Consider the following 57363-nt stretch of genomic DNA (forward strand, 5'->3'; position numbering starts at 1 on the left):
GTGAAACGCCCCTGCGCCCATGGTACTTCGTCTTAAGACGCGGGAGAGTAGGTCGCTGCCAGGTCTGCAAATCGCAACTCAACGCATGCGCCCGGAGCCGTCAGGCTTCGGTAAGCTGCATGCGTCAACAAAAACTATCTTCTCATCACATTCCAACGGCCAAGGCCGTCTCAAAGGGCCGCTCACAAGCGGCCTTTCGTGTTATAATACTTCCGCGGGGTGGAGCAGCCCGGTAGCTCGTCAGGCTCATAACCTGAAGGCCGCAGGTTCAAATCCTGCCCCCGCAACCAAAATTCCCGAAAGCCCGCCAAAAGCGGGCTTTTTACGTATTCGGGGGACCTGAGCCCGAGCGCATCACAGCCGGCGACGGTATAATGGCGACGGCATTGTATGAGGTGCGTCGCCGTTGTACCATGTAACCTGACAAGTGTGTGCAGTGCTCATTGTAGAGCCGGAGCCAAAGCCCGGTCGCGCGCTTCAACCCGATGAATAAGTAGTCCGGATCATGGAACTTATCGTCGCCCTTGGCCTGATCGTCTTGAAGGTCGCTTTCCTGATTGCGATCCTGCTGTTGCTACCCTTGCCGCTTACCTGGCTGGAACGCAAGGTCGCCGGGCACATGCAGCAGCGGATGGGGCCGATGCGCGTGGGATGGCACGGGCTGTTGCAGCCGGTGGCGGACGGAATCAAGCTCCTGACGAAAGAGGATCACATCCCGGCCGAGGCCGACCGGTTCCTGTTCAAACTGGCGCCAATCCTGGCGCTCGCCCCGCCCTTTGTGGTGTTCGTCGCGATCCCCTTCGGCGAAACCGTCTCGGTCCTCGGCCATGGGATCACGCTCTACGTCTCCAACATGAATGTGGCGCTCCTTTTCGTTTTCTCCGTGATCGGGATCGAGGTTTATGGCGTCATCTTCGGCGGCTGGGCCTCCAACAGCAAATACGCTGTCCTGGGCAGCCTCAGAACCTGCGCGCAGATGATCAGCTACGAAATCCCGATGGGGTTCGCGGTCATCGGCGTGGTCATGCTGGCGCAATCCATGAGCCTTCTCGAGATCGTGCGGGCGCAGGCCGATGTCTGGAACATCGTCTACCAACCGGTCGGATTCTTCGTGTTCTTCGTCGCCGGATTGGCCGAAGCGCAGCGCATCCCCTTCGACCTGGCGGAAGCGGAAGGCGATTTAGGGGCCGGGTTCCATACGGAATACAGTGGTATCCGCTTTGCCTTCTTTATGGTCAGCGAATATGCCATCGTATTGCTTGTGTCGACCCTGGTGGTGATCCTGTTCTTCGGCGGTTGGAACGGAGTTCTGATTCCCTTGCCACCGTTCCTGTGGTTTACTCTCAAGGTCGCGTTCTTCGTCTATGTATTTATCTGGCTCCGCTTCACTTTCCCCCGCTATCGCTACGACCAGTTGATGGCGATCGGATGGAAAGTCTTGCTTCCTCTGTCGATGGCGAACATAATTATAACCGGTGTACTTTTAGGGGCCGTAGCGACCCCGTAGCGAGGCGGCGATGTCGCGCGCGCAGGACAGAGTTGGAACATGGATTGGCTGGGCGTTCTTCGCCGATCTGGCGAATGCCTTGGCTCTGACCTTCGGCTACCTGTTCTCCAGAACCGTAACCATGCAATATCCGGACAAGGAAAAATGGCTACCCTACTCACGCTATCGCGGGCATCACTTCCTGAAGCGTGACGAGGAGGGCGAGATCAAGTGCGTGGCCTGCGAACTCTGCGCGCGGATCTGTCCCTGCGACTGCATCGAAGTCGTCCCGTACGAGGACGAGAAGGGCAACCGGCACCCGGCGAAATTTGAAATCGACACAGCACGCTGCCTGTTCTGCGGGTTGTGCGAGGACGCCTGCCCGGCGGATGCAATCGCGCTTGGGCAACAATACGAATTTTCCAGCTTTTCCTCCGCTGACCTGGTGATCGGGCGCGACGATCTGCTCGTCAAGCCGGGTAAGGCGGCAACCGGCGGCGGCGTGGTTGCCGCGCGCCTGGATACCAAGAAGGACGTACTTGTCCAGACGAAAGAGACGCAGGGCTACAACTGGTGGCGGAATATCCGGCGAACATGAACGCGCACCAGCCATCAAACCGAAGCGCTCGAACAGGAGGCTCAGATGTTTGTCGGTGAAATCATGAAGAACAAGGGTGTCGGTGTCATCGCAGTCGCTCCCGATCAGACGATGGTGGAGGTATTGAGGTTGTTTCGAGACAACAATATCGGCTTCGTCGTCGTGAGCCGCCCGAACAGCAAATACCTCGGTACACTGTCGGAGCGGGATTGCTGCAATGCGATGGCGGAATACGGGGCCAAGGCGGCGGCGATGCGGGTCGCGGACATCATGAACCGCAATGTGGCGATGTGTTCGACACAAGATTTGCTGCCCGTTGCGATGGGGATCATGACCCAGCGGCGTACGCGCCATGTGTTGGTCACGGATGGAGGCAACGTTGTCGGCGTGGTCAGCATCGGAGACGTGGTTAAGCACAGGCTCGACGAAGCGCAGCGTACAGAGCAGGATCTGCAGGATTACATATGCGGGACCAGGTATCACTGACGCCGCCAAGTCGATGTGATGACGCTGGGGCGGGCAGCTTGCCGCGGAGCCTTGCGGTGCCCCGATCCTAGAGCAATTCCAGGAAAAGTGCGAAGCGGTTTTCCGTCCGGAATTGCGTAAAAACAAAAAGTTAGAGCGGTTCAGCGCTTCCGTGAAAACCTGAACCGCTCTAAATCTTCAAACCCCGCGCCAGAGCCGGCCTGGGCGGTCGACGTCAGGAGTGGCATGCGCCTTCCGGACTTCCACCGCGCATGGATATTCGCCCCGCCGCAGTAGGCTGTTGAGACGCAAGGCTCTATAGTTTTCCGGAACGAAGACGAGGCCCTTGGGAAACCGCCTGTCGACCTTGAGCTGCGCCGTCAGTTCGCCATGGCCCGAACGCACGATTACCTGATCGCCATCCGAAAGGCCAAGCTCCGCAGTATCCTGCGCGCTCATCGCGACATAGGGATCATTGGCGACCGTGTTCAGCACGTCCGACCGCTCGGAAAGATACCCGTTGTGGAACAGGCAGTCGCCGGTGATCAGCATGAGCCGGTCGGCTGCTGTTGGAACGGACGGCGGCGCAAGGAACAAGCCAGCAGATAATGTTGGTACCGCCCTGGTGAATGCGCCGTCGGCGCCAAGTCCGTCCTGCGTCAGCCCTTGATAGGACGGAACCAGCCGGGCAATCTCGTCGAAAATTTCCCCTTGCGTCGACGGCCGCAGTGCCTGGTTGCAAAGCGCCCTGACGAAGTCGAAGATCGCCAGATTGCTCCGCGCCTCGAAGGCGGGTTCACGGAATTTGCGGACCGTCTGGGTCCGGCCCTCGTTGTTGGTGAACGTGCCGGTTTCCTCGCCGTAACCTGCCGCGGGCAGGACGACCTCAGCCAGGCCGGCCGTGTCCGTAAGAAAGGCGTCCTGGACGATCAGGAGATCGGCGGCGCCAAGCGCCCGCTGTACGAACGCCCGGTCGGGATAGCTGATCAGGGGGTCGGTTCCGACCATATAGAGTGCACCCATCCGGCCGCCGATGCAGAGGTCCAGCATGGCATCGAGACCTGCGCCCGGTTCAGACGGGATTTCGGCGCCCCAGTTCCGTGCAAGAGTTGCGCGCGCCACATCGTCGGCGACCGCCCGCAGGCCCGGCAGAGCCGCCGGCAGAACTCCCATGTCCCAGGCGCCCATCTGGTTGGCGCGGTCGAAGAGGAACTGCATCGCCGGGCCCTTGCCGAGCAGACGCAGAACCTGCAGCAGGTTACTGATCTGCTGCAGTGTCGCGCGCGCTTCGGGGGATCTCAGGAGGTCGACGCTGACAAGCACGGTGACGCTACGGCCGTCCTTGAGCGCGGTGGCCAGACGATCCGGCCCGTCGCTGCCGGTGCCCGCTTTCGGCCTGCCGATCGTCGCACCGATGTCCGCAAATGCGTCGCCCGGCAAGGTCTGACCGGCCGTCGCCATGAGCGCGGTTACCACCGCAGCAAGGCTCGCCTCTTCTCCGCCCGGCGGCACGCGAACCACCACCCTGGCATCGGCATCCAGACGCGAGGGCCGCGCCGAAAGCATCAGCAATCCGGCCTGCCGCCGCCGCACGGCGTCTCGCAGCAGGTATTCGGTGACGGGATTCTCCTCGGTGACGTTGCCGCCGACGACGAGCACGCAGTCGTTGCTGATTACGTCGTCCAGCGGGGTGCGGCTGTAGAAAGTTGCCAATAGCGGGCCGAGCGTATCGAAGGGCGCTGCCCAGCGTGACGAACAATCAATGTTGTTGGTCCGGAATACTGTTCGCATCAGCTTCTGGAACTGATAAAGCACCTCGTTGGGCAGGCGAGGCGAGGCCAGCCCGCCGGCATCCTTGCTCTCGACAGCCAACAGTCTCCGGCGCAGATAGTCCCCCACTTCGTCCCAGGAAACCGGAACCAGGGCGCCATCCTGACGGATCATTGGCTGCTTGATCCGGTCGCGGCTTGCAACGAAATCGAGGCCGAAGCGTCCTCGCACGCAGAGAGTTTCGTGGTTGACACCTTCGTCCCACTTCGAGCGCACCCGCACGAACTCGCCCTTGCGCGTGCCCACTGTCAACTGGCAACCGGTGCCACAATGCGGGCAGATCGTGTCGGTCTCTACGAGATCCCAGGGGCGCGCCTTGTAGCGGTAGGGGAAGCTCATCAACGCACCGACCGGGCAGACCTCGACGCAATTGCCGCACTGGTCGCAACTCGCCAGACTGCCCTCGAAGCCGGTGACGGCGGTATCCATGCCTTTTTCAACGGTGCCCAGCGCCACCGCGCCGACGACCTCCTCGCACATCCGGACGCAGCGCTGGCACTGGATGCAGCGGTTGACGTTCATGATGATGACCGGGCTCAGGCGAATGTCCTCGGAGTGGAACACACGTTTGTCATCGCGGAACTGGCTTTCGCGGGGCCCATAGGCCATGACCATGTTCTGAAGCTCGCATTCGCCGCCCTTGTCGCAGATCGGGCAGTCGAGGGGGTGGTTGGCGAGCAGCATGTCGAGCATGGAAGAGCGCGTTTCCTCGATCAGAGGCGTATTCGTCCGCACGACCATGCCATCGGTGACCACAGTAGCGCAGGACGGCTGCAGCCGCCGCAGGCCCTCGATCTCCACCAGACACATGCGGCAGGAGGCCAGCGGCGGCAGACGCTTCAGATAGCAAAAGGTCGGGATATCGATGCTCAAACCCCGGGCGGCCTGCAACACTGTCGAGCCAGCCTCAACTTCCAGCGTTTGTCCATCGATCGTGACTTTTAGCATGGTTTCCTCACAACCCTGATCCAGCACACTCCTTCAGTGAAACGGGCACCTCCGTTCCTCGACATGGGCGACGAATTCATCTCGGAAATGCGCGAGTGCGGCCCGCAATCCCATCGCTGCACCGTCACCCAAGGCACAAAACGTATTGCCGAAAATGCCCTTGCAGAGCATCTCCAGCTGCTCCAGATCGCCGGGTGCGCCATCCCCGCCTTCAACCCGGCGCAGGACCTTCACGACCCAGTTCAATCCTTCCCGACAGGGCGTGCACTTGCCGCAGGACTCATGGTGGAAGAACTCGATGATCCGGGTGGCGACCTTGACCATGCAGGTGCTATCGTCGATCACGATAACGCCAGCGGAACCGAGCATCGAGCCGGCGGCAGCCAGCGAGTCGAAATCCATCCTCACCTCCAGCCCATGCTCCGGGATGACCGGCGCTGAGACCCCGCCCGGGATCACTGCCTTGATCTTGCGTCCCGGCAAGGCCCCGCCGGCATGTTCTTCGACCAGTTCGCGCAATGGAATGCCCATCGGCAACTCGTAGAGGCCGGGTTTGCGCACCTGTCCGCTGAGGCAGTAGAGCTTCGGGCCGGGGCTCTTTTCCGGGCCGATGCCGCGAAACCAGTCCGCCCCCCGCATAATGATGTGCGGTACGCAAGCGAGCGTCTCGACATTGTTGATCACAGTCGGGCTGGCGTAGAGCCCGGCCACGGCCGGAAACGGCGGCTTCAATCGCGGCTGCGCCCGCTTGCCCTCGAGCGACTCGAGCATCGCAGTCTCCTCGCCGCAGATATAGGCGCCGGCGCCGCAGTGGATGTGTATCGCGAAATTGAAATCCGAGCCCAGAACGCGCCTTCCGAGATAGCCCTTTGCGCGGGCCTCGGCGATCGCTTGCTCCAGACGACGGATCGCCGTCACATATTCTCCGCGAATGTAGACATAGGCGGTTTCGGCCCCAATCGCGTAGGCACTTACCGCCAGCCCCTCGATCAGTTGATGCGGGTCACGCTCCATGATGATCCGGTCCTTGAACGTGCCCGGTTCGCCCTCATCGGCGTTGCAGCACAGATATGTCGGCTTGCCCATGCGCTTCGGCACGAAACCCCATTTCATGCCCGTTGGGAAACCGGCACCGCCGCGACCGCGCAGGTTGGACCGTTTGACGAGGTCGATAACCTCGTCAGGCGTGTACTCGCGCAGCGCCTTCGCCAGCGCCTGATAGCCGCCTCCAGCCTCGTAGGTCGAAACCAAATGACCATCCGCCACATCGACATTTTTGAGAAGAACAGGCTCGGACATGGCGCTACTCCCCCGGCAGCCGCGCAGAAATGTGCTCGACGCTCGCGGCTCCCGCTATTGCCCGCAGGCTGTCCAACAGTGCGTTTATCCGCGTCACATCAAGGCAGGCGTGGTAATCGTCGCCGACTTGCATCACCGGAGCCATCTCGCAGGCGCCGAGGCATTCGACGGTCGAAAGCGTGAACAGCCCGTCCGGGGTGGTGCCGCCTTTCCTGATCCCCAGCGCTGTTTCCAGATGGTCTAGCAGGTCCTCCGATCCGCACAGCATGCAGGAAACATTGTTGCAGAGCTGCAGGTGGAACATCCCCACCGGTTCGGTATGGAAGAGGGTGTAGAAGGTCGCCAACTCGTAGACCCAGATCCGCTCGACTCCGAGAATGTCGGCGACCTCTTCCAACACAGGCCCAGGCAGATGGCCATGTTCTTCCTGCGCGATCAGGAGCGCGGGCATGATCGCAGAGCGCTGGTCGGGATACCGCGCCGCCGCCTCTTCGATCTTTTCGCGCATGGTCATCGCATTCAATCCTTGCTACTTGTCCACCTCCGCCATCACAGGGTCGAGGCTGCCGAGCACGGCGATCATGTCCGCCAGATAGCGGGCGTTGGTGACCCCGAAGAGGGCCTGAAGATTGACGAACGAGGGGGCCCGCACCTTCATGCGGAACGGTTTTGGCGAGCCGTCGCTGATGATGTAGAAGCCAAGCTCGCCCTTTGGCGCCTCGATTGCCGAATAGACCTCGCCCCTCGGCACCTTGAAGCCGTAGGCCGACAGGTCGAAATGCTGGATCAGCGCCTCCATCGAGCAGTGCACCCGATCCTTGTCCAGCGGGAAGGCGATTGTCGGCATGTCGATCTGGAACGGCCCCTCAGGTATCTGGTCGATGCATTGTTCGATGATCCCTATGCTTTCGCGCATCTCATCGACGCGGCATCGCCAGCGTGCATAGCAATCGCCTTCATCACGGGTGATGACGTTGAACGCGAGCCGGTCATAGATCTCGTAGGGCTCGTCGCGGCGGATGTCCCAGTCGACACCGGAAGCACGCAGGTTCGGGCCGCTGAGGCCGAGATCGACGCCATCCTCGGCGGAGATCACGCCGATCCCCTTCGTGCGATTGAGAAACACCCGGTTATCTTCGAGCAGTCGCTCATAGTCGCGGATCCGGTTCGGGAAGATGTCGCAAAACTCCCGGATCTTGGGGAAGAACCCGTCAGGCAGGTCCTCGCGCACCCCGCCGACCCGGCAGAAGGAGGTGTGCATGCGCGCACCGGTTATCATTTCCAGGAGATCCATGATCATTTCGCGCTCGCGCATGACGTAAAGCAGCGCGGTCATGGCGCCGAGATCCATCGGCAGCGCGCCGGTGATCAGGAGGTGACCGGAGATCCGGGCCAGCTCGGCCATCATCACGCGGATATATTGCGCTCGGATCGGCGCTTCTATGCCGAGGAGTTTCTCCACCGCCAGCGCGAAGGCGAGGTTGTTCGAGGGCGGACAGAGATAGTCGAGCCGATCTGTCAGCGGGAAAATCTGGGTATAGGTGAAGCTCTCCGCCAGTTTTTCGGTGCCGCGATGGAGGTAGCCGATATGTGGATCGACGCGCTCGACGAACTCGCCGTCCAGTTCGAGGACAAGCCGAAGAACCCCATGGGTGCTGGGGTGCTGCGGACCGAGGTTGAGAAGCACTTCCCTGGTATTGAGCGCTTCGCCCTCAGGCCTGCTGAGCTCGGTGACTTCAGTCATCTCAACGTTCCGGCGTAGACGGCCTCCCTTACGGAATCTCCCGGGTGGCAAGGTCGGGCTGCGTTGGCGGCGGACCTTCGGCACCGAAGGGGTTCAGCTTGTCCCTATAGCCTCTGAGGGGGAAGTCCTTGCGCTGGGGAAAGCCCTCGAAGCCTTCCCACATATAGATCCGGCGCAGATCCGGATGCCCTTCGAACCTGATGCCATACATGTCCCAGGCCTCGCGCTCATGCCAGTTGGCGGTGCGCCAAACTTCCGTGACCGAGGGAACCTGCGGGGGATCGCCAAGCCGGCACTTGATGCGAACGCGCCATTTGTTGGGCAGCGAATAGAGGTGGTACACCGCCTCGAACCGCGGCGTTTCGGGATAATGATCGACCCCGCAAATGTCCGAGAGAAAATTGAATTGCAGCGCCGGATGTTCCTTCAGAAACCGGCAGAACTCGACGATCCTCTCGGGCGGAACGGCAAAGGCGTCGATACCGTGCGCAGTGCCGAGGTCCTCGATTGTTTCCCCGAAGCGCTCCATGATCAGAGCGCGATTGAGGGGTGACTCCACACTCATGACGCTATAACCCGATCCAGAGGTGTGCCGGCGAGCGCCCGCGACCTCTTGATCTTTTCTTGAAGCAGAAGGAAGCCGTGCATCAGAGCCTCGGGCCGGGGGGGACAGCCAGGCACATGCACATCGACGGGCACGAAGGTTTCCGATCCCTGCACCACGGCATAGGTATTGTAGACCCCGCCCGAAATAGCGCAGGTGCCCATGGCGATCACCCAGCGCGGTTCCGGCATCTGGTCATAGAGTCGCCGCACGACCGGCGCGAATTTCCGGGTCACGGTGCCGGCGATGATCATGACGTCGGACTGTCTCGGCGAAGGGCGGAACACCACGCCGAACCGGTCGAGATCGTAGCGGGCACAACCGGCCGAGATCATTTCGATGGCGCAGCAGGCAATGCCGAAGGTCTCCGGCCATAGCGCCGATCTCCGGCTCCAACTGATGATGCTGTCGGCCGTGGTGAACAGCACGCTATCGCGGATCGCGTTGTTTACGCCTCCCATTCCAGCGCTCCTTTCAACCAGGCGTAGGCGAAGCCCACGAGAAGCAGCAATATAAAGACGATCATCTCGATATAGCCGATCAGCCCGATCTCTTTCAGGACGACGGCCCAGGGAAAGAGGAACATCGCTTCGACATCGAAAACGACCAGCAGGATCGCGAGGATAAAGAACGGCACCCTGAAGCGGCCGGCCGCCGCCTCGCCCGCTGCGTCCATGCCGCATTCATAAGGCGTGTTCTTGGCGGGATAGGGATTGGATGGGCGCAGCAGCGAGGAAACGAACAACGTCACCCCCGCCACCAGAACGACTCCGGCGATCATGAAAAGAACCGGCAAGAATTCCATTGCAGTCATATCACTGCACCGGTTGCCCACCGACCTCATCCCGAACGGGTAAATAGGTCACGCCGCGGTGCGACTTGGGCAATCCTTCCTTCTCTTTCAAGTCTATTCCGTTGGTGTGATCATTGCAAATCCAATCGATCACCCGCCAAAGACCGAATCCTGGGCAAGCTTCAGAAACCACGACGGAAATAGGCCGATGCCGATGGTGCCGGCAGCGGTGACGGCGAATGTCGCGCCCACCAGAGGCGTCAGCGCCGGGGCGAACGCCCTCTTAGGCTCGTGCATATAGATCACCATGACGATGCGGATGTAGAAATAGGCGGCGACGGCGCTGAACAGCACTGCGATGACCGCCAGCATGACGAAACCATGCTCGACGAGGGCGACCAGCACGTAAAACTTGGCGAAGAACCCGGCGGTCGGCGGAATGCCGGCCAACGAGAAGAGATAGAGCAGCATCAGAAGCGCCAGCCCCGGATGTGACTTGGCGAAACCCGCATAGTCTTCGATAACCTCGCCCGAGAAATCGCCGTTCCGCATCATGATGACGGCGCCGAAAATGCCGAGATTCATGAAGGCGTAGATCAGCAGATAGAGCATCACGCTGGCGATCCCATCGGCGCCGCCAGCGGCCACGCCGAAAATGGCGAAGCCGGCATGGGCGATGCTGGAATAGGCCAGGAGACGCTTGAAATTATCCTGCACCAGCGCCACGAAGCTGCCGAGCGCCATCGTCACCACCGCAATGACGGCAACGATGATCCAGACGTCCGAGGCTGTGACCAGAGGGTTGAGGAACACCCGAAGAATAACCGCGAACCCCGCCGCCTTGGGGCCCACCGACATGAAGGCGGTGATCGTCGTCGGCGCGCCTTCATAGACGTCCGGCAGCCACATGTGGAAGGGAACCGCGCCGACTTTGAAGACCAGCCCCGCGACGATGAAGACCACCGCCAGCAACAATCCTGGATCGAGCGGATCGGCGGTCACGGCCGCAGCCATCCCGTCCAATTGCGTTGTGCCGGTGAGCCCGTAGACCAGCGAAACGCCGTAAAGGAAAATCCCGGTCGAGACCGCGCCAAGGATTACGTATTTCAGCGCTGCTTCGTTCGACCGCCGCTCACGCCGCAGGAAGCCGGTCAGCACATAGGTGCAAATCACCATCAGTTCGAGGCCCACATAGATCGACAGGAGATCGGTCGCCGAGGCCATGATCATCATACCCGAAAGCGCAAAGAGCAGCAGGACATAGTATTCGCTGCTCGCGATCCCTTCGATATCGGCATATTTTCGCGAAAGGAGGAATGTCAGTACGGTGGCTAGGTAGAAAACGAACTTGAAGAAGACTGCGAAGCGGTCGGCGACGAACATGCCCGTGTAGGCCGGCCGTACTTCACTCGCCAGCATGAGTGTCGCCAAGGCGGCAATCAACACGACCGCGACCGACGCCCAGACAAGGAAATGTTCCTGTCCCCTTCGCACAAACTGTCCCAGGATCAGCAGGATGCAGGCGCCGGTGATCACCACGATCTCGGGCAGGCTCGCCAGGGCCGACTGGAAAAGCGCGGCGGTGGTCATTGGCCGCTCCCCCTACTGTGCACGTGTGTCACCAGATGCTTCACCGAGGCATCGACGACGTTGAGGAAGGGTTTCGGATAGAGTCCGACCCAGAGCACGAAGACGGCCAGCGGCAGGATCGCAGCCATTTCACGGCCGTTCACGTCGCGTATCTTCAACCGGGCGCCGGCGCTGGCCGGGCCGAGCGCGACTTTCCCATACATGCCGAGCAGATAGGCAGCCGCCAGCAATGCGCCCAAAACGGCGGCCGAACCGGCGACCAGGTTGGCCGCAAACCCGCCTGACAGCACCAGCAACTCGCCCACGAACGAATTCGTTCCCGGGAGCGCCATCGACGACAGGGTAAACAGTGCCAGAAACGTGGTGTAGACCGGCGCCACCTTCATCAACCCGCCATAGTCGGCGATGCTGCGGGTATGGGTGCGCTCGTAAATCAGCCCGACGAACAGGAATAGGGCGCCTGTCGTCACGCCATGATTGAACATCTGCAGGATACCGCCCTCGAGCCCGCGGAGGTTCAGCGCAAAAATCCCCAGCGTCACGAAGCCCATGTGGCTGATGCTGGAATAGGCCACCAGCTTCTTCAGATCGTCCTGTGCCAGCGCGAGCAACCCGCCATAGACGATCGCAAGCCCCGAAAGCGCCAGCATCAGCGGCGAATAATACATCGATGCCTCCGGCAGCATCGGCAGCGAGAACCGCAGGAATCCGTAGGCGCCCATCTTCAAGAGCACGCCGGCGAGAATAATGCTGCCCGCCGTCGGCGCCTGCACATGGGCGTCCGGCAGCCAGGTATGGACCGGCACCATTGGCACCTTGACCGCAAAAGCGATCAGGAAGGCGAAGAACAGCCAGGACTGGATCCGGAACGGCAAGTCCTGCGCCGTCAAGGCGAGGATATCGAAGGTCCTGCCACCGTAGAAATAGAGCACAATGACACCGATCAGGAACAGGAGGCTGCCCGCCAGCGTGTAGAGGAAAAACTTGATGGCCGCATAGACCCGACCCTCGCCGCCCCAGATGCCGATGATGAGGTACATCGGGATCAGCATCGCCTCCCAAAAGACATAGAAGAGGAAAAGATCGAGTGCGCAGAAGACCCCGAGCATCAGCGCCTGCATAAAGAGCAGGCAGATCATGAATTCCTTTACCTTGCGGTCAATCGCGACCCAGGAGGCGAGCACGCAGATCAACCCCAACAATGCGGTCAGGAACACGAAGAGCGCGCTGATTCCGTCGATGCCAAGGGCATAATTGATCCCGAGCGCGGGCACCCAGGAGCGCGTCTCGATGAACTGCATGGCATATGTCGTGGTGTCGAAGCCGACCAGCATGGCGATGCAGAGAGCAAGGTCGAGGACGGTGAAAGAGAGCGCCGTCCACCGCACCGCATCGTCACCGCGCAGGAACATCAGAACCGCGGCCCCGACAACGGGTGTAAATATGATGAGGCTGAGCAGCGGGAAGCTCATGGCACCCCCTACCGCCACGCCACGACGAAGACGGCGGTGGCTGCGATAAGACCGACGATCATCGCCAGCACGTAATGGGTCACGACACCCGTCTGGAGCCGCCTGAGCCGTCCGCCGCCGTGCAGGATCGAGTGGGCAATGCCATTCACGACGGCATCCACGCCGGCAAGATCGAGCCGGAGTCCTGTCCGCGCCGCGCCGCGCAGCAAGGGCAGCGCCGCGGTCTCGGAGACATTGCTCACCGCCTGCTCATAGCGCGCCAGCGGCCTTTCGGCGAGCCACATGAAGGCCCGCGCACCCTTGCGGTAAAACCAGTCGGTGTCGAGGCTGATCGTGTTCTCGGGATCGAGCGCCCAGAGGAACAGCACGAACCCCAGGGCGGTGAACATCAGCAGCCCGAGGCTCTCCATGACATGCATGCCCGTATAAGGTTCGAAATCCACCGGATAGGGCAGAAGCGCATAAAGCGGCTGAGGGAACACCCCGATCGCAATGCAGAGCACCGCCGCCATGCCCATGGCAATCAGCATGTTGCGCGGCGGCTCCCGCGCCTCCAGTTTCCGGTCCGTCCCGAAGAACATGTAATAGGGAAGCTTGAGGCCGGTGTGCAGGAACGTCCCGGACGATGCCATCGTCAGCGCCAGCACCACCAGTGCGCGGTGATCCGCTCCTGCAGCCGCTATCACCATCGATTTGGTGACGAACCCCGAGAAGAACGGGAAGGCCGAGATCGCGAAGGCGCCGACCATGTAAAGCGCCACGGTCAGCGGCATGGTTTTGTAAAGCCCGCCGAGCTCGGTAAGCTTGCGTCGGCCGGTGACGTAGATGACTGCGCCGGCACCCATGAACAGCAGCGCCTTGTAGAGGATATGCGCGAAGGCGTGGCTGGCGGCTCCGTTCACCGCCACCTCGGTTCCGATGCCGATACCTGCGATCATATAGCCCACCTGGCTGACGATGTGATAGGCGAGAAGCCGCCGGCAATCGTTCTCCAGCACTGCGTAGATGACGCCGTAGAGCGCCATGATGGTGCCGAGCCAGACAAGGAGCTCGGTCCCCGGGAACGCCCGCGCCAGCACATAGACGGCGGTCTTGGTGGTAAACGCGCTCATGAACACCGCCCCGGTGACGGTCGCCTCCGGATAGGCATCGGTCAGCCAGGCATTGAGCGGCGGCACGGCCGCGTTGAGGACGAAGCCGGCGAGGATCAGGTAGTCGCCGACCCCCATTCCTCCGTTGGTGAGGGCCCCGCCGATCGGGCCGAAAAGCAGTGAACCGGTGGCGAGCCCGTGGGAAATGATGCCGCCGAGCAGGACGACGCCGCCAGTGATATGGACCATCAGGTAACGGAACCCGGCCCGGATCGCCGGCCCACCACGCTGCGCGAAGACCAGATAGGCGGAGGCGAATGCCATGCCCTCCCAGAACAGGTAGAGGGTCAGGTAGTCACCGGCAAACACCACGCCAAGTGCGCTGCCGACATAGACGAATGCCGCCACGTGCTGGCCGGCATCCGTCAGGTGCAGCGCGTAGACCATGCCGATCAACGCCATGATGGTGAAAACGGTGGCGAAGACGATGCTGAGCTTGTCCACTTTCGCGATCAGGATCTCCTGCCCGATGAACCGCGCTTCGCCATAGCTGCCCGGCTCCATCGTAAGCACGGCAAGGATTGCCAGCGCAGGGATCAGAAGCAGATAGGCCTTGCGGACCCATCCGCTGAGGAAAGGGATCGGCAGGGCGCCAAGAATAAAGAGCAGAGCCGGATGGATGAAGTCAGTCATAATAGTCCTCGCGCCGCATCAGCCCGACCCGATGACCGAGAAACTTGGAAACGAAGATAAGCAGGACGCAGGAGACGAAGCCGTAGACGGCGGACCAGCCCGGCAGGCTGTCCCACAGATATTCGGCATGTTCGCGAGAGACCAGAAAGTCGGCGATGACGATCAGGACGAGCACGAGGTAGAACAGTCGGCGGCGCGGCCTCGCATATTGCTCGGCACCAAAGAAGTCGACGACACGCTTGATCATCGGATCACTCCATCTGCCAGGGTGAGAAAATAGCCCGGGAAAATGCCCATCAGCACCGACAGGATTGCCGTCGCGACCAGCGGTATCGTCACCAACGGAATTTCACGGACCGTCGTCCGGCTCTCCGACTTCTCCGCCTGGAAGAAGGCGGCATAGCTGACCGGTAGGAAATAGGCGGCGTTCAGGATCGAGCTCACCAGGAGCACGACCAGGAACGCGGTCTCTCCCGCCGCCACGGCGCCCTTAGCCAGATACCACTTGCTGACGAAGCCCGCGGTCGGCGGTATCCCGATCATGCTGAGTGAGGCGACGAAAAATGCCCCCATCGTCCAGGGCAGCCTGCGGCCGATACCGGCCATGTCGCTGATGTTCCTTTTGCCGGACGCGCAATAGATCGACCCGGCACAGAAAAAGAGCGTGATCTTGGAGAATGCGTGCGCCGCGATGTGGATGATCCCGCCGACCATCGCGACCGGCGACAACAGAACCGCGCCCAGCACGATGTAGGAGAGCTGGCTGACCGTCGAATAGGCGAGCCTGGCCTTCAGATCGTCCCGCGTCAGGGCGTAAACCGACGCCATCAGGATCGTGAACGAAGCCAGATAGGCCGTGCCGATGCCGAGGCCCAGCCCGCCCACCAGTCCGGTGCCGAAGACATGGAACACCACCCGCAGCACGCAGAACACGCCCATCTTGACCACTGCCACGGCATGCAAAAGCGCGCTGACCGGTGTCGGCGCGACCATCGCGGCGGGCAGCCAAGCGTGCATCGGCATCACAGCGGCCTTGGCGAAGCCGAAAAGATAGCAGAAATAGACGACCGTCAGCAGCGCCGCCGAGACATCACTCCTGGCCAGCAGCCCCCCCGCGACAAAGTCGAGCGACCCCGCAATATGGTAGGTCAGCGCCAGTGCGGCGAGCAGCGCGCTTTTCGAGGCGCCCATCAGATAGACGAGGTACTTGCGGCCACCCCTCCATCCCTCCTCGTCCTCGTGGTGGTAGACGAGCGGATAGGTAACGAGGCTGAGCACTTCGTAGAAGATCACCAGGGTAAACAGATTGGCGGCGAACGCGCCTCCGGCGGCGGCCGCAAGACTGCTGGCGAAGCAGGCGAAGAACCGGGTCTGCGCATGCTCGTTCAAATGCCGCATGTAGCCGATGGAATAGATCGCCGCCACGATCCACAGCAGCGACGAGACGGTGGCAAACACCATGCCGAGCGCATCGACCCGGAAAGCAAAGTCGATCCCCGGCAGAATCTCGAACAGGCGCAATTCGACCGTCCCGCCCGCCAGCACCGTGGGCGCCATCGACAAGATAATCGCGAACATGGCGATCGCGGCCGACGGCGAGACCAGATCGCGAAGTCTCTCGCGGTTATTCAAAAGGAGAACTGCAAGGGCCGCCAGACCGGCGACGGCGATGGCAAGCAACGGCCGGATCGATACAACCGAGTCCAAAGCCGTTATCCTTTCATCACCGTCACGTCGTCGATCTTGAGGGTGGATTTGTTCCTCACGAGGGCAACCAGGATGCCGAGGGCGACGGCAACTTCCGCCGCGGTGATTGCGATGACGAAGATCGCGAAGATCTGCCCGCGGAAATCGGCGTGGTAACGCCCGAAAGCGATGAAATTGATGTTGACCGAGTTGAGCAGCAGCTCCAGCGACATCAGTACGACGAGAATATTGCGCCTGAGCAGCACGCCCGCCGCTCCGATCACGAACAGGACCACTCCGAGCACAATATACCACCAGAGCGGAACCATCACCCCTGCTCCTTCCGCGCCAGCATGATGGCGCCGACCAAGGCCGCCAGCAGGATTACGGAGGCGGTTTCAAACGGCAGGAGATAGTCGGCGAAAAGTGCTGTGCCAAGCTGCCTGACGTCATCGCCGCCGCGCATCGCGACGGGCTCCACGACCGAAAAGCGGTCGCTCCAGAACACCAGCACGAGCATCTCGACCCCGAGCAGGACGAGCAGTACCAGAGCCGGGAGGTTGCCGCCCGGCAAGAACCGCTGCAACACCGCTTCGCGCACATCGATCATCATGATCACGAACAGGAACAGGACCATGATCGCGCCGATATAGACGAAGATCTGGATGACCGCGAGCAACGGTGCCTCGAGCAAGACGAAGATTGCCGAGACCTGCAGGAAACACGCCATCAGCGCCAATGCGCTGTGAACCGGATTGCGCGCCAGGACCATCGTCAGGGCCGTGATCACGGATACCGCAGCGAACAGAAGAAAGAACCCCTGATCCATCGACGCCGACCCTCCGACGCGAACTGCCACTCGGCGCGAGACGGCCGGATTCGAGACTGCGCCGCAACTTCATATGGCTTCGCAAATTGTGCCCTAGTATCGGATTTTTCACAAGATTATTGTCATCGACGGAGCAAGATCGAGCCGGTCCGGATGTGGCGAAGGTCGCTTGCCAAGCGCGCGCTTTCGATAGGATCGTATAGGCAAATGGTTTAGCCTGGTCGACGAGGCTGGAGCGGCTGTCTCGATTGCCTTCTTGACATCCGCAAGCGCTTACCGCGCGCCCTGATCCAGGCGCGTGCGGATCGCGTTCATCTGCTCGATCTCCGCACGCTGGCCGCTCGAGATGTTGGCGCAGAGCGCGACCAGTTCGGGATCGTTGAGGGCTGCTTCCCGGCACATGAGGATTGCGCCTGAATGATGAGGCACCATCGAGGCGATGAATTGGCGGTCGCCTATGAGAGCCTGAGTGCGAGTGCCTGCAAAGGCCGCGACGAACAGGATCGCCAGGCCGACATGGATGGCGGCGTTCAGCTTCCTGTTCCCGTACATGCCGCCCATGGTGGCGAGCATGATGATGCCCATCGGGGCCACCATCGTCAGCGCCATGTAGAGCATGTTGAGATTGTTCCGGAAATCGCTCCAGCCATCGATCATCGAGAACATCACGAAGTACATGACGATGAGGCTGAGGATCATGTTGGCAGCGAACATGGAATAGGAATGCCTGCTCATCCCCCCATGTCGGGAATTGTGGTGATTGCGCATTGCTAGCCTCCTTCCGGCCTTCGGACCGAGTCGGAAGGCGGTTAGAGCAATTCCAGGAAAAGTGCGAAGCCGTCTTCCCTCCGGAATCGCGTAAATCCAAAAGGTTAGAGGGGTTCTGCGCTCCGTGAAAAGCTGAACCGCTCCAGGATGTTTCCGAGGCAACAACTCGGAGGCATACGCCTTAACCTTGCATCGGCGCGTTGGTTCCCGGGTCGCCAGAGCTTGCCGGATGCGGGAGCCCGAGCTTGCTGATCAGATCGCGCCCTCGTAAGCGATGTACGTCATCATCCCCGTCGCCATGTGGTACAGGTGGTGGCAGTGGAGCGGCCAACGACCGGGATTGGCGGTATCGAATTCCACCACGACCTCGGTGGATGAGGGTGTCTTCGGATGTCTCGTAGAGGAGGCGGATGTCGAGGTCCGTGCCTGGGTCCAGCACGAGGCCGGGCTTGCCGCTGCGGTTGGCCAGTCCTAAGATGGTGGCGGCCTTGCCATTGACGTCCAGGGTTCTCTTTCCGATGACCAGATCGGCGGGAACATGGTTTGCATGGGCGCGGATGGAATTGAGGATAGGCGAGACGACTGCCGCACTCACGGCGAGCGTCTTCAGGAAGCGACGGCGATACATGATATGCCTCTCGATTTATGTCGGCATCCCGACAGTGCTGATGATGGAACTGGCCCGCTGACAGGCGGACGCTTCGCCAGGCGGCAGCTCGGGGAGGCTTGAAGCCAGGATAAGGGGCTCTTCCGGTAAGATGCTCCTGCAGATAGGAAATACGGGTCAACAAAATCGTCATATTTGACGACGCGGTCGTCGGTGACGGAAGAATCAATATGCAGCCAGCGCAAATGCTGCTGCAGCGCGCCTGGTCACCGAGTGCCAGCTTTGAGTGATGATCGTCTTGGTGAGGGTGATCAATGGACGCTCTGTGTTCCGTCGGCGGAGGGCCGCTTGGTACGCGCATCAGGAGCGAGGGTTCGATGTCTGCCATGTCGGCAGAACATGCGTTTCACCTGATGCTGCAGACCTGCGCGTCGTGTCACTCGCGGTTTCGGGCAAAATGACTGGGCTGCCGATCCCCCTGCGAGGGTAGTTTGGCTTACTCGAAGCCTTGCCCAGTAAGAGGATCAGACATGGCCAGTGCATGGCCGTGATGCCATCATCTACTGCCAGTCAATCTTTTGCGCTGGCAATAGCTAGCGGACGATCTTAAAGGACGGTGTTCGCAAGCGGATCAGCCGCATGCTTGAGATAGCCGATCACTCACGACACGATCAAGCGGTGCCATGTGGCTTCGTCTGATCGGCTGGCTAATTCCCGTCTCTTAGGGAGAAGGCGAATACATAGTCGCCGACGTCAGTCGAATTTGCTGCTCCGCCAACCGAGACCAGAACATATTGCTTGCCGGTCTTCGGTGAGACGTAGGTCATCGGCGTCGCACTCGAGCCGACCGGCAAAGGATATTTCCAGAGCTCGCTGCCGTTCTCGGCGTCAAAGGCGCGGATATAATAGTCCTGGAAGCCGGCAAAAAAGACGAGGCCGCCGGCAGTCGCCGATGTACCCGCATAGGTCGGCAAGCCCATCGACATGGGCAAATTCATCTTGATCTTGAATGGTCCGAGCTGTTCGGCAGTCCCAGCCGGCACCTGCCATGCGATTTTGCGTGTGTTCAGATCCACTGCCGTCACCGTGCCCCATGGCGGTTGCGTGCAGGGAATGCGCAGTCTTGACGTCCACTTCTCGGTCGTCATGCCATAGGGCGTGCCGCGCTGCGGGGCGGAGGGGCCGTGTGCGGTCGTGACGAGGGCAAAATCGACGTAATCGGCCCGCGGCACGAGCGCGAAGATGCTGGGGACGCGAATGTCGTTCATGAAGACGCGGTTGTTGGGCAGGTCGACCGAGACGCTTCCCCAGTTGAGGCCGCCCAGATTTCCCGGCTGCTGAATTGCAGGATGCGTGCCGATCGGGGTGAAATCGCCGTCGTAGCGCATCTTGCGAAAGGCGATGCGGCAGGCCAGCTGATCGAACATCGTCAGACCCCAGGCCCGCTGCTCCGTGACACGTTCCGCACCGATCGTCGGCATGCCGACGGAATAGGGCTGTGTCGGCGACAGCTTCTCTTCCGGCGCGCCTCCTGTCTGCGGCACCGGCTTTTCCTGAACTTCGGCGAGGGGAAGGCCGGTCTGACGGTTGAGCAGGAAAAGCTGCCCACGTTTGGTGGTCTGCAAGATGGCCGGCACGGTGGCACCATTGCCGTCAGGCAGGTCGATCAGCACCGGTTGGGCCGGCAGATCATAGTCCCAGATATCATGATGCACGGTCTGGAATTTCCATCGCTCCCGGCCTGTCGTCACATCGAGCGCCACCAATGTCGCGTTGTACTGATCGGCGAAAGCCGGGCGATTGGCGCCGTAATAATCCGGCGTGGTATTGCCGAGCGGGGCATAGATGAGGCCGAGCTTGTCGTCGAAGGCGGCTGTCGTCCACATATTGGGCGTGGCGCGGGTGTAGGTCTCGCCTGCCGGCGGAAGCTTGGTGATCGCCGGATTACCGAGATCCCAAGCCCATTCGAGCCCGCCGGTGACCACATTAAATGCGCGAATGACGCCTGACGGCTCGCCGACCTCCTGATTGTCCGTGACCCAGCCTCCGATGACAATCAGGTTGCGGGCAATCAGCGGAGCCGATGTCTGGAAATAGTAGCCGGTCTTGATTTCACCCATGCCCTGAGAGAGCTGCACGGTGCCGTTGTCGCCGAAGCCCGTGCATGGCGCGCCGGTTTTGCTGTCGATCTCGAGGAGGCGGGCATCGATCGTCGTCTGTATCAGGCGCTCGTCGCAGAGACCATCGGGTGATCGGCTTTCCTCCGGCATCTTATAATAGCCGAGGCCGCGGCAACGCTGCCAATAGGGCGCCGACGCCTTGGGGTCGAAGGTCCAGCGGGGTTTTCCCGTATCGGCATCAAGGGCGGCGATCACATCCGTCGGCGTGCAAGTGTAGACGGTATCGCCGATCTGCAAAGGCGTGTTCTGGTCGACGCCGTCGCCTCTGCCGCTGCGATATGTCCAGGCAAGATCGAGCCTGGCAACGTTGCCGCGATTGATCTGATCGAATGGGGAATAGCGATCTCCCTCCGTGCCGCGGCCATAGGATGTCCAGTGGGAGGGGGAGTTGTCGCCTCGGACCGTCTTGTAGGTAGGGATATCGCCGGAGGGGCGGATCGCCTCATGCGGCGTGAAAGCAAGACCAAAGCCTGCAGCAAACAGAATGGCGGCAAGCAGGGCGCCGCCGTGGAAAAGCTTTCGGTTGGCGGTCGGCAAACGTGCTGGTGCAAAAAGAAACGCAAATCCCGCCAGCGCAATGGGGGACATCAAGCGTGCGAAGAGCCCCCAGAAATTGGTGCCCGACTCCCACAATGCCCAGGGAAGGGTGAAAACGACGACAAGCAGGATGATGAGTGCGCCCAGCGGCGTCCGGCGCCATAGCAGAACGGCTGCAACGAGATAGGCAAGTCCTGTGATTGCGTAATAGGAGGAGCCGCCGAGGCTCAGCAGCAAGGCGCCGCCTCCCATCAAGCCCAATCCGATCAAGGCGAGAACGATACAGAACAAAGCGGCCAGAAATTTCATCGTCTCCTCATCCAATTCGCTGCCCGGTCGCCCGCATTCGTCTCCGACCATCGGCGGCGCCTCGTGCAGCACGGGGCCATTGGAGCGATGGTCAGCTATTCGTCCCGACGACGGGCAGTCCCTCAATTTTTTCCTGATGTAGCTGCGGTCACTGACACGTGTCCCCGAGCCGGCAATGATGCTTGCGATTGCGTCAAAACTTCTGAAAGGGGCACTGATGGTTCTCGGCGAAAAACTTGATCTGGCGAAGGGGCGGCCGACAGGATTTGACTACATGCGATTGCTGTTGGCCTTTTCGGTGCTTTGGATCCATACGGCTCGTGTCACCTACGGCGATGATCTGTTTTTGTGGGAAACGCCCCTGCGTCCCTTTATCAAGTCGGTGCTGCCCATGTTCTTTGCATTGAGTGGGTTCCTGGTTGCCGGCAGTCTAGGGCGCTCGAAGACGTTGATCTCTTTTCTTGGCAATCGATTTATCCGGATTTATCCCGCCCTCGCAGTGGAAGTGTTGCTGGCTGCTTTTATACTGGGAGCGATCTATACCGAGTATGACCTCAGTAACTACTTCACCGAGCCCCAGTTTTTTACCTATCTGCTGAATGTCACCGGGCACATTCACTTCAATCTTCCGGGGGTGTTCCTGAGCAATCCTGACGCCGCGATGGTAAACGGGCAGCTCTGGACCGTGCCCTTCGAACTTGAATGCTACGTCGCGATCGCCGTGCTTTTCCTGCTCGGCGTGGTCAGGCGGCGCGTGCTCGCGCTCGTCGCAACGACGGCGTTGTTCGTAGGTTTTGGGCTTGCGCGATATTGGAAGCATGAGAGCAACTGGGCATTCATGCCGACGACCGCGTCGGGGAACCTGCTGATCGGCGCCTTCCTCCTGGGCGTGACGATTTATCTCTACAAGGACAAGATTCTGTGGGATGTCCGCATCTTCATCGCTTCTGTTGCCGTCATATTGTGGGCTTACTGGTTCAGCTCTTTTGGGGACTTCGTTGCCATTCCGGCTATTGGATATGTAACGGTCTTTCTCGGCCTGACCTCGCCCCGCAAGCTCGGAGTGCTTCAGGGGGCCGACTATTCCTATGGCGTATTCCTCTATGGCTATCCCATCCAGCAGGCCTTCGTCGCGCTCGGACCCTGGGCGCATAACTGGTGGCTGAATGGGATCGTCTGCAGCATCATTGTCACTTGTTTTGCCGCCTTCTCATGGCGATTCATCGAAAAGCCGGCGTTGGAATTGAGGAGACAGGTGACCTGGCTCGAGAACCTCTACCTGCAACGCGGCACGAGACGGGAATTGGCCGGCGCGGTTTTGAAGTAAGCTTCTCGACCGCCCACCGGGACTTTGGTCATTGAGCGAGGATGCCCGGCTCAGCAAAGAGATCATCGGGATTTGCGGTCGCTGACCGAACCCGCTGCATATCTTGCTGGGACTGTTTAGATTTCGCTCCCGGAGATGTTTTTCCAGTTTTTCCAGCCTTCACCTTGAATAAGCCCGTGATCGGACAAGTCCTTCCAGCTCGTGTAAGTGCCCGTATCGTCATGGACGAAGTCGCCCATGTCCTTGTCGGAGGAGTAAACGGTGTATTCTTCCGTATGCTGAGAACGGTGGGCGGCATCGGCAACCTTGTGCACGAAGGTCGATAGGAATTTGAAGTGAAGAAGGGCGCCGGATACGCCGAGCGCGCCGCGCATGTCGCCCAGATTCAGGGAAAGCGGCCAGACCTGGTGCGATGATTTGAGAAACAGCCGTTCACCTGTCACATAGACGAGGGGGATCTTGTTGAGCGCCGGCCCATCCCAGAGCCGATCACGAAAATAGATGCGGCCGCGAACGCCGCCTTTGATCCATATCGTCCCGTTGCGTTCGTCGAAATGAGCGACATAGCCGGATCGGTCGAAAAGATTACAGACCTCGAGCGGATTGCGGCCGGGTTCGCATATGTTTTCGAGAACCGGACGCGAGCTGTACATGTCGATCATGACCGAGCGGAGGGAATGACCGCCGGTGGATTCGATATAAGCGGTCAGCTGATCGATCGGGCAGGAGTCGCAATGGGGATAGACCAAGAACTCGTCTGCATCGACATAAAGGACCCATTTCTCCCGGCAGTACCGGTTGATGACCTCGTTGATCCAGTCGTTTCCGAACCTTGCCGCCTTGTAGGAGCCATGAGCTGATAGGAGCGAGACATCGTCGAAGCCGGATAGCAATTCGGCCGTTCCGTCCGTCGAGCCGTTGTCGATGCAGATAAAATGTTCGAAACCGAGATTACGATAATATTGCAGGAAGAATGCCAGCCGGTGGCCTTCGTCACGGATGACTGAGATGACGACGTGGCGGGCCTGCCTGAGCCCGCTGCGCAGCACGTCATCGCGAACCTGCCGAGCCTTGAGCGACCGGCGCAGGCGGGCTTTTGCGTAATGCGAGATACTGGCGACGGAAACCCGATAACTCATATTCCATCCTGAACATTATCCGTTCCCGGAATCATTAGCCTTGCTTCGAGAAGCCCGACGGACGGAGCACAGAGCAATTTCGGCTGGTGGGAACAATATGCGGTCATCATACGGCGTAATCGCCAACCAGCAGGCTCTGGACCCGCGGGTGGGGGCCGTTCCTCTCGATCGCGTGTTCGATGCGTGCCCGCATCGACCGATATTTATAGAGTATCTTCCGATCGAGGCTTATTCCGCGATAGAGCGCGTTGTAAATAGGATGGGCTTTGCGCAGATCGACATAAACTTGGCTTTCCCGATCGGTCCATGGAAAGAAGGTTCCATGCCATGGCTTCGGATGCGCCATATAGTGGACGATCGCCAGCGACGACATGTTCACCAGATGCAGAAACTGCTTGGGAAAGTTCCAGCGGTTGGATACGAGGATGAGCGACGAACCGCAAACATGGTTCAATGCGCCCTGATCGTGTTTGCCCTCGCAAGCCTCGGGGTTGCTGGCAAAAAGCTCAAGCGCCTCCTGTCCGATCCAGCCGTTGCGATGGAATTTCAGGACCCCCGCATTGAAGTAGTGGTTGTCCTTTCCAGTATTGAGGAAGTCCTGAATTGCCGTGTAATCGCGGGCCGCGAAAAACCGGCCCTCAGGCACGGTGGCGTTTTCGAGTTTGCCGAGATCGCTGACGATCTGGGTATCGCCATCAAGATAGATGATTTGGCTGTAATGGGCGGGCAGGATCTCGCAAAGGACCAATTTGGCCATCGTGCTGACGCTGATGCGCCCCTGAAAATGCGAACTGTCGAGCTTGCCGAGCGAGTCCTGCAGTGCATCGGTCGCATCTGCCAATTCGACCCCGCTCGCGGCGAGCAGGGCTTTCAACTCGCTGAAATTATCCAGACGTTCAGACATAAGCACGCAAACGTCGGTTGCGGAGCTTGCGAATTTGCGAGCCTGGAGCGCGGAAAGAATAGTTGGAAATGAATATTCGACATCCGTGACGTAGACAACGCACTGATTGTTCATGTCATCACCCTTCCGGTTGTCTTCAATGCGAGTGAATGGCTGCTCTCTTCAGGGTAGAGGGAACAGTTGTTGATCGATCCGGCAGGCCTGTCGTATGACAGTCCGGTTCGGTATATATTGCGGATCGCCGGACCGCTCGTTCGTTGAAACCGCATCCGGCCGCCGGCGGTTTTTGTGTACTCCATTGTTGAGACGCTCATCATGAAGAATGCCGCGCCTGTCACAGGGCTGTGTTTCGACATCTTGAACTGCGGCAAGACGACTGGTGCCGGGACTCTGATCGAAATGCAGAGGGAGGGAAGATCGTCATGCTGATCACCACCTTGGTGGCGGCCGTGATTTCGATAGCTGCCGGCGCTTCGATCCGCGCCTGGGCCTTCGCGATATTCGCAATCCTTGTGGCATTCGGCTTCGGCAGTGTGGCTTTCGCCGACGGGTCTTCGCTGATCGGGGCGGTCGTTTCCGGTATCGCTTTCCTCGCGCTCATGGAAATCGGCTACCTGGCAGGGGTCTTCCTGTCGGGTTTCGCGCGGCGTAGCGCCAGGCTGCGACAAAACGATTCCGCCGCCGATAGCGTCACAGCCACCAGCGAGCGCCGGCAAGGCTGACGGCGAAATAGGATCGGTCGCCGGTCCTTCCCAGGAGAGGGGTGCGGAATCGCGTTCCTCCGAGCTTTTGACTTTACCAGCATTTCCCGACGGATGCGGCGCCGGCGACTGGCTGCGAATCTGCCCGGGCGTGCGCATCGCTGCAAGGGTGTACCGTCCTCGGCCTTGAACGAAATTCGCGACTGAGGTCATCACGTTGCAAACACCGGCGCTCTCCTGAGAGATGCCGATGCCTCCGGGTGATGCCGATTTGCGACAGGTCGGGCCACCCGATGCCACGACACATAGGGGGTGGCCAGGCAACCGGCCGCCAAACCCGCCGTGGTGCTGAACAGCAGGCCGAGATCGGTGCCGCTTCCTGAAATCGCCGCAGAGGCGATCTGTGAGATCGATGCCATAATGGCGGCGTTTCCGATAGCATGCGTCTCCCGATCGCCGGAGACGTGCCGGCCGGAGGCTCTGATAAGGCTGTACAAGAAGGCGGCGAAGAGAAGCGTGCCGGTCAATCCGATGTTGGACAACAATGCGGCGATGAAACTCGATGCTCGAACCGTTCCGAGGCCGGCGCCGAAGGTCGCGGTATCGACGAATGCGATCAATGCCAGCGTGTTCCAGGCGGTGCGCTCCTCGCCGGACTGCGATTGGAGTTTGTCCGACACGGTGGTGTTGACGAGGCTGGTGATGGAATTCCATGCATCGGGGATAAGACTGAGGGCTACGATGGCGCAAGGGATCAGGAAGACGGTTATCGCTAGGAAAGTCACGTGCGAGGTCTTTGCCGATCCTGCGACCATATGTTTGCAGCAGAACAGCACGAGCATGCAGACAACGAAAATCCCGGCGATATAGGCGGTTGTCGATGTGCAGAGCAGGATCGTCGGGCCGATGAAAAGCGTTGCTAGGCCGGCCATACGGCTTCGAACACGCTCCAGCCAGAGCAGAAGCGTGAACGAAAAATAGGCCAGTGCGACCGTCCCGTATATGCTTGCTTCGGGAAAGGCGCCGACGATGCGTTTGAAGCCGCTGATCGTCTCGGCGGTATGCATGGTGTAATTCGCGTTTCTGATGACGTCGAGCAGGTAGGTCTGACCGGTCAGGAACGTTCCGATATCAAGCAACGCCAGAGCAAAACATGCGATTGATGCGACGATCAACTGCTGGGCGATGAACCGCTGATATCCGAGCCTCGCAAGTCCCGACACCACCGCAAAGCAGGCGAGGTCGCCGAGCAGATAGACAGATTGGCTGAGATTGGACGAGCCTGGCGACAAGGGGGCGGCCACCGTCGACATCATGCCCGTCGCATCTCTCGCAGAGGAGTAGACGAGCGTCGCGCCCGCGAAAATGCGCGGCAGGAAAAAAGACGACACGACGGAAAACAGCACGTAGGCGGCAAACCAGAAGCCGGGACCCGGATAGGCGATGCTAGCCAGCGCCGCTTGCGTCTGGACCGGACGCAACAAGGTGGCGGCAACGATAAACAGGAGCATTAGATGGCTTGGCTGGACACTGCTGCCACCGAGCGCAGGCAATTGCAGAGCCGCCGCTGCTCCCAGCAGCGTCAACAGGCAGAGGGTCGTCACTGCAAAAAGCGCGCCATTGACCATGGTGAGCAGGCCCAGCAGGAGAACGATGAAACCGAGCGGCTCTATCGACATGCGTCTAATCCTGACCCTGGCAAACAGCTGAAATACTGCCTTGGCCGAATGCGGGCATCGGCAAGTCGATATGATGGGCGAGGCGAAAGCCGCCAGCTGTCGTTGCTGATCATCATCGTCTCCTAATTCGATCCCACCTGGGACATCCAGCCGCGGCCGGCTCGATTGTCCCCGGCCACATCAGATGACGGGTGTGTCGAGCTCTGCGTCTGGGGCGCGGACTGCAGCGGCGAAATCGGCGCCTGAAGATCGGTGTCCAAGCCGATCTCGACGAGATCATGCGGCAGCAATGCGGTTTGCTCGTCGGCTACGATGTTGCTGGTGGTTCCGTCGTTGTCGCGACGCACAATCCTGTAGTTCTTCTGCGCTCTGCCAAGTCCCGGCGCCTCCATGTTCATCTGCGCAAGTTGAGCATCGTAGCCGGCCTGTTCGCCCAGAAGCTGGGCTACCTGAATATCGATCGCTGCCCTGCCGATCGCGAGGTTGACCTGATTCAGCAGCTCCTGGTTTTCGCTGTTCTGCCTGTTGACGATATTGATCTTGGAACGGTCGGCCTCGCTAAGGCCCTGACGAGCCGTAGTCAGGGCAACTTCGAGATCGATCAGAGTACCTTGTGCATCCGCAACCCAGCGGTCGACGGAGACCTGGCGGGAATTGCTGACCAACCCTTTGCTCACCAGACTGTTGACGTTGTCCAGTTCCTTTTGGGCAAGGTCAATCTGCCGCTTTTGCGAGCTGATCTTGGCCTCGAGCGACTCGACCTGCTGGCCGTAGAGGCGGGTGAGGTCATTCGCCGCTTCGATCTGGCTGTCGATATCGACGCGGCGCAGCCGCATCAGGTTCAATTCCTGTGCCTTCAGCTTGTCGACGTCGGGCGTTCCCACGAGTTCGGCGGGAATCTCGAAGCTCTGCTCGCCGGCGATTTCCGCGCGCAGCCGCGCCTGCCGCATCAGGAGATCGCGCCGGTTGAGGACGGCGGTTCGATAGGCTCCGGCTGCCTGAATCCGGTCGCGCTCGAAATAGGTATTGTCCTCGCGTTCCCGCAGAAAGCCACCAGCGATGCTGACGGCCTTCATGACAGTCATCCGCGGTTCAAAAGGATAGCGTCCCGGGGTCTGAACGGTGCCGGTCACAAAGATCGGCGCATGCTCGACTATCTCCAGGGCGATGTATGGCTTGCCGGGAAGTTCCGCCTTTTCGGCGAGTGCACTGGCGACGGCATCGGCGAGTTCTTCGGTTGTTTTTCCGGTCGCCTGTACATGGCCGGCGATCGGGATCGACAGGTCACCGGTATCGTCGATGGTGTAGACGCCATCGACAGCTTCCCAGCTGGCATAGCGGGAATCCGCGGAACGCCATTCGACGACGCGCAGTCTGACCTTGTCTTCCGGCACGAGGGTGAATGTTTGTGCGTGGGCGACGCTCCAGCCGGTCGGGCAGCAGAAAACCAGCAAGGCGAGGGCCGCGGAGATAACGCGATCGAGCAAGAATGTGGACTGCATTGATCTATCTCCGTTTCGTTGCGATTGGCGGCGAGGGCGCGCGGGAGGGCGGATTGCCGAATTCGAGAATGCGGGATGGCGAGACGTGGCCCGCAAGAAGATCGGTGAGCGCCAGCAAATTGCCGTTCAAACGTCCCCATCGGTCGACCAAGTGGTCGTTGAGCACTAGGCCCGATGCGTTCGCCAGGATGTTGCGGCCGATCTGTGCTATTGCACGGCCTTTCGACATCGTGCCCTTGCGGATCAGGTGGACAGGATTGGCAACCTGCGAATAGCCGAGTCTGCGGCCAGGCTGTCGCCCGGATCTGACGCCGAGATGCACTCCGCAGGCGCCTTCAACGCGCACGGATCTGCCGTAGTGGGCGATGGACCTGCTGAAATCGACATCCTCAAGCCAGCCATAGAGCGGCAGTTGCTCGTCAAACGCCAGCGCGTGTTCGAGAACGGGGGCGAGGCGAACCGCCATATTGCACCCGTAGGCATTATAGACATCCGTCACCCGGTCGGACCCTTCGCCGGCGGTGTGAAGAGCCTGCAGGGCCTTCGACATGTCGAGCCCCCCATCGAGGATGCCGTCGGCCAGGACCTCACCGGTGGCGATCGCGACGTCAGATTTCGCTGAAAAGACGGCTGCCATTCGCGACAGAAAGGTTGCGGCCGGAATAAAATCGTCATCCAGGAAGATCAGAACATCTGTGTCGGCGGCGGACGCCCGAATGATGCTGTTGCGCTGAGAGGTCAGGCCGCGGCTGCCGATAATGATTTCCACGTCGAGACGGTCGGTGAGCCCGGCGGCATCGTCGATCCCCGGCACGCAGACGATCAACCGCTGTGGCTGGTCCGGCAGACCGGCGAGGTAATTGACCGTTTCCAGCAGGATCGAAGGACGTCCCGCCGAAGCAATTCCGACGGAAATCCGCAATGGCCGGCTCGCGCTCCGGACCATCGCTTCGGTGTCGGAAGAAACAGGCGCCGGTCCGACCAAGCCGTCCTGCCTTGTGGTTTTTGCCGAATGCGCGATCATGGCTGTATGCTCTTCGGCGAGTGGTTGATGATCGCGCCGAGGATCTCCGCGCCGACATTGCGCATCGTCTCGATAACGCGCATGGCGTCGTCGATCGAGGTGCGTCCGTGCGAGGCGACCACCAGAACACCGTCGAGCTCCGGCGCGATCGCATTGGCATCCGGCGAAGCAGAGAATGCGGAAATGTCGACAAATATGGTGTCGAATTCCTTTTTCAGCTCGGCGAAGCTCAATTGCGTTCGGCGCGAACTCAGACGAATTGCCGGCGTCACGGTGTCGACCTTGCCGAGTGGAAGGAATTTCAGCGTCGGGCTGAGGGGCAAGGCCGCCGTCTGAATCAGTTCGCCGTTGTCGAGCACGTCGACGAGGCCGCTGGTACTATGGGGCGCAATCGACTTGCTGAGTGATGATTTCTGTGCGGCCGCATCAATCAGAAGTGTCTTCGCTCCAGATGCCGACGATAGCACGGCAAGTTCGCTTGCGATGGTTGATGCTCCGTTGCCGGGATTGACGGCGACCACTCCGATGACGATCCGGCGTTTGCGCCGAAGCCCGACGACCGTTGCGCTCAACTCCGTCATGCCTGGAATAACCGAATAGGCGGCTGTACTGCTGCCCGTGCCGGCGGCGAGGAAAGGCGCCGGCTGGCCGTTGCGTGATCTTCTTGATGTCGCCAGAACGGTGACGAAGGGCAGACCACAGGTTTCAGCGATCTGATGCGGGCGGACGAGCCGGCGGTCACTGGCATGTCTTATCATTGCGAGTGCGAGACCCGCGCCAAGGCCGACCGCCGCCGCAAAGGCGACGATAAGCGTGCTGCGCGGTCTCGCCTTCGAAAGAGGCAACATAGCCCGCGAGACGATCGTGGCGTCGGACATCGGATAGGTGATGCGCTGCTTTGCTTCGGTCAGTTGGTTCAAGGTGTTTTCATAAAGGGTACGGCGGGCATCCGTTGCGCTTTGCAGCTCCGCAAGCTTGAACTGGTCGCGGGGATTGCTCGTGAAGCTCGCCAGAGCGCTGGCGGCTTCCGCCAGCCCTCGCTGTTGCTCGGCCATGAATTTCGCCAGCCAGTCGCTGTACTGGCGGGCGGCGTTGGCCTTCATCGAGATATTCTTCTGGATATATTGCCTGGCGAGCGTGTCGGCGATGTCGACGGCCTTCTGAGGGGTCGATGCCGCAGCCGATATCTCGATGATGGTCGAGCTTCCGATCCGGCGGATGTCCATCATGTTCAGCAGTTTGGCGGTTGCCCAGTCGTGGAGCCGCTCCTCCTGCGTTTGCGGTTGCGCTTCGCTCGCTCCGTTGCCCGTCGCGTCTTGCGATGGTGTATCCAGTTGTGAGGAAAGCTCTGTCAGCCAATTCTTCGCTCTGCCCTGCAGAGAAGGCGTCTGATCGACAAACTCCGGATCATGGACGAGATCAAGCGCCGCCACCGCTCCGCCGACGACATCGCTCGATCTGGCGATCTCCAGCTGTCCTTCGATGAACGCATCTTCGGCGAAAGCCCTCTGCGCTTCAGAGCCGCTCACCTGGGGGAAGATCAAAAGCTGCGTGCTGGCAACGAAGGTCGGTTCGGCGGTCAGCAGGTAGGTTCCGGCGATTGCCAGAAATGCGATGGTCGTCACGACGATCCAGTGCCAGCGCATTCTCAAAAAGAAGAGCATATCCCGCAGGGTCAGCGGCGAATTCCCGCCGCCAGTGGCTGCTGCAGGCAGGGATATGGCAGAGACACCGCTGAAGATCGTGCTGGAGGTCATGTCGTCCTAATCCAAAATGGGAAATCAAGGAATAACCAGGTAGTGGCGGCTTGGAGGGGACACGGGATCGGCGCATTTTCCGATCCCGGCGCTGTCGGCTGTCTGCCCTTGAACGCTCAGTACGATCCGCGCTGCGAAAACAGCGCAGGAATAGTCTTGGCGATGATGACGAAGTCTCGGGCAAGCGACCAGTTGTTGAGATAGTGGACGTCGAGAGAAACCCGGAACTCGTAACTGACGTCGTTGCGCCCGCTGGTCTGCCATTGACCGGTCAGTCCCGGACGGACCGCCATATAGGCCCACATGTGTTCGCCGTAGCGCGGCAGTTCCTCGGCTGTGACCGGCCGCGGTCCGACGAGGCTCATTTCGCCACGGACAATATTAATCAGCTGCGGAAGCTCGTCGATGCTCGAGCGCCTGAGAATATCGCCGACGGCGGTGATCCTGGGGTCGTTCTTCAGCTTGCGCGTCGTTTCCCATTCGCTGCGGGCGGCCGGGTTGTTTTGCAGCAATTCCGTGAGCTGAGCGCTCGCATCGGGCTTCATCGTCCGAAATTTAAGGCATCCGAACGGCGCTCCGCCGAAGCCGATGCGCGTATGGGAATAGAAGACAGGGCCGCGGTCGGAGAGTTTCACGATCATCGCGACGATCAGCAGAAGCGGAGAGAGCAGGATCAGGGCGGTGATCGCAACAAGAAGATCTACCGCACGCTTCGACGACCTACTCGCTGCACGAGGCCGGGCGTCGGGTAAATCGTCACCCTTAGCGGCCCGTCCGACGCGTGACCAAGCCTCAACACTATGTGCTTCCCATGCCATCGCGGTCTCCAAAACATTGCCCGTCACAACCGTTGAAAGGTTGCTGCGCCGCACCCAGATTGTCTGTTACCAAGGTCATAATCGTTAATTAATTCTTTATGCTAGGAAGCCTCACGCAGATTTCCAAATACAGATCTGTGTCATCAATTCTTTTAATTGGCTCTATAATCTGCTGTTGGTAATCATTCTGCGCGTTAATTCAACAATCGTGTTGATATCACAATTTCAATAATCGGCTATTTTTAAACCACTAAGTCTTCTTTATGAGCAATTTTGGCTGATATCGTAGAAACTATTATAGCATTTTAGAATGTTCTATTTTATGCGAGGAGTTTTTCGCATTTTTCTGAAGATAGATTTAAATTTTACGTTAGATGGCGCCGATGTTATTTGACTAACGTAATAATCCAATATAATTGATGCAATGCAGCATAGGTGAGAGACCATTTTAGTATTAGGAGCGAATTGCATGGACGGGATCATACATGCATCCGATCGCAGGCCCGGCATCGGCAAAGCCGCGATCTCGGCCAGCGGCATTCACCTCAACAGTCGCATTGTCATCGAAGACGACTTCCTTTCCTGCCGCTCGAGCATACGGCGTTTCCGACGCGGCGAGATCATTGCCGGGGCGGGCGTTCTTGTCGACATGTTCGCTCGCGTGCATTCGGGGGTGGTCAGTGCAAGTACGATGCTGCCTGACGGCAGGGAATTCATCGTCGAGATCATTGCGAAATCAGGTCTGATCGGCGAGCTCGAGGTTTTGCGCCGACAGACATTGAACCTCGAATACCGGGCCGGTTCCAATTGCGAGCTGCACTTCTTCGAGGGCCGGCTGCTGCGGGACATGTATGCCACCGATCCGTGCTTCCGCGAAAAAGTCTTCTCAAGGGCTTTGGCGCGTGTCTCGGAGCTTGAACAAAGAATAATCGCCAATGCGGCGTCGACCCTGCAGGCAAGACTGGCGAGCACGTTGCTGCGGCTCTCGGCTGTTTACGGAAAAGATTCCGCAAACAGCGGCAACGAACTGACTATCTCGCAAAATGATCTGGCCGCGACGTTGCCGGCGTCCCGCGAGAAGGTCAATCAATGCCTACGGCGCCTCCGGGAATGCAAGATTATCGACGGAGGGCAGGGTAGGATCCGAATTCTTAACCGCAAGGCGCTCGAGGCCTGTGCGAATGGCGCGTTTTCGGTGAAGTGATGCACCTGTCGCTTTCCGAGGCCCTCCGATCCGCCGCAGATGTCAGCCGCTTTCCAGGCCCCGGCACGCCAAGGATCGATCGCGTGGTCGTCATCGACGACTACTCGGTGGCCAGGGGCGGAGCGACGGGGCTGGCGGTGCTGTCGGCCAAGCTTTTTCGCGGCCTCGATATTCCCGTGACTTATATTTGCGGGGATGACGCCGCCAATGCGGAGCTCGCTGCCCTCGGGGTCTCGATGGTCGGATTGAACAGCCGCGACCTGCTGAGCGCCGAGCGTGCGAAGGCTTTCGTGACCGGCATTCACAATGGTGCGGCTGCCCGCATGGTCGCGAATTGGATTGCCGCAAGAGATACGGCGAATACCGTCTACCACGTCCATGGCTGGCACCAGATCCTGTCTCCCGCGCTTTTCAGGGCGCTGGCTCCGGTCGCGGCACGCTGCGTGGTTCACGCGCATGACTTCTTCACCGCCTGTCCCAATGGCGCCTTTTTCGATTACCAGGCGCAAGAGATCTGCCTTCGGCATCCGCTCGGTGCCGGCTGCATTGCGACGGCTTGCGACAAGAGAAGTTACTCGCACAAATTATGGCGGGTCGCCCGCGGCTCGAATATCCTCCGCTTGCTGAGGGCTGAAGCCGATTTCGGCCGGATCATCCTGCTGCATGAGAAGATGGCTGGCTTTCTCGTCGGCGCCGGCTATCGGCCCGAGCGGTTGACGACGATCCGCAATCCCGTCGCCCCCTTGTCGATAGAGCGTGTCGAGGCGGAGGCGAACGACGAGTTTGTCTTCATCGGTCGGCTCGACGAGGAAAAGGGCGTGGAAGACGCCGTGGCCGCCACACGCAGAGCCGGCGCCAGGCTCTGCGTGATTGGGGATGGGCCGCTGATGCCGTTGGTCGCAACTTCCGGCGATCACGTCAGGGCCGTCGGCTGGCAGTCGCATGCGGAAATCGGCACCACCATCCGCAAGGCGTGCGCCCTGTTGATGCCATCGCGTTATCCCGAGCCTTTCGGTCTCGTAGCGATCGAAGCGGCCAGGAGCGGCCTGCCGATCATCATGTCGCGCAGCGCCTTTCTCGCCGAGGAGATGGAACGCGCCGGTATGGCGTTTGCCTGCGACACGGCTGACGAAGCTGCCTTTGCCGAGACATTGACGCGGTTTGCCCAAATGCCAAGGCACGAAATCCGTGCCATGAGCGAGAGGGCCTTCCTGATGTCGCCGGATCTCGCTTCGACGCATGAGGAATGGCGCGACGCGCTCCTTGCCGAATATTGCCGCCTGCTTTCGACGAATGTGGTTCCCGAGCTGACAGACGCTGTGGCGACACAAGGAGTATTCCGTTGACCTTTAAAGCAACAACCTCTCTTTCCGACGCAAGGGCATTTCTCGGCGATGCGCCCGTAATGGCGAAAAGACGTGTCGTCGAGGCGGGAAGTGTCCAGGAAACCAGGCAACTGCGCGTCGCCATCGTCCATTACTGGCTCGTCTCGATGCGCGGCGGCGAGAAGGTCGTCGAAGAATTGTGCCGCATGTTTCCGCAGGCCGACATCTTCACGCTTGTCTGCAACCGGGATCGCATCAGCGATCTTCTCAAGACGCGCAACATCCGCACGTCCTTTCTGCAGAAGATTCCCGGCGCGCAGAGGCATTACACCAAGATGCTGCCGCTGATGCCCTTCGCGCTCGAGCAATTTGATCTGCAGGACTACGATCTCGTGCTGTCGAGCGAATCCGGGCCTGCCAAGGGCATCATTACCCGCGCCGACGCTCTCCATGTCTGCTACTGCCATTCGCCGATGCGCTACATCTGGGATCAGTTCCATGTGTATCGGCATGGTCTGCCCTGGGTGGGACGTGCCCTGATGTCGGTCACCGCGCCGATGCTGCGCGCCTGGGACGTGACGACGTCTTCCCGCGTCGACGTGTTCGTCGCCAATTCCGACTATGTCGCAAACCGCATTCGCCGCTTCTACGATCGGGACTCTATCGTCATCCATCCCCCGGTTGCCACCGATGATTTTTCGGTCGGGAAGGGGAAGGGCGAATTCTATCTCTATGCCGGTCAGGTGACGGCCTATAAGCGGCCGGATATCGCGGTTCGCGCCTGTACCGAGGCAGGGCGTAAGCTCATCGTGATCGGAGAGGGAGAACAGTTGCCCTATCTGAAATCGATCGCCGGCCCGACCGTCCAATTCCTCGGCCACCAGCCGTTCGATGTCCTGCGTGATCACCTCTCGCGATGCCGCGCCCTGCTGTTTCCGGGCACGGAGGATTTTGGCATCCTGCCGGTCGAAGCCATGGCATCAGGGCGGCCTGTCCTCGCTTTCGACGCCGGCGGCGCAAGGGAAACGGTATCTTCACCGCAGGTCGGTTTTCGCTTCGCTGAGCAAACCACCGAGGCCTTGCTGGAAACCATGGCGGCGTTCGAAGAGGTGGAGGACGATATCGATCCGCAAGCCATCCGCGCGCATTCGCTGAAATTTTCCTCGGCGGTTTTCCGCAATCGGATGGCCGGGCTCATCGAGCAACAGCTCTCCACCCATGCCGACCGGTCCGTCGATGCCTTCAATAGACGACCGGTCTGAGGGCAAGACTGGAGCTGCCTGTCTTGCTGCCGCGATCGAAACCGTCTCAATCTGCCGACGAGGAATAGACCGATCATGTCAAGCCTATCTCAGAGGACGGCGACGGCGAGCATCTGGACGATCGGCGGAAAATTCCTCGCGCGACTGCTGGATTTCGTCAGTCTGCTTGTCCTGGCAAGATTGTTGAGTCCTGCGGATTTCGGATTGGTCGCCATTGCGACGTCGGTTCTGGTCATTATCGAATCGATCCTGGATTTGCCTTTGACGCAGGCCCTGATGCGTCAGCCGTCCCCCTCCGAGGAGATGTTTGCGACGGCTTTCACGTTGAGCCTGCTGAGAGGGTTGGCCATCAGCCTGCTGATGATGGTCATTTCCTGGCCGATGGCCGTGATCTACGACGATTCCCGACTTTTTGCGCTTGTCACCGTGCTTTCGATCGCGCCTTCCATGCGCAGCATGATCAGTCCTCGCATGGTCCTTTTCATGCAGCGTTTCGATTTCAAACGCGAGTTTGCGCTCGACCTCATGACCAAAGGATCGACGCTGCTGTTCGCGGCAGGGGTGGCCACGGCAACGGGCAGCTATTGGGGGCTCGCGGTCGGGGCGGTCGCCGGCCCGACCGCGGCGATGATCACCTCCTATGTCTTTGCGCCGATGCAGCCGAAGTTCAGCCTGTCGGAATGGAAGCGTTTCCAGGATATGATCAGCTGGAATACCGTATCGCAGGTGTTGAGCGCGATTAACTGGCAGCTCGACCGGCTGCTTTTGCCGCGTTTTGCCGGGCTGTCGACATTTGGCGCTTTCAGCGTCGCCGACAATATTGCCGGCATTCCCTATCAGACCTTTGTCGGCCCGTTGCTGCGCCCGCTGATGGCGGCGTTCTCCACTGTCGAAGATCGTCGCAACCTGGTTGCCGCCTATTTGAAGGCAACGAGTGCAATCACCTTCGTCGCGGCGCCCATTCTTATTGCACTCGCCTTTCTGGCCGAGCCGACGGTGCGTATCCTCGTCGGCGAGAAATGGGTATCCGCAGTACCAATTCTGCAATGGCTGTGTCTGGTGAGCCTGCTCGGTCTTCCGACGAACATAGTGCCGGCATTGGCGATGGTCATGGACAAAACCCGTTCCCTCGCCTTGCGGATGTTCGCCGAATTCCTGGTCAGGGTCCCGGTCACCGTCCTCGGCATCGTCTATTTCCAGGTGGCGGGTGCACTCGGCGCGCGCGTTGTGGCGGTTCTCGTCGCTTATGCCGCGTCGCTCGTCATCACAAAGCGGTTGATCGGGGCGAGTTTTGCCGCGCAGCTGACTTCCTTTTGCAGGCCTCTGGCCGCGAGCCTGCCGATGATCGCTTTCCTGCTCTGGATGGGGCCCAAGCTCGCCGCCATGCCTGCCGGCTTCGGCCTGATAGTCGGCCTGACACTTTGCGGCGCGGCGGCGGCGACGATCTTTTGGGTCTTCGCGCTGTTGCTGTGGCAGATTCTCGGAAGGCCCGCCGGCGTCGAGACCATCGTCGTTCACCGGCTCATGCCGCGACGAAACGGAATTCTCACTTCATGAGAAAGACCGGTGCAGTCCAACGATTATTTTGGCGGTTTCGGAGGAGCGCAATGCGTTACGGCATATCTTCTAAGAGTTTGGGTCTGCTCGTTGTTCTCGGTCTGGGGGCATTGCCCGGCCAGCCTAGCGTCGCCCAGGAACCGATCAACATGAATGCCTATCAGCTGACGTTTGAGGAGAATTTCGACAGCCTCGATGTCTCGGCGTGGGGAGAGAGAAGCTCCCGCTGGATCGCTCATACGCCCTGGAACGGTGATTTCGGCGACGCCCGTTTCACGGATCCGGCGTCCGATTTTCCGTTTACGACCGATCAGGGAATCCTGAAGATCGAAGCGCGTAAGGGAGAGGATGGAACCTGGCGGTCGGGCCTGCTCTCGGCGGTCAACCCGAAAGGCGAAGGCTTCTCGCAGCAGTTCGGCTATTTCGAAGCGAGGATGAAGCTGCCGCCGGGCAAAGGGGTTTGGCCAGCCTTCTGGCTCATCGGGCTCGACCGGTCGAAATACACCGCCGAGATCGACGTGCTGGAATATTATGGACGCGCGCCCTACGAGTTCAGCATGGGCTTTCATATCTGGCGCCAGGCCCATGGCGGTGAGAATTCCAATGGCGGCTATTGGAAAACCGTCCAGGATGGAATTTTGAACAGCGAGTATCATACCTACGGCGTCGATATCCAGGCCGACAAGACGACCTTCTATCTGGATCGCCAGTACCTGTGGAGCTTCGACACGCCGAAGGAGTTCCATATGCCGTTCTATCCGCTGGTGAACCTGGCGCTCGGCTCGGGCTGGCCGATCGACGAAACGCCAAATCCTTCCATCCTGCTCGTCGACTATATCCACGTTTACAAGCGCAAGCCGGCCGACGCGGCGAATTGAGCGAGCGACCGTTGATCGCTCTATTGCTCGCGGAGGCAACTGAGACCGGTTTGCGCATCGAAGAGATGCATCGCCTCCTCGTCAAAGAAGAGCGTGAGTTTTTCGCCGTCGCGGACCGGCGTGCGCGGCGGCAGGCAGGCCGTCAGCCGTTGGTTTCCCGCGAGGGCGGTGACGACGAGCTCCGGGCCGGTCAACTCCGCAACCTCCACGGTTGCCTCGAGCGAAGCCCCGGATCCAGCCGTGCGAAGCGCCTCGGGGCGGATGCCGAGAATGAGGTCGCGGCCATCGGCTGCCGCCTTGCCGAAGCGGACGGGCAGAGGCAGGCTGGTATCGGAACCCGAGAGCACCAGTCGATCATCTCGGATGGTTGCCGCCAGAAGGTTCATCGGCGGCGCGCCGACGAAGGTCGCGACATAGAGCGTCGCCGGACTGTTGTAGATCTCTTCCGGCGTGCCCAGCTGTTCGATGCGGCCGTCGCGCATGACGGCGATGCGGCTCGCCAGCGTCATCGCTTCGATCTGGTCATGGGTGACATAGACCACCGTCGTCTTCAGCATCTGGTGCAGCCGCTTGATTTCGGTGCGCATTTCCATTCGCAGCTTGGCGTCGAGGTTGGAGAGCGGCTCGTCGAAGAGGAACACCTCCGGCTTGCGCACCAGCGCGCGGCCGATCGCGACGCGCTGGCGCTGGCCGCCGGAGAGCTGGCTCGGCTTGCGATCGAGAAGATTTTCGATCTGCAGGAGCTTTGCGGCATCGCGCACCGCTTTGTCACGCTCGGGCGTCGGAACTTTACGCATTTCTAGGCCGAAGCCGATATTCCTATGCACCGTCAGATTGGGATAGAGCGCATAGGATTGAAAGACCATGGCAATGTCGCGGTCCTTCGGATGCACACGGAGCACTGAGCGGCCGCCAATCCTGATGTCACCGCTCGTCGCCTCGGCAAGGCCGGCGATGATGTTCAAGAGCGTTGACTTGCCGCAGCCGGAGGAACCGAGCAGTACGAGGAATTCGCCGCTTTCCAGGGAAATATCGATACCCTTCAGCGTCTCGACGTCGCCATAGGTCTTGCGGATATTTTCGATATCGAGCGCGCTCATGACTGTGGCTCCTGACGAGAGGTCGGGTCGCTATAGCTGCGGGGAAGCGTGGAGATGGCGCGAGAGGCGACCTCGGTTCCGGCCCTCAGGCAAGATATCAAAGGCTCATCCTTTGCCAGCGCTGCGAGAAAGGCGGCATTGAAGACATCGCCGGCGCCGATGGTATCGACTACCGCGACAATAGGCGCAGTCACCGTAGCCAGTTGGCCGTCAGCCCCGATCGCGATTGCGCCATCGGGGCCGCGCTTGACGACGACGATCGCACCTTGCGGCATATGCGAGCTGATGTGCCGGGCGGCTTCGATCGGATCGGCGATGCCGGCAAGCGTCGTCGACTCGACCTCGTTGAGCAGCGCGATGCGGCTGCGAGATAGCCAGGCCCGTGTCGCAGCGCAATTCTGCTCGGTCCAGCCGTCGAGCGGCCAGCGGGTATCGAGGGCGACGGCGATGTCGTGGCTCTCGGCCCAGTCGAAGAAGGCGTCATATTGGCGGGTCAGATCGTCGGTCAGGAAGCCGCCGCAGAGAAGCGCACAGCCGCCGCGCAGCTTTTCGCCGTCGATGACGGCGAAAACATCGGCGAGGCTGAAGCGCGGCAGATGGCCCCGCGTCGTGAAGAAGGTGCGCTCGCCGTCAGGATGGGTGATGCCGACGGAGAGGGTCGTTTGTTCGGGGCGCACCGGCCACTTCGCGGAACGGTGGCCGAAGGCTTCCGCCAGCCAGCGGCCGAACTGGTCGCTGCCGATATTGGCGGCGATCTCGAATTCGACCCCGAGCGCCTGCCAGGCGAGTGCGCTGTTGCCGGCCGATCCCCCGACCCTGAGCTCGTCGTGATCGACGATGATTTCCGTCCCGGCCTTCGGCCAGGGGGCGGCCGGTCCGAGGATCAGGTCGACATTGACGTTGCCGATGACTGCAAGCGGCCGCATTCATTCGCTCCGGGTAATCTTGGTGGATCGAACCGGCGTTCCGGCATTCTCGACGCGGGTGTCGGCAAAGCCGATCATCAGCCGCTGGGCAACCGGCAGCATGGCGAAGATCGCGGCAAGGCCTGTCGCCGGGGCAAAGCGGATTGTGGCGCCGGCCACCGGAGCTTCGGTCGATGCGTCAAAGAGGATGACGGGAGCGCCGGTCTCGACAGCAGACATCGCCATTGCTGTAACCAGGCCGGCGGTTTCATCCTGGCCGCGGAACAGCACGACGCCGATTTCCGGGCCGAGCATCTCCATCGGACCGTGGCGGAGCTGACCGCCTTCGAGCGAGAAGCAGGGGCGGCGCGACAATTCGGTCAATCCCAGGGCCAAGGCCTCGGCAACGCCCTGCAGACGGCGGCCCGAGGTGACGACGGTCGCAACATTTTCAAGTGCGGCGAGGGCGGCGGCGATGTCGTGGTCTTCAGGCGCTTCAAGGACAGAAAGCGCGGCTGCGGGATCTTCGCCGAGCGCGGCAAGGATTGCCAGATGCAGAGCAAAAGTCACCGTCAGACTGCGGGTGGCTGCGAAGGCAAGCTCGGAGCCGCCGCTGCCAACGAGCGATGGGGCGGTTCTTGCCAGGAAGGCGCCGGCTTCAAGCGTCAGGCCGAAAGTGTCCTCGGTGCCGCCGGTCTCGTTGAACCAACGCACGACCTCGGCACTTTCGCCCGACTGGGAGGTGACGAAGATCGTCCTGCCGGCGATCGGCAGCGGCTGGCCGAGCTGCTCGGAGAGCGGCAGGGCGATGGCGTCGATGCCGAGCGCGCGATAGAGCGGCTCGACGGCGCGGTTGACGGCATGTGAGCCGCCCATGCCGATCAGGAGCAGCCGCCCGGTCTTCTCAAGCGAGGCGGCGGCTCTTGCCGCCATCGGCCCGGCCGATTGATAAGAGGTGATTGCATCGGCGTGCTGGCGGGCCATTTCGCGATCGATCGCCTCAAGCCCGGCGGGTCGAATTCTTTCTGTTGTCATGTTCATCCCTTGACGCCGCCGCTGGTGAGCCCCGAGATCAGGGCGCGTTGCATGACGAGACCGATCAGTACCGGGGGCAGGGCGGCGAGCACGCCTGCCGTGGCGATCAGTCCGTAATCGGAAACGCGGCCGCCGGCGAGATCGGCGATGGCGACGGTCAGCGTCTTGGCGCGCTGGTCCGAAGTGAAGAGCAGCGCATAGAAAAATTCATCCCAGGCCAGCAGGAAGGCGAAGAGGCTCGAGGTCGCCACCACCGGGGCGGCAAGCGGCAGCGTGATGATCTTCAGCGTCTGAAACAGGCCGGCACCGTCGATCATCGCCGCCGATTCGATCTCGCGCGGGATGGAATCGAAGCCTGATTTCATCAGCCAGGTGGTGAAGGGCGCGAGGATCGTGAGATAGACAAGGGCGAGCCCGAAGACGTTGTTCAGCATCCCGAGATGGGAGAGGCCCATATAGAGCGGCACGGCGAGCGCCACCGGTGGCAGCATATAGGTCGCGATCACCATCGACAGCGACCAGCCGACGGAAGGTGTGCGCGACACTGCCCAACCGGCGGGAATTGCGAGCGCGATGGCGGCGATCGTCGCCATGCCGGCCACCTCGATGCTGTTGCGCAATGACGAGGTGAAAGCCGCGCCGGCGCTGTTTTCGAGCGTCGACAGCAGCACCTGGTATCGCGAGAAATCAATGGCTTGCGGCCACCAGCGCAGCGGCTTTGCGGCGAGATCGGCCGCCGGCGCGATGCTCATGATGAAAAGCCACAGGATCGGCGCCAGGATGACGGCGGCAAGCAGCAGCGCCGAGAGGTGAATGAAAGCGGAAAAGAGCGGGCTCCGGCGTTCCATCAGACGGCACTCCCGGCGGTCTTGCGCACAAGAGCCGCGTAGCCTGCGGCGAGCAGCGTCACCAGCAGCGTGACGATCAAGGCGAGCGATGCGCCCGAGCCTGCCCGCTGGAACGAGAAGGCTTCCTGATAGACGAGGATCGACAGCGTTCGGGTGCTGTTGGCCGGACCGCCGCGGGTCATCACCCAGATAATGTCGAACACCTTGAAGGCTTCGATCGTGCGCAGCACGAGCGCCACCATCAGCGGGCCGGCGAGATAGGGCAGGATGACGAAGCGGAAGCGGGCGAAGGGGCCGGCGCCGTCGACGAGCGAGGCGGCGGTGATGTCGCGCGGCACGGCCTGGAGCGCGGCAAGCGCGATCAATGCCACCAGCGGGAAGTTCTTCCAGCAGTCGGCGACGATGAGGGCAGCCAGCGCCGTGCCCGGCTCGCCGAGCCAGGAGCGATAGGCATCGAGCAGACCAAGCTGCGTCAGGGCGGCGTTGAGTGCACCGTATTCCGGATTGTAGATCAGCCGCCAGAGCGTGGCGTTGACGACGGTCGGCAGCGCCCAGGGCAGAATCATCAAGGCACGCAGCGCGGTGCGGCCGCGGAATTGCTGGTTCAGCAGGAGGGCGGCCAGCACGCCGATCACCATTTCAGCGGCCACAGAGACGATTGCGAACCACGCGGTGGTAACGAGCGTGCGCTGGAAATTAGAGCCGGAGAGCATCTTGGCGTAATTGTCGATGCCGACGAAATTGCCCGCGGTGCCGACGAGCTTGGCATCGGTGAAGGAGAGGCCGACGGTATCGACCAGCGGCCAGCCGATGACCGAGATCATGACCACGAGAAGCGGCAACATCAACAGCCACGCGCGCGTTGTCAGCCATGTGCCCGACATCGAGGCGACCCTTTTTCATTCTTAGATTATTGGAATCGAGCCGGGCGACGACAGCGCCGCCCAGGTTCATGCCGGGCTTAGAGGCCGCTGTTTTCGGCGGCCGACTTCAGTGCGTCCTCAGGCGTCGACTGGCCGAGCAGCGATTCCTGGATCGCCTGCTGCAGCGCCGTCGAAAGTTCCTGATATTTCGGCGTCGTCGGGCGCGGATACATGGCGGCAAGGCCGACCTTCGCGGCCGAGATCAGCTCTTCCTGGCCCTTGGTAACGGCCGGGTCCGCGTAGGAGGAGGCCCAGATCGGCAGGCTGAGCTTGGCGTAAGCGTTCTGTGTCGCCTGCGAGGTCATGAAGGTGATGTATTTCCAGGCCTCGTCGGGATGCTGGCTGGCGGAGGTGATGCCGAGGCCCATCGAGCCGTTGACGGCCGAAGCCTCGCTCTTGCCGGCTACCCCCGGGGCCGGCACGACGCCGACCTTGCCCGCGACCTTGCTGTCCTTCGGGTCGTTGGCCATGTTGTACATGTAGGTCCAGTTGAGGGCGAAGGCGGCATCGCCATTTTCGAAGACCTTGCGGACGTCCTCTTCCAGGAACTCCTTGGAGTTCGGGTTGGTCAGGCCTGACGTATAGCTGGCCACCATATATTTCAGGGCGTCAAGGCCACCACCGCTCTGGAAGGCAGGTTTGCCGTCCTTCAGGAAATCTCCGCCATAGGCGCTGACGAGCGTGGTGTAGTCGCAGATGGCGGCTTCGGCCTGCGACCAGCTCCAAGCGATCGGCGTGGCAAGCAGGCCCTTGTCCTTGATCATCTTTGCCTGTTCGGCCAGCTCGTCCCAGGTCTTCGGCGGGGCCTTGATGCCGGCCTTCTCCAGGATCTCCTTATTGTAGAACAGATATTTGGTGTCGAGGATCCACGGCATGCCGTAATATTTGCCGTCATACCGCACAGTGGTCCAGGCGCCCGGCAATACGCCCTTCTTCATCTCGTCGGTGATGCGCGAGGAGACGTCGACCAGCACCTTGTTGGTGGCGTATTCGGCCGGCCAGATGACATCGAAGAGGACGACGTCATATCCGCCGCCGGAACCCTGCGCCAGCACCGTCTTGTCGTGCAGGCCTTCATAGGGGACGAATTCGAGATTGACCTTGATATCGGGGTTCGCCTTGACGAAGGCATCGGTCATGGCGCGCACATCGGCCTCGCTGTAAGCGGCCTGCGCCATGAAAAGCGCGTTCAGCGTCGTTTCGGCGAAAGCATGCGGTGCAAGAGATGCGCCGATCAAGGCCGCACCCAGAAGCGTCTTGGTAAGGGATTTCAGCATTGCAGCCTCCAGTTTTTGACATTTACGCGTGGCCGAGAGCGGATTTTCGCCGTCGGTTTTCGAGACGGCACACTTGAAAAACGTGCCGGTTCGTCATCTCGGAGCGTCGTTGGAGGCCCTGTGCGGCTTCCTGCGTTCCCTGGAACTCTTCAGTCCCTTATTAAGTCAATTATCTTGACTTATTACTTCTTCAACATTCTACTGGAGTCAAGAGGCAATTGCACATGAATGACAGCAGGCCGATCCGGGCCAAGAGCGGCACCAATCACGAAGGCACCAGCGCGCATAACAGGCGTGTGATGATCGATGCCCTGAGGATCAACGGTGCGCTCTCGCGCGCAGATCTGGCGCGGGCGACACGGCTGACCAAGCAGACGGTGTCGAATATTATCGAGGAACTCGAGCGTGACGGTCTCGTCAATTCGCAGGAGGCGGTGCGAAAGGGCAGGGGCCAGCCCTCTACGCCCTATCGGCTCGTTCCCGAGGGCGCCTTTGCGATCGGCCTGCAGATCGACCGGCATGTGACGCGGGCGGTCGCCGTCGATCTCCTCGGCAGCGTTCTCGTGCGCGCTGAGGCCGGTTTGCCGCCGGGAGGCCCGTCGACCGGAGCGAAGGTCATTCTCGATCTCGTCGCCGGCGTGCGTTCGAAGCTGGCCGGGATCGTCCAGCAATCGGAGACGCGGCTGGTCGGCCTCGGCGTTGCGATGCCCGGCCCGTTCGGGATCGACGGCAGCGGCGACGATCCATGGATGATGGGGGCCTGGCAGAAGTTTCCGCTGCTTGAAACCCTGACCGCAGGCACCGGGCTCGATGTCGGCCTGCAGAACGATGCCGCCGCGGCTGCAACTGCCGAGCGCATGGTGGGCGCCGCCCACGGCCTCGACCATGCCGTCTGCCTCTTTGTCGGTTACGGCATCGGCGCCGGCCTCATTTTAAACGGCGAACTCTATCGCGGCGCCAACGGCAATGCCGGCGAGATCGGCATGGCGCTGCTCTTTGCCGAGGGCAAATCGACGCCGCTCGAACATCGCGCTTCGCTCGCCTCGCTTTACCAATATCTCTCGGCCGATCCCGCCGATCCCGATTTGCATGCACACATCAATGACCTCGCCTCGGGGGGCGATCCAGGCATCGACACCTGGATCGAAACGGCGGCTGCTGACCTGCGCTGGAGCATCCATCTGATCGAAACGATCTTCGATCCGCAGACGGTGATCCTCTGCGGCAGCGCACCCGAGGCATTGGTGAACAGGTTGATTGCGGCCATCGGCCCGTTGTTGCCCTCGATCGCCGAACGGCGCGGCCGGACGCTGCCGCGTCTGCAACCCGGCATGGCCGATCCGTGGTCGGTGGCGCTCGGTGCTGCCGCCGGACCGATCGGCCGGGCATTCGATCCGCATTTTGCTGCAATCTTGAAGGACTCCCGCTGATTTAGACGCTGAAACCGGGCGTTGCACAGCAGTGCAACGGCAGAAAAATGGTCACTCTTTGAAAGTTTCAAGCGACCATAGCAGCGAATAGAGAGGCGCTTGTGAAGTATAGGCAAATATTGAAAATCATTGAAATTTATAGGGATTCTGGTATAGATATGATTATTCGGCAGTGCGCTGGGGTGGTTGGCGAGGCTTCCTTTAATATAGCCTTCAGCCGTGGCAAATAACATCCGCATGAAGGTTTCGTGACGGCACGATTTTGGTCGTTTCATGTCATGGAATATTCATTGGCCGCGGCAATTTGGACCAGCTAATAGGGCGTGCGCTGAAAGTGCGCGTCCTTTTACGTTCGAGGTTCTCATGCAAGCCAAGCTTCTCGGCGCCGTTGGCGCCCTTCTCGCTACAGCGTTTCTTGCTGGTCCCGCTGCCGCCGCCGAAAAGACCAAGATTGACTTCTGGTTCGGCAATTCCGGTGACATCGCCAAGCGTGTCCAGGAGCAGTGCGATCGCTTCAACCAGTCGCAGGGCGACTATGAAGTCGTCTGCACCAGCCAGGGCAGCTACGATGCTTCCCTGCAGAATACGATTGCCGCTTTCCGCGCCGGCAAGCAGCCGACCATCGCTCAGGTCTCCGACGCCGGAACCCTCGACATCATGCTCTCTGGCGCCTTCTATCCGGCTAACCAGCTGATGGCCGACATGGGCTACACGGTCGACTGGAAAGATTACTTCTCCGGTATCGCAAACTACTATGCGACGTCCAAGGGTGAGATGTATTCCTTCCCCTTCAACTCGTCGACCGCTCTGCTCTATTGGAACAAGGACGCCTTCACCAAGATCGGCAAGGACCATGCTCCGGCCACCTGGCAGGAAGCCGGTGAAGACTTCAAGGCTCTGAAGGACGCCGGCTATGCTTGCCCGCTCGCCTTCGATATCTCAAATAACGAAGTCTGGCAGTACATCGAGCAGTTCGAAGCCGTCAACGGCGAAGCGATCGCGACAAAGAAGAACGGTTTCGAAGGTCTCGACGCCGAGCTGGTGTTCAACAAGAACCCGCTTCTCGTCAGCTACATCAAGGACCTCAAGTCCTGGTACGACAACAAGCTCGCCGTCATCAAGAACAAGGCCGTCGGCCAGACCTTCGTCGAAGCCTTCGCTGCCGGCGATTGCCAGGTCATCCTGACCTCGGTCGGCGACCACGGTAATATTGGCCGAACCGCCAAGCAGGGCATGAACTGGGGGGTTTCGATGCTGCCGACCTATGGCAACGCAACCCGCCACAGCTCCTATGTCGGCGGTGCTTCGCTCTGGGTCCTGAAGGGCCACTCGGACGCTGAGTACAAGGTTGCCGCTGCCTTCTTCAACTTCATCGCCAAGCCGGAAGAAGCGCTGACCTGGTCGACCGTGACCGGCTATATCCCGGTTCGCAACTCCGGCTTCGAATATCTGAAGAAGCAGGGCTTCTACGACAAGGCTCCCTATGCCGGCCGCGAACTGGCGATCCAGAGCCTGACCGCATCGCCTGCCAGCGACACGGCTCCGCACGGCATCCGGCTCGGCGGCCTGCTGCAGGTCCGCACCGAAATCGCCAACGGCCTGCAGGCGATCTTCGTCAACAATGCCGACGTCCAGGCTTCGCTCGACGGTGCTGCCGACCGCGGCAACCAGCTGCTGCGCCGCTTCCAGCAGACCTACAAGAACGTTCAGCTTCCCTGATCGACCGATATGAGCCACACCCGGCCCGCCTTGCGTGCCGGGTGTGGCTTTGTACAGTCATACCGGCTGGGAGGCGAACTCGCCGCCCGCACCTAAAGCAAACCAGGCCGAAAACGACCACCCATGGAAAAGCGCGTCACTTTCTCCTCGACGACGATCGGACTGCTCTTCGCGTTTCCGATGCTGCTGCTGATCTTCGTCTTCTTCTATTGGCCGAGTGCGCAGGCGCTCTATTGGGCGTTCACGCTCGAGCAGCCATGGGGCGGCGGCAATGCCTGGGTCGGTTTCGACAATTTCAAACAGCTGCTCAGCGACCCGATCTACTGGGAATCGATCAGCCGCAGCATGATCTTCGGTTTCAGCTCGACGGCGATTGCCATGGGAATGGCGCTGATCCTGGCGCTGTTGACGGATCGTGAGCTGCGCGGCCATAAAATCTATCGGTCGGTCTTCATCTGGCCCTATGCGATTGCCGCTCCCGCCCTCGGTCTCGCCTTCCGCTTCATCCTGGCGCCGGAGGCCGGCCTCCTCTCAGTTATCAACCACGTCTGGCCCGGCCTCTGGAACCCGGCCCTCGACGGCAAGGACGCGATGATCGCCGTGATCATCGCCTTTTCCTGGAAATATATCGGCTATAACTTCATCTTCTTCCTTTCGGCTCTTCAGGGCATCCCGCGTTCGCTGATCGAAGCGGCCGCCATGGACGGATCGGGGCCGCTGCGACGCATGTGGGACCTCCAGCTGCCGCTCTTGACGCCCACCTTGTTTTTCCTGCTCGTGATCAACATCACCGAAAGCTTCCAGGATTCCTTCGGCATCGTCGACGTCATGACGCAGGGCGGTCCTGCCCGGGCGACGGAATTGATGGTCTACAAGATCTATTTCGACGGCTTCCGAGGGCTCGATTATTCGGGTGCTGCCGCCCAGTCGATCATCCTCATGGTGCTCGTCGTCCTGCTCACCGTCTTTCAGTTCCGCTTCATCGAGCGGCGCGTGCACTACAAGTGAGGCCGCTGACATGATCGAACGTACGCCGATATTCAACTTTATCTGCTACACGATACTCGCGCTCGGCATGGTGATCGCGCTTCTGCCTTTCGTCATCGTCATCATCGCATCGACGCTCGATCTGGAGACGGTCAACCGCGTGCCGCTGCCGCTGACCCCGGGTTCACATTTCTGGGAAAATGCACACGCTGCCTGGATCCGGGCCGATCTCGGCAACAAGCTGATCCACAGCATCATCTTCGCGACCGCGGTCGGCGCCGGCAAGGTGATCCTTTCCGCCATGGCTGCCTTCTCGATCGTCTACTTCCGCTTCCGCGGCCGGCATCTGATCTTCTGGATCATCTTCATCACGTTGATGCTGCCGCTCGAAGTCCGCATCGTGCCGACCTATTCGATTGCGGCCAATGCGTTGGCGCCGTTCCAGGCGATCCTCGACGTCACGGGAATTACCGCGCTGGTCGCCTGGCTGTCCGGCATCCAGATCAAGCTCGAATGGGGCCTTTTGAATTCCTATACCGGCTTGGTGGCGCCGCTCGTCGCCACCGCCACCGGTACCTTCCTTTACCGCCAGTTCTACCTGACCGTCCCGGACGAGCTTGCCGAGGCGACGAAGATGGACGGCGCCGGCGCCGTACGATTTTTCGTCGATATACTGCTGCCGCTGTCGCGGTCGAACATGATCGCGCTTTTCACCATCATGTTCGTCTGGGCCTGGAACCAGTATCTCTGGCCGCTGCTCGTCACCACCGATCCGAATTTCGGCATTGCGGTGACGCAGTTGAAGACCCTCATCCCGTCCGAATTCGGCCTGCCCGACTGGAATGTCGCCATGGCCGGAACCCTGATCATCATGTCGCCGCCGTTGCTGCTCGTCATCCTGATGCAGCGCTGGTTCGTGCGCGGCCTTATCTCCACCGAGAAGTGAAGGAGCAGTCCTGTGGCACCGATCTCAATCCGTGATGTGAAGAAGAGCTACGGCAAGCATCCCGTCGTTCACGGCGTCGACCTGGAGATCCAGTCCGGCGAATTCATCGTCATTCTCGGCCCGTCCGGCTGCGGCAAGTCCACGCTGCTGCGCATGATCGCCGGCCTCGAGGAAATCAGCGGCGGCGAAATCGCCATCGACGGCCGCGTCGTCAACCAGATGGAGCCGCGCGAGCGTGGCTGCGCCATGGTGTTCCAGAACTACGCGCTCTATCCGCATATGACCGTCGCCGAGAATATCGGCTACGCCTTGAAGGTGGCGGGTGTGGCGAAGGCCGAGCGCAGCCGGCGAATCGCCGAGGTCGCCAAGGCGCTGAGCCTCGAGCCCTTCCTCGACCGCAGACCGGCCGCCCTTTCCGGCGGCCAGCGCCAGCGCGTCGCCATGGGCCGCGCGATGATCCGCGAGCCGAAGGTCTTCCTGTTCGACGAACCGCTATCGAACCTCGACGCCAAGCTGCGCATCGCCATGCGCGCCGAAATCCGCCGCCTGCACCGCCGCCTCGGCGCCACTTCGATCTTCGTCACGCACGATCAGACCGAGGCGATGACGCTGGCCGACCGGCTGGTGGTGATGAACGGCGGAAGGGTGGAGCAGGTCGGCGCGCCGGAAGAGGTCTATCACCGACCGGTATCGCGCTTCGTCGCCGGTTTTGTCGGCACGCCGGCGATGAACCTGCTCGAAGGCACCATCAACGACGAGGGCGTCTTCGTCTATGATCAGAGCCGCAAGATCGCGCTGCCGCGCGAGCGCGCCGCCCCGCTGAAAGGCAAACGCGTCGTGCTCGGCATGCGCGCCGAGGCCGCCCGGCTGGTGGCACCGGATGCGCCCGGCGCTCTGGTGGCAACGGCCGATTTCATCGAAGAGCTCGGCGCAAGCCGCGTCGTGCATGCCGATTTCGACGGACTGCCGTTCGCCGTAGCGCTGACCGAGTCGGTGAGCGTCAAGTCGGGCGATCCGATCGGCATCGCGATCGATCACAACGCGATCCACCTCTATGCCGCCGATACCGGCCGGCTCATCGAGAACTCCGCAATGAGCGGCGCCGGCACGGTTCACGCCTGACCGGCCCATAGCTGCGTCAGCGGTGGATCGGATCGATCCAGGGGACGTCTTCCGGTTTTTCCACGGGCTCGATGTCGAGATTGACGACGACGGGTTCCTGGCCTGAGCGGACGAGCACGCATTCCAGCGTCTCGTCGCGGCTGGCATTGATCTCCTGGTGCGGGACGTAGGGCGGGACATAGATGAAATCGCCGGGGCCGGCCTCGGCGGTATATTCCAGATGCTCGCCCCAGCGCATGCGGGCCTTGCCCTTGACGACGTAGATGATGCTTTCGAGATCGCCGTGATGATGGGCGCCGGTCTTGGCGTTGGCATGGATCGTCACCGTGCCCGCCCAGATCTTCTCGGCGCCGGCGCGCGCATGGTTGATCGCGGTCGCGCGGTTCATGCCCGGGGTCTGCGCGGTGTTCGGGTCGAGCGAATTGCCGGGAATGACCTTGACGCCGTGTTTGCGCCAGTCGATGTGAGAATGCTCGTGGTCGCCGCTCATGCCTAGCCTCCGCCTTGATCGGGTCAGTCTAGGCGGGAGTACCGCGACGGCCAAGCGGATTTACCTTGATACAGCAGAAAGAGCGGAGCCGATGAGCCATCTCCCGCAGATCGATTACGACACCGCTTCGCCAGAAGTTCGCGCGGCGCATGATGAAGAAATCAGGCTGCGCGGGCGCATGACCAACATGAAGCGGACGCTCCTCCATTCGCCGGTCGCCCATCGCATTTATGCCGAGTGGTTCACGCTGCGGGCCGAGCTTGATCCTGTCATCAGCGACCGCGAGATCTGGATCTTCTCGCATGCGATCTCGAAGGCGGCGAAATCCAAGATCGCCATCACCTTCTTTCGCCGTGCCTTGATCAACAAGGGCTTCGATCCTGACACGCTGGAGCTTTCCGAAGCGGAAACGCTGCTCGCCGCCTTCGGTAAGGCAATCGTCACCGATTCCAACGCCGTTCCGGCCGATCTCTGGGCAAAGCTGAAAGAGCGCTACGATACCAAGGCGCTCGTCGATCTCGTCGCCTTCGCCGGCATCATGCTGGCGACCGCCGTCTTCAACAATGTCGTCGAGGTGGAATTCGACCCGGAGCTTGAGGCCTTCGCAGAAGGCGCCGGTTCCTAGCCGCCAAGCGAGGCGATCGCGGCTTTGACCGCGTCCGCGCCCGATCTGGTCGGCCGGTATTCGAGGCCGATGGCGCCGGCATAGCCGTTGGCGAAGATCCCGTCGAGGCGATGGGCGAGGTCGATGCCGCCGGAGCCCGGTTCGTTGCGGCCGGGATGATCGGCGACGTGGACGTGGAAAACACGGTCGAGACGGCCGTCCAGCACCTCTTCGGTGCGTTCATCCATCACGGCGGAATGGTAGATGTCATAGACGATGCCGATCTCGGGGCGGGCGACGTCGTCGACGATGTCGAGGCCTTCGCGGGTCGAATCGAGGAAATAGCCGACGTGGTCGATGCGGATGTTGAGCGGCTCGACGCCGAGGCGGACACCGCTGCCTTTGAGGATGTCGGCGCCTGCTTTCAGTGTTTCGGTCAGCGCCTTGCGCTGTTCTTCACGGCTGCGTCCGGGGAGATCGTCGCCGGCCTGGGCGATCAGCACCGGCGCGCCGAGGCGTTTGGCGATTGTGACGGAATCGGCAAGTGCCTTTCAGCCAGGCCTGCCGGTTGGCGGCATCGGTCAGCGCGATCATCGGCTCGGCGACGAGGCTGGTGACGGCAAGGCCGGTTTCCTTCAGAGCCGCCTCGATCGCATCCAGATCCTTGTCGGTCCAGCGCCAGAATTCAACCGCCGTCAGGCCGCCAGCATGGGCGCGACGGACGCGGTCGGCAAAGCTGTCGCCGTCTTCGGCAAACAGCCATTCTATGCAGGCTGAATAACGTCGCATGAAAATTCCTCCCGGTGCGGATGCAGGCTGCGACAGAACCGGGCCTGCCGCAAGAGGCGTTTGGGTGCTTGACGCCCGGATTCATTGGCGGAACACTCGTCTCATAGGGTCGGGGTCGCCGGCTGCTTCGGGAGGAAGACATGGATCTGGGATTGAAGGGAAAGATCGCCGTCATAACAGGTGCGTCGGTCGGCATCGGGCTGGCGATCGCCGAGGGACTGGCGGCTGAGGGCGTGGACCTCGTGCTGGCTGCGCGCGGCGGCGAACGGCTGGAGGCGGAGGCCGTCCGCATTGGCGAGAAATTCGGCGTCAGCACCACAGCCGTCGCCGCCGACGTTGCGACGGCTGCGGGAACGGAGGCGATCATTGCGGCGGCTGCCGAAAAGGGCGGCGCCGATATCCTCATCAACAATGCCGGTACCGGATCGAACGAGACCGTCATGGAGGCGCCGGATGAGAAATGGCAGGCCTATTGGGACCTGCATGTGATGGCCGCCGTCAGGCTTGCGCGCGGCATCGCGCCGCAGATGAAGAAACGCGGCGGCGGGGTGATCCTGCATAATGCCTCGATCTGCGCCGTCCAGCCGCTCTGGTACGAGCCGATCTACAATGTCAGCAAATCGGCGCTGATGATGTTTTCAAAGACGCTCTCGACCGAACTCATCCAGGACAATATCCGCGTCAACTGCATCAATGCCGGCCTGATCCTGACGCCCGACTGGATCAAGACCGCCAAGCAGCTGACGGCCGAAAGCGGCGGAAACTGGGAAGGCTACCTGCAGAGCGTTGCCAATGAACACGCTGCATCCAAACGCTTCGGCACGCCGGAGGAACTGGCGAACGTTTTCGTCTTTCTGAGTTCGGAGCGGGCGAGCTACTGCATCGGATCGACCTATTTCGTCGATGGCGGCATGCTGAAGACGATTTGATCGAAGCTGTCGCAGCATGGCAAGCCTGTTCTTCGCGAGACTGCCGGCCGGCCGAGATGTTGCCGATACAAGCTATAAATATTAGCTATTTTGTTGTATCTTCACGCTTTCGACGTTATTTGCCTGCTATTGGCGGACGAATATTGCGATTTCCAAAAGGCGACGACGATGCTGACGAAGAAGGGAAAATACGGCCTGAAGGCACTGGTCGATCTGGCGCGTCTGGCGCCGGGCGAGACCGCCTTCATCAATGACGTCGCGGCGCGCAACAATATTCCGAAGAAGTTTCTCGACACGATCCTGCTCGAGCTGCGCAATGTCGGTATCCTGCGTTCAAAGAAGGGGCCCGGCGGCGGGTATTCTCTCTCGCGGCCGGCTTCCGAGATCCGCATCGGCCATGTCATCCGCACGCTCGATGGTCCGCTGGCGCCGATCCGCTGCGCCAGCCGCACGGCTTACGAGGCTTGCGACGACTGCGCCGACCCGGAAACCTGTCAGGTGCGGCGTTCGATGACCGACGTTCGGGATGCGATCGCCGCCATTCTGGACAATATGACTCTCGACCAATTCGTCGCAGCCGGCGGCCGCATTGAAGAAACCGGCGACGAATTGCCGATCTCCGCTGCCAGCTGAGACGCTTCGATTTCATACGGCCTGGAGCGCCGCGCTGTGTCGTTCAAGGCTCATCTCGACATATGGTCGCCGGCTCGGTGCAGCAATCGATCGCGCGGCAGGGACAGCGCGTGGATGCGTGCATTGCGCCAATGGCGGTCGAGATTGAGGCCGATGCCGGTTGAAGCTTCGCCCGCGAGTTCGAACAGCGCATTTGCGGCGCCGAGGGCCGTTTCCCCGGCAGTGATTGCGGCCGCCGAGGCGGAAAAATAGGCATCCGCCATCGCAGCCTCTACAGGATTGACCTGGGCAATATCGAGTTTGCGGCCCGCCCGCTCCAGAGCTGCGGCCGTGATTTCGATGCCGACGGCGTGTTCGCCGAGCCGGGAGGGGGAGACGGTGCGATCGCCAATGGCTGTCATCAGGTCGGCCCATGCGGCCCGCGCGATGCCGAGGCCTACGCCCGCCTTGAGTAGCAGCCCGAGCGAAATGCCCGTCGAGTATCCGGACGAGGGGGGCGGCGCGATTGCGCCGGCATCGACATGAACTGCGCCGGCGATCGTCGTTGCCGATCCATTGGTGCGCTGGCCGAAACCGTCCCAATCATCGACCACCTGCACGTCCTCGCTGTTGCGGCTGAGGTAGAGCGTCACTGGGCGGCCGGGCGGAAGTGTGAGGGCAGCGGCAATCCAATCGGCATAGAGAATACCGGGCGCCGGCCGCATCCGCCCGCTCAGACGGTACCCCGGTCCTTCGGCCGACAGCTCGCTGCCGTCGGCGACGGTTGCGCCGGCGAAGCGGTCGCCGAGCAGTACACGGGCAAACAGCGATGCCTTTAGATCCTCAGTCGCCTGGGTGCGGAGGGTTTCCAGGACGGAAAAGTGATTTTCCAGGGTCTCGCCGATCGAGGCGTCGGCCTCAGCAATGATCGCGATGATTTCGGCAAGCAGGGCGTTCGGCACGTCGAGCCCTTCATACTCCGGCGGAACAGAGATTGCCGTCAGTCCCGATATCGACAGCGCGTCGAGCTCGGCAAAAGGCAGGATGCGGTTGATATCGCGCTCGCTTGCCTGTTGACGGAATGTGTCGGCGAGGTTGCGAGCCGTAGATACCGCCTCCTCTTCGTTTTCGATGCGGCGTGCCGGCGGCCTGATGCGGTCTTGAAACTGCGATACTGTTCCCATCGCTCACTCTTTCCTCGACGGGTGACAGGAGTGAGGGATTTTCCTCCGGATGATAAGAACGGTTTTTCCAGAAAAACCCAAAGCTTCGAATTTTCTCACCAACTTGATCGCCTCGCCTTGCACTCTACTTATGGTTAACCGGGGCTATCCAGTTGAGGAATATGATGGGTGAAGCACTTGCTCGCCATAGCGAGGTTTGGAAAATGGGGCGCCAGCCGAGACCGCGCCTGACGCTGGATATCGCCGAGATTCCAACCTATGCAATCGGCGACATTCACGGTCGCTACGACCTGCTTTTGAAAGCCGAGGAGGCGATCCTGCAAGATGGCGCGCGATTGCCCGGGCAAAAGCTGATCGTGACGCTCGGGGACTATATCGACCGGGGTCCGGAATCGGCGCAGGTCATCACTCACCTCATGGAGCCGCCGCCTGATGGTTTCGACCGTATCTGCCTTGCCGGCAATCACGAGATCGCCATGCTCGATTATGTCGACGGCTGGCTCCCTTATGATGACTGGATGCGGATGGGATCGGCGGAATCGCTTAAATCCTATGGGCTCGATCCGGAGCATCTGCCGCTCGTCTTTCCCTCCGGCGCGCAGCTCGACGCCTTCCTGCGGCAGTCGCTGCCGCATACGCACATCGATTTTATGCGGGCACTGCCCATCATGCTGGATACACCGAGCGTGGTCTTCGTGCATGCCGGCATTGATCCGATGCTGCCGCTCTCCGCGCAGACGGAGGAGGACCTGGTCCTTATCCGCCACCGCTTTCTCGAAAGCAGGGTTCCTTTGCCGAAGCTCGTCGTGCACGGCCATACGCCCAGCGACGAGCCCGACATTCGCCCGAGGCGGCTCAATCTCGATACACGCGCCTTTCGCAGCGGCAGGCTGACCGTCGCACGGTTCTGGCAGGGCCGGGTGCATCTGTTTTCCACCTGACATCGTCCCCGCGAGACTGTATCACTAAAGCGCGTCGCGATCTTTCAGATTCCTCCTGCGCTTTAGGTCTTAGTTTTCACGCGTGTCGTTGCCGCAAAACCGCTGCACACTTTTGCGCGACAGGCTAGAGTGATCAGACCGTCTCCCTTTCAGTCGGAAGAGCTTCGACCGGCCTTTCAACCGAGCGCTTGCGGCGCCAACCGCGCAGCACGACGTAGAAAACCGGAGTGAGGAACAGGCCGAAGAGCGTCACGCCGAGCATGCCCGAGAAGACGGCGGTGCCGAGCGACTGGCGCATTTCGGCGCCGGGGCCGGTGGCGATGGCAAGCGGCAGAACGCCGAAGATGAAGGCGAATGCGGTCATCAGGATCGGGCGCAGGCGAAGATGACTGGCCTCGATGGCGGCCTCCACCGGCGACTTGCCTTCCTCTTCCGCCTGTCTGGCGAATTCGACGATCAGAATGGCGTTCTTGGCCGCCAAGCCGATCAGGACGATCAGGCCGATCTGCGTCAGGACGTTGTTGTCCATGCCCCTGAGCGACACCCCGATCAGTGCGGCGAGTACGGCAAGCGGGACGATGAGGATGATCGCCAGAGGCAGAACCCAGCTTTCATATTGGGCCGCCAGCGCCAGGAAGACGAAAACGACGGACAGGGCGAAGATGTAGACGGCGGTGTTGCCGGTATGGGTTTCCTGATAGGCAAGCTCCGTCCATTCGAAGGTCGTTCCGGGCGGCAGGATTTTGGCCGCCAATGCCTCCATTTTCTTCAGAGCATCGCCCGTCGAGGTACCGGGCGTCGGATTGCCCTGCAGCGGCACCGAAACATACATGTTGTAGCGCTGAACGAGCGCCGGGCCGCTGGAGTCCTGAATGTCCATCAGTGTGCCGAGAGGCACGAGCGCGCCGGTCGCGGA

General features: G+C 60.8%; 51 protein-coding genes, 1 tRNA gene and 3 pseudogenes (1 of these 55 only partly in view). 21 read left to right on the forward strand and 34 right to left on the reverse strand.

Features of this window, described 5'->3' with window-relative positions; genetic code table 11:
- The first annotated feature begins 213 nt into the window (after positions 1-213).
- The 4 genes from B5E41_RS08415 to B5E41_RS08430 all read left to right on the forward strand — a co-directional run bounded on the left by B5E41_RS08415 (position 214) and on the right by B5E41_RS08430 (position 2570).
- Positions 214-290, forward strand: a tRNA-Met gene (locus B5E41_RS08415).
- Between the two features lie 215 nt (positions 291-505).
- Positions 506-1507 carry an NADH-quinone oxidoreductase subunit NuoH gene (gene nuoH / locus B5E41_RS08420; RefSeq protein ID WP_088392701.1) on the forward strand — a complete coding sequence of 334 codons (1002 nt, stop codon included), beginning with the start codon at positions 506-508 and terminating at the stop codon, positions 1505-1507.
- Positions 1508-1517: 10 nt separating this feature from the next.
- The gene (locus B5E41_RS08425) at positions 1518-2084 is read left to right on the forward strand and encodes an NADH-quinone oxidoreductase subunit I (protein ID WP_088392703.1); all 567 of its coding nucleotides are present in this window, start codon (positions 1518-1520) and stop codon (positions 2082-2084) included.
- 45 nt (positions 2085-2129) lie between these two features.
- Positions 2130-2570, forward strand: coding sequence for a CBS domain-containing protein (locus B5E41_RS08430; protein WP_088392705.1), 441 nt, complete (start codon positions 2130-2132; stop codon positions 2568-2570).
- 177 nt (positions 2571-2747) lie between these two features.
- Here B5E41_RS08430 and nuoG read toward each other — a convergent pair whose 3' ends face one another.
- The 16 genes and pseudogenes from nuoG to B5E41_RS32660 all read right to left on the reverse strand — a co-directional run.
- The gene (nuoG, locus tag B5E41_RS08435) at positions 2748-5327 is read right to left on the reverse strand and encodes an NADH-quinone oxidoreductase subunit NuoG (RefSeq protein ID WP_088392706.1); all 2580 of its coding nucleotides are present in this window, start codon (positions 5325-5327) and stop codon (positions 2748-2750) included.
- Between the two features lie 33 nt (positions 5328-5360).
- Positions 5361-6626: an NADH-quinone oxidoreductase subunit NuoF gene (nuoF, locus tag B5E41_RS08440; RefSeq protein ID WP_088392708.1), complete on the reverse strand. Its 1266-nt coding sequence runs from the start codon at positions 6624-6626 to the stop codon at positions 5361-5363.
- Between the two features lie 4 nt (positions 6627-6630).
- Positions 6631-7140 (reverse strand): NADH-quinone oxidoreductase subunit NuoE, encoded by a 510-nt coding sequence (gene nuoE, locus B5E41_RS08445; protein ID WP_088392710.1) that lies wholly within the window; start codon positions 7138-7140, stop codon positions 6631-6633.
- A 15-nt stretch (positions 7141-7155) separates the two neighbouring features.
- Positions 7156-8370 (reverse strand): NADH dehydrogenase (quinone) subunit D, encoded by a 1215-nt coding sequence (nuoD, locus tag B5E41_RS08450; RefSeq protein WP_088392712.1) that lies wholly within the window; start codon positions 8368-8370, stop codon positions 7156-7158.
- 28 nt (positions 8371-8398) lie between these two features.
- Positions 8399-8935 carry an NADH-quinone oxidoreductase subunit C gene (locus B5E41_RS08455; protein ID WP_088392714.1) on the reverse strand — a complete coding sequence of 179 codons (537 nt, stop codon included), beginning with the start codon at positions 8933-8935 and terminating at the stop codon, positions 8399-8401.
- Positions 8932-9435 carry a NuoB/complex I 20 kDa subunit family protein gene (locus tag B5E41_RS08460; protein WP_003582024.1) on the reverse strand — a complete coding sequence of 168 codons (504 nt, stop codon included), beginning with the start codon at positions 9433-9435 and terminating at the stop codon, positions 8932-8934. The genes B5E41_RS08455 and B5E41_RS08460 overlap by 4 nt, the downstream gene beginning before the upstream one ends.
- Positions 9423-9788, reverse strand: coding sequence for an NADH-quinone oxidoreductase subunit A (locus tag B5E41_RS08465; RefSeq protein ID WP_088392716.1), 366 nt, complete (start codon positions 9786-9788; stop codon positions 9423-9425). Before B5E41_RS08465 ends, B5E41_RS08460 begins: the two co-directional genes overlap by 13 nt.
- A 129-nt stretch (positions 9789-9917) precedes the next feature.
- Complete coding sequence (locus B5E41_RS08470) at positions 9918-11357, reverse strand: NADH-quinone oxidoreductase subunit N (protein WP_088392718.1); 1440 nt, start codon at positions 11355-11357, stop codon at positions 9918-9920.
- A complete protein-coding gene (locus B5E41_RS08475) occupies positions 11354-12829 on the reverse strand; it encodes an NADH-quinone oxidoreductase subunit M (protein ID WP_088392720.1) in 1476 nt (491 codons plus the stop codon). The genes B5E41_RS08470 and B5E41_RS08475 overlap by 4 nt, the downstream gene beginning before the upstream one ends.
- 8 nt (positions 12830-12837) lie before the next feature.
- Positions 12838-14613: a Na(+)/H(+) antiporter subunit D gene (locus B5E41_RS08480; RefSeq protein ID WP_088392722.1), complete on the reverse strand. Its 1776-nt coding sequence runs from the start codon at positions 14611-14613 to the stop codon at positions 12838-12840.
- The gene (locus B5E41_RS08485; RefSeq protein WP_088392724.1) at positions 14606-14860 is read right to left on the reverse strand and encodes a hypothetical protein; all 255 of its coding nucleotides are present in this window, start codon (positions 14858-14860) and stop codon (positions 14606-14608) included. The genes B5E41_RS08480 and B5E41_RS08485 overlap by 8 nt, the downstream gene beginning before the upstream one ends.
- Entirely contained in the window at positions 14857-16320 is a 1464-nt protein-coding gene (locus tag B5E41_RS08490; protein ID WP_088392726.1) for a monovalent cation/H+ antiporter subunit D family protein, read from the reverse strand. Before B5E41_RS08490 ends, B5E41_RS08485 begins: the two co-directional genes overlap by 4 nt.
- A 5-nt stretch (positions 16321-16325) precedes the next feature.
- The gene (nuoK, locus tag B5E41_RS08495; protein WP_064811214.1) at positions 16326-16628 is read right to left on the reverse strand and encodes an NADH-quinone oxidoreductase subunit NuoK; all 303 of its coding nucleotides are present in this window, start codon (positions 16626-16628) and stop codon (positions 16326-16328) included.
- On the reverse strand, positions 16628-17128 hold the full coding sequence (locus B5E41_RS08500; RefSeq protein WP_088392728.1) for an NADH-quinone oxidoreductase subunit J: 501 nt from the start codon (positions 17126-17128) through the stop codon (positions 16628-16630). Before B5E41_RS08500 ends, nuoK begins: the two co-directional genes overlap by 1 nt.
- Positions 17129-17401: 273 nt before the next feature.
- Positions 17402-17896, reverse strand: a complete 495-nt coding sequence (locus tag B5E41_RS08505; RefSeq protein ID WP_088392730.1) for a DUF305 domain-containing protein — start codon at positions 17894-17896, stop codon at positions 17402-17404.
- 252 nt (positions 17897-18148) lie between these two features.
- Positions 18149-18277: pseudogene (locus B5E41_RS32660) on the reverse strand (multicopper oxidase domain-containing protein); the annotation flags it as partial.
- A gap of 558 nt (positions 18278-18835) precedes the next feature.
- On the opposite strand from B5E41_RS32660, the pseudogene B5E41_RS32125 reads away from it, so the two are divergent.
- Positions 18836-18964: pseudogene (locus B5E41_RS32125) on the forward strand (cytochrome C); the annotation flags it as partial.
- Positions 18965-19210: 246 nt separating this feature from the next.
- Here the strand turns inward: B5E41_RS32125 and B5E41_RS08525 are convergent.
- A complete protein-coding gene (locus tag B5E41_RS08525) occupies positions 19211-21529 on the reverse strand; it encodes a membrane-bound PQQ-dependent dehydrogenase, glucose/quinate/shikimate family (RefSeq protein ID WP_088392736.1) in 2319 nt (772 codons plus the stop codon).
- Between the two features lie 217 nt (positions 21530-21746).
- Here B5E41_RS08525 and B5E41_RS08530 point away from each other — a divergent pair, with 217 nt between their 5' ends.
- Positions 21747-22856 (forward strand): acyltransferase family protein, encoded by a 1110-nt coding sequence (locus B5E41_RS08530; protein ID WP_088393227.1) that lies wholly within the window; start codon positions 21747-21749, stop codon positions 22854-22856.
- Positions 22857-22972: 116 nt separating this feature from the next.
- Here B5E41_RS08530 and B5E41_RS08535 read toward each other — a convergent pair whose 3' ends face one another.
- Both B5E41_RS08535 and B5E41_RS08540 read right to left on the reverse strand, forming a co-directional pair.
- The gene (locus B5E41_RS08535) at positions 22973-23995 is read right to left on the reverse strand and encodes a glycosyltransferase family 2 protein (RefSeq protein ID WP_088392738.1); all 1023 of its coding nucleotides are present in this window, start codon (positions 23993-23995) and stop codon (positions 22973-22975) included.
- A 106-nt stretch (positions 23996-24101) separates the two neighbouring features.
- On the reverse strand, positions 24102-25013 hold the full coding sequence (locus B5E41_RS08540; RefSeq protein WP_088392740.1) for a glycosyltransferase family 8 protein: 912 nt from the start codon (positions 25011-25013) through the stop codon (positions 24102-24104).
- Between the two features lie 308 nt (positions 25014-25321).
- On the opposite strand from B5E41_RS08540, the gene B5E41_RS08550 reads away from it, so the two are divergent.
- Complete coding sequence (locus B5E41_RS08550) at positions 25322-25621, forward strand: hypothetical protein (protein ID WP_088392742.1); 300 nt, start codon at positions 25322-25324, stop codon at positions 25619-25621.
- Positions 25622-25812: 191 nt separating this feature from the next.
- Here the strand turns inward: B5E41_RS08550 and B5E41_RS08555 are convergent, their stop codons facing one another.
- The 5 genes from B5E41_RS08555 to B5E41_RS08575 all read right to left on the reverse strand — a co-directional run bounded on the left by B5E41_RS08555 (position 25813) and on the right by B5E41_RS08575 (position 32380).
- Positions 25813-27279: a hypothetical protein gene (locus tag B5E41_RS08555; RefSeq protein ID WP_088392744.1), complete on the reverse strand. Its 1467-nt coding sequence runs from the start codon at positions 27277-27279 to the stop codon at positions 25813-25815.
- Between the two features lie 122 nt (positions 27280-27401).
- The gene (locus B5E41_RS08560) at positions 27402-28781 is read right to left on the reverse strand and encodes a polysaccharide biosynthesis/export family protein (protein ID WP_088392746.1); all 1380 of its coding nucleotides are present in this window, start codon (positions 28779-28781) and stop codon (positions 27402-27404) included.
- A 4-nt stretch (positions 28782-28785) separates the two neighbouring features.
- Complete coding sequence (locus tag B5E41_RS08565; RefSeq protein ID WP_425350122.1) at positions 28786-29727, reverse strand: glycosyltransferase family 2 protein; 942 nt, start codon at positions 29725-29727, stop codon at positions 28786-28788.
- Positions 29728-29801: 74 nt separating this feature from the next.
- Complete coding sequence (locus tag B5E41_RS08570) at positions 29802-31562, reverse strand: polysaccharide biosynthesis tyrosine autokinase (protein ID WP_088392750.1); 1761 nt, start codon at positions 31560-31562, stop codon at positions 29802-29804.
- 116 nt (positions 31563-31678) lie between these two features.
- Complete coding sequence (locus B5E41_RS08575) at positions 31679-32380, reverse strand: sugar transferase (protein ID WP_088392752.1); 702 nt, start codon at positions 32378-32380, stop codon at positions 31679-31681.
- A 469-nt stretch (positions 32381-32849) separates the two neighbouring features.
- Here B5E41_RS08575 and B5E41_RS08580 point away from each other — a divergent pair, with 469 nt between their 5' ends.
- From B5E41_RS08580 to B5E41_RS08600, 5 genes are all read left to right on the forward strand, one after another.
- Positions 32850-33584 carry a Crp/Fnr family transcriptional regulator gene (locus B5E41_RS08580; RefSeq protein WP_088392754.1) on the forward strand — a complete coding sequence of 245 codons (735 nt, stop codon included), beginning with the start codon at positions 32850-32852 and terminating at the stop codon, positions 33582-33584.
- On the forward strand, positions 33584-34930 hold the full coding sequence (locus B5E41_RS08585; protein ID WP_088392756.1) for a glycosyltransferase family 4 protein: 1347 nt from the start codon (positions 33584-33586) through the stop codon (positions 34928-34930). The genes B5E41_RS08580 and B5E41_RS08585 overlap by 1 nt, the downstream gene beginning before the upstream one ends.
- Positions 34927-36171: a glycosyltransferase family 4 protein gene (locus B5E41_RS08590; protein ID WP_088392758.1), complete on the forward strand. Its 1245-nt coding sequence runs from the start codon at positions 34927-34929 to the stop codon at positions 36169-36171. Before B5E41_RS08585 ends, B5E41_RS08590 begins: the two co-directional genes overlap by 4 nt.
- Positions 36172-36246: 75 nt before the next feature.
- A complete protein-coding gene (locus B5E41_RS08595; protein WP_088392760.1) occupies positions 36247-37728 on the forward strand; it encodes a lipopolysaccharide biosynthesis protein in 1482 nt (493 codons plus the stop codon).
- A gap of 50 nt (positions 37729-37778) precedes the next feature.
- A complete protein-coding gene (locus B5E41_RS08600) occupies positions 37779-38606 on the forward strand; it encodes a glycoside hydrolase family 16 protein (protein WP_088392762.1) in 828 nt (275 codons plus the stop codon).
- Positions 38607-38626: 20 nt separating this feature from the next.
- Here the strand turns inward: B5E41_RS08600 and B5E41_RS08605 are convergent, their stop codons facing one another.
- The 6 genes from B5E41_RS08605 to B5E41_RS08630 form a co-directional block, all read right to left on the reverse strand.
- Positions 38627-39706, reverse strand: a complete 1080-nt coding sequence (locus tag B5E41_RS08605) for an ABC transporter ATP-binding protein (protein WP_088392764.1) — start codon at positions 39704-39706, stop codon at positions 38627-38629.
- Complete coding sequence (locus B5E41_RS08610) at positions 39703-40632, reverse strand: PfkB family carbohydrate kinase (protein ID WP_088392766.1); 930 nt, start codon at positions 40630-40632, stop codon at positions 39703-39705. Before B5E41_RS08610 ends, B5E41_RS08605 begins: the two co-directional genes overlap by 4 nt.
- Entirely contained in the window at positions 40633-41652 is a 1020-nt protein-coding gene (locus tag B5E41_RS08615) for an SIS domain-containing protein (RefSeq protein WP_088392768.1), read from the reverse strand.
- Positions 41649-42494, reverse strand: a complete 846-nt coding sequence (locus B5E41_RS08620; RefSeq protein WP_064804615.1) for a carbohydrate ABC transporter permease — start codon at positions 42492-42494, stop codon at positions 41649-41651. Before B5E41_RS08620 ends, B5E41_RS08615 begins: the two co-directional genes overlap by 4 nt.
- Entirely contained in the window at positions 42494-43378 is an 885-nt protein-coding gene (locus B5E41_RS08625; RefSeq protein ID WP_088392770.1) for a carbohydrate ABC transporter permease, read from the reverse strand. Before B5E41_RS08625 ends, B5E41_RS08620 begins: the two co-directional genes overlap by 1 nt.
- 77 nt (positions 43379-43455) lie before the next feature.
- On the reverse strand, positions 43456-44694 hold the full coding sequence (locus tag B5E41_RS08630) for an extracellular solute-binding protein (RefSeq protein WP_088392772.1): 1239 nt from the start codon (positions 44692-44694) through the stop codon (positions 43456-43458).
- 224 nt (positions 44695-44918) lie between these two features.
- Between B5E41_RS08630 and B5E41_RS08635 the strand changes: the two genes are divergently transcribed.
- The 5 genes from B5E41_RS08635 to B5E41_RS08655 all read left to right on the forward strand — a co-directional run bounded on the left by B5E41_RS08635 (position 44919) and on the right by B5E41_RS08655 (position 50898).
- Positions 44919-46124, forward strand: coding sequence for an ROK family transcriptional regulator (locus B5E41_RS08635; protein WP_088392774.1), 1206 nt, complete (start codon positions 44919-44921; stop codon positions 46122-46124).
- A gap of 363 nt (positions 46125-46487) precedes the next feature.
- The gene (locus B5E41_RS08640; RefSeq protein WP_088392776.1) at positions 46488-47843 is read left to right on the forward strand and encodes an extracellular solute-binding protein; all 1356 of its coding nucleotides are present in this window, start codon (positions 46488-46490) and stop codon (positions 47841-47843) included.
- A gap of 123 nt (positions 47844-47966) precedes the next feature.
- Positions 47967-48851, forward strand: a complete 885-nt coding sequence (locus B5E41_RS08645) for a carbohydrate ABC transporter permease (RefSeq protein WP_088392778.1) — start codon at positions 47967-47969, stop codon at positions 48849-48851.
- 10 nt (positions 48852-48861) lie between these two features.
- Positions 48862-49776 (forward strand): ABC transporter permease subunit, encoded by a 915-nt coding sequence (locus tag B5E41_RS08650; protein WP_088392780.1) that lies wholly within the window; start codon positions 48862-48864, stop codon positions 49774-49776.
- 12 nt (positions 49777-49788) lie between these two features.
- Entirely contained in the window at positions 49789-50898 is a 1110-nt protein-coding gene (locus tag B5E41_RS08655; protein WP_088392782.1) for a sn-glycerol-3-phosphate import ATP-binding protein UgpC, read from the forward strand.
- A 16-nt stretch (positions 50899-50914) separates the two neighbouring features.
- Here the strand turns inward: B5E41_RS08655 and B5E41_RS08660 are convergent, their stop codons facing one another.
- A complete protein-coding gene (locus tag B5E41_RS08660) occupies positions 50915-51388 on the reverse strand; it encodes a cupin domain-containing protein (protein WP_088392784.1) in 474 nt (157 codons plus the stop codon).
- 91 nt (positions 51389-51479) lie between these two features.
- Between B5E41_RS08660 and B5E41_RS08665 the strand changes: the two genes are divergently transcribed.
- Positions 51480-52013 (forward strand): carboxymuconolactone decarboxylase family protein, encoded by a 534-nt coding sequence (locus B5E41_RS08665; protein WP_088392786.1) that lies wholly within the window; start codon positions 51480-51482, stop codon positions 52011-52013.
- Here B5E41_RS08665 and B5E41_RS08670 read toward each other — a convergent pair.
- Positions 52010-52781, reverse strand: a pseudogene (locus tag B5E41_RS08670) (TIM barrel protein). The gene B5E41_RS08665 and the pseudogene B5E41_RS08670 overlap by 4 nt on opposite strands.
- A gap of 140 nt (positions 52782-52921) precedes the next feature.
- Here B5E41_RS08670 and B5E41_RS08675 point away from each other — a divergent pair.
- Positions 52922-53710, forward strand: coding sequence for an SDR family NAD(P)-dependent oxidoreductase (locus B5E41_RS08675; protein WP_064804597.1), 789 nt, complete (start codon positions 52922-52924; stop codon positions 53708-53710).
- Between the two features lie 168 nt (positions 53711-53878).
- On the forward strand, positions 53879-54343 hold the full coding sequence (locus B5E41_RS08680; protein ID WP_064806299.1) for an RrF2 family transcriptional regulator: 465 nt from the start codon (positions 53879-53881) through the stop codon (positions 54341-54343).
- A gap of 50 nt (positions 54344-54393) precedes the next feature.
- Here B5E41_RS08680 and B5E41_RS08685 read toward each other — a convergent pair whose 3' ends face one another.
- Positions 54394-55506 carry an acyl-CoA dehydrogenase family protein gene (locus B5E41_RS08685; RefSeq protein ID WP_088392788.1) on the reverse strand — a complete coding sequence of 371 codons (1113 nt, stop codon included), beginning with the start codon at positions 55504-55506 and terminating at the stop codon, positions 54394-54396.
- A 203-nt stretch (positions 55507-55709) separates the two neighbouring features.
- Between B5E41_RS08685 and B5E41_RS08690 the strand changes: the two genes are divergently transcribed.
- Positions 55710-56447, forward strand: coding sequence for a metallophosphoesterase family protein (locus tag B5E41_RS08690; RefSeq protein WP_088393231.1), 738 nt, complete (start codon positions 55710-55712; stop codon positions 56445-56447).
- Positions 56448-56580: 133 nt separating this feature from the next.
- Here the strand turns inward: B5E41_RS08690 and B5E41_RS08695 are convergent, their stop codons facing one another.
- Positions 56581-57363 carry the 3' end of an efflux RND transporter permease subunit gene (locus B5E41_RS08695; RefSeq protein ID WP_088392790.1) on the reverse strand. It continues 2403 nt past the right edge of the window, so 783 of the gene's 3186 nt are visible here — the last part of the coding sequence; its start codon lies off the right edge, out of view; its stop codon occupies positions 56581-56583.

The organism is Rhizobium esperanzae, from assembly GCF_002204185.1.
In the GTDB taxonomy this organism is placed as follows: domain Bacteria; phylum Pseudomonadota; class Alphaproteobacteria; order Rhizobiales; family Rhizobiaceae; genus Rhizobium; species Rhizobium esperanzae.

Coding starts and splice junctions, on each gene's coding strand:
- nuoH (WP_088392701.1), top strand. CDS start 506: ATGGAACTTATCGTCGCCCTTGGCCTGATCGTCTTGAAGGTCGCTTTC.
- B5E41_RS08425 (WP_088392703.1), top strand. CDS start 1,518: ATGTCGCGCGCGCAGGACAGAGTTGGAACATGGATTGGCTGGGCGTTC.
- B5E41_RS08430 (WP_088392705.1), top strand. CDS start 2,130: ATGTTTGTCGGTGAAATCATGAAGAACAAGGGTGTCGGTGTCATCGCA.
- nuoG (WP_088392706.1), bottom strand. CDS start 5,327: ATGCTAAAAGTCACGATCGATGGACAAACGCTGGAAGTTGAGGCTGGC.
- nuoF (WP_088392708.1), bottom strand. CDS start 6,626: ATGTCCGAGCCTGTTCTTCTCAAAAATGTCGATGTGGCGGATGGTCAT.
- nuoE (WP_088392710.1), bottom strand. CDS start 7,140: ATGACCATGCGCGAAAAGATCGAAGAGGCGGCGGCGCGGTATCCCGAC.
- nuoD (WP_088392712.1), bottom strand. CDS start 8,370: ATGACTGAAGTCACCGAGCTCAGCAGGCCTGAGGGCGAAGCGCTCAAT.
- B5E41_RS08455 (WP_088392714.1), bottom strand. CDS start 8,935: ATGAGTGTGGAGTCACCCCTCAATCGCGCTCTGATCATGGAGCGCTTC.
- B5E41_RS08460 (WP_003582024.1), bottom strand. CDS start 9,435: ATGGGAGGCGTAAACAACGCGATCCGCGATAGCGTGCTGTTCACCACG.
- B5E41_RS08465 (WP_088392716.1), bottom strand. CDS start 9,788: ATGACTGCAATGGAATTCTTGCCGGTTCTTTTCATGATCGCCGGAGTC.
- B5E41_RS08470 (WP_088392718.1), bottom strand. CDS start 11,357: ATGACCACCGCCGCGCTTTTCCAGTCGGCCCTGGCGAGCCTGCCCGAG.
- B5E41_RS08475 (WP_088392720.1), bottom strand. CDS start 12,829: ATGAGCTTCCCGCTGCTCAGCCTCATCATATTTACACCCGTTGTCGGG.
- B5E41_RS08480 (WP_088392722.1), bottom strand. CDS start 14,613: ATGACTGACTTCATCCATCCGGCTCTGCTCTTTATTCTTGGCGCCCTG.
- B5E41_RS08485 (WP_088392724.1), bottom strand. CDS start 14,860: ATGATCAAGCGTGTCGTCGACTTCTTTGGTGCCGAGCAATATGCGAGG.
- nuoK (WP_064811214.1), bottom strand. CDS start 16,628: ATGGTTCCGCTCTGGTGGTATATTGTGCTCGGAGTGGTCCTGTTCGTG.
- B5E41_RS08500 (WP_088392728.1), bottom strand. CDS start 17,128: ATGGATCAGGGGTTCTTTCTTCTGTTCGCTGCGGTATCCGTGATCACG.
- B5E41_RS08505 (WP_088392730.1), bottom strand. CDS start 17,896: ATGCGCAATCACCACAATTCCCGACATGGGGGGATGAGCAGGCATTCC.
- B5E41_RS08525 (WP_088392736.1), bottom strand. CDS start 21,529: ATGAAATTTCTGGCCGCTTTGTTCTGTATCGTTCTCGCCTTGATCGGA.
- B5E41_RS08530 (WP_088393227.1), top strand. CDS start 21,747: ATGGTTCTCGGCGAAAAACTTGATCTGGCGAAGGGGCGGCCGACAGGA.
- B5E41_RS08535 (WP_088392738.1), bottom strand. CDS start 23,995: ATGAGTTATCGGGTTTCCGTCGCCAGTATCTCGCATTACGCAAAAGCC.
- B5E41_RS08540 (WP_088392740.1), bottom strand. CDS start 25,013: ATGAACAATCAGTGCGTTGTCTACGTCACGGATGTCGAATATTCATTT.
- B5E41_RS08550 (WP_088392742.1), top strand. CDS start 25,322: ATGCTGATCACCACCTTGGTGGCGGCCGTGATTTCGATAGCTGCCGGC.
- B5E41_RS08555 (WP_088392744.1), bottom strand. CDS start 27,279: ATGTCGATAGAGCCGCTCGGTTTCATCGTTCTCCTGCTGGGCCTGCTC.
- B5E41_RS08560 (WP_088392746.1), bottom strand. CDS start 28,781: ATGCAGTCCACATTCTTGCTCGATCGCGTTATCTCCGCGGCCCTCGCC.
- B5E41_RS08565 (WP_425350122.1), bottom strand. CDS start 29,727: ATGGTCCGGAGCGCGAGCCGGCCATTGCGGATTTCCGTCGGAATTGCT.
- B5E41_RS08570 (WP_088392750.1), bottom strand. CDS start 31,562: ATGACCTCCAGCACGATCTTCAGCGGTGTCTCTGCCATATCCCTGCCT.
- B5E41_RS08575 (WP_088392752.1), bottom strand. CDS start 32,380: ATGGCATGGGAAGCACATAGTGTTGAGGCTTGGTCACGCGTCGGACGG.
- B5E41_RS08580 (WP_088392754.1), top strand. CDS start 32,850: ATGGACGGGATCATACATGCATCCGATCGCAGGCCCGGCATCGGCAAA.
- B5E41_RS08585 (WP_088392756.1), top strand. CDS start 33,584: ATGCACCTGTCGCTTTCCGAGGCCCTCCGATCCGCCGCAGATGTCAGC.
- B5E41_RS08595 (WP_088392760.1), top strand. CDS start 36,247: ATGTCAAGCCTATCTCAGAGGACGGCGACGGCGAGCATCTGGACGATC.
- B5E41_RS08600 (WP_088392762.1), top strand. CDS start 37,779: ATGCGTTACGGCATATCTTCTAAGAGTTTGGGTCTGCTCGTTGTTCTC.
- B5E41_RS08605 (WP_088392764.1), bottom strand. CDS start 39,706: ATGAGCGCGCTCGATATCGAAAATATCCGCAAGACCTATGGCGACGTC.
- B5E41_RS08610 (WP_088392766.1), bottom strand. CDS start 40,632: ATGCGGCCGCTTGCAGTCATCGGCAACGTCAATGTCGACCTGATCCTC.
- B5E41_RS08615 (WP_088392768.1), bottom strand. CDS start 41,652: ATGAACATGACAACAGAAAGAATTCGACCCGCCGGGCTTGAGGCGATC.
- B5E41_RS08620 (WP_064804615.1), bottom strand. CDS start 42,494: ATGGAACGCCGGAGCCCGCTCTTTTCCGCTTTCATTCACCTCTCGGCG.
- B5E41_RS08625 (WP_088392770.1), bottom strand. CDS start 43,378: ATGTCGGGCACATGGCTGACAACGCGCGCGTGGCTGTTGATGTTGCCG.
- B5E41_RS08630 (WP_088392772.1), bottom strand. CDS start 44,694: ATGCTGAAATCCCTTACCAAGACGCTTCTGGGTGCGGCCTTGATCGGC.
- B5E41_RS08635 (WP_088392774.1), top strand. CDS start 44,919: ATGAATGACAGCAGGCCGATCCGGGCCAAGAGCGGCACCAATCACGAA.
- B5E41_RS08640 (WP_088392776.1), top strand. CDS start 46,488: ATGCAAGCCAAGCTTCTCGGCGCCGTTGGCGCCCTTCTCGCTACAGCG.
- B5E41_RS08645 (WP_088392778.1), top strand. CDS start 47,967: ATGGAAAAGCGCGTCACTTTCTCCTCGACGACGATCGGACTGCTCTTC.
- B5E41_RS08650 (WP_088392780.1), top strand. CDS start 48,862: ATGATCGAACGTACGCCGATATTCAACTTTATCTGCTACACGATACTC.
- B5E41_RS08660 (WP_088392784.1), bottom strand. CDS start 51,388: ATGAGCGGCGACCACGAGCATTCTCACATCGACTGGCGCAAACACGGC.
- B5E41_RS08665 (WP_088392786.1), top strand. CDS start 51,480: ATGAGCCATCTCCCGCAGATCGATTACGACACCGCTTCGCCAGAAGTT.
- B5E41_RS08675 (WP_064804597.1), top strand. CDS start 52,922: ATGGATCTGGGATTGAAGGGAAAGATCGCCGTCATAACAGGTGCGTCG.
- B5E41_RS08680 (WP_064806299.1), top strand. CDS start 53,879: ATGCTGACGAAGAAGGGAAAATACGGCCTGAAGGCACTGGTCGATCTG.
- B5E41_RS08685 (WP_088392788.1), bottom strand. CDS start 55,506: ATGGGAACAGTATCGCAGTTTCAAGACCGCATCAGGCCGCCGGCACGC.
- B5E41_RS08690 (WP_088393231.1), top strand. CDS start 55,710: ATGGGGCGCCAGCCGAGACCGCGCCTGACGCTGGATATCGCCGAGATT.